The 55,178-nt window shown below is 72.7% G+C and carries 56 protein-coding genes (2 of these 56 only partly in view); 31 read left to right on the top strand and 25 right to left on the bottom strand.

The features are described from left to right. The 3 genes from AB0F71_RS05960 to AB0F71_RS05950 form a co-directional block, all read right to left on the bottom strand. Positions 1-509, bottom strand: partial view of a hypothetical protein gene (locus AB0F71_RS05960; protein ID WP_360228808.1) — the 5' portion only. It extends 340 nt beyond the left edge of the window; the window shows 509 of its 849 coding nt (coding positions 1-509); its start codon is at positions 507-509; its stop codon lies beyond the left edge, outside the window. 268 nt (positions 510-777) lie between these two features. Continuing rightward, on the bottom strand, positions 778-1,047 hold the full coding sequence (rpsT, locus tag AB0F71_RS05955) for a 30S ribosomal protein S20 (RefSeq protein ID WP_063347533.1): 270 nt from the start codon (positions 1,045-1,047) through the stop codon (positions 778-780). 201 nt (positions 1,048-1,248) lie between these two features. Beyond that, positions 1,249-1,554, bottom strand: coding sequence for an antibiotic biosynthesis monooxygenase (locus tag AB0F71_RS05950; protein ID WP_360228805.1), 306 nt, complete (start codon positions 1,552-1,554; stop codon positions 1,249-1,251). Between the two features lie 190 nt (positions 1,555-1,744). Between AB0F71_RS05950 and lepA the strand changes: the two genes are divergently transcribed. Next, the gene (gene lepA / locus AB0F71_RS05945; protein WP_360228802.1) at positions 1,745-3,613 is read left to right on the top strand and encodes a translation elongation factor 4; all 1,869 of its coding nucleotides are present in this window, start codon (positions 1,745-1,747) and stop codon (positions 3,611-3,613) included. Positions 3,614-3,779: 166 nt separating this feature from the next. Here lepA and AB0F71_RS05940 read toward each other — a convergent pair whose 3' ends face one another. Then, positions 3,780-5,678, bottom strand: a complete 1,899-nt coding sequence (locus tag AB0F71_RS05940; protein WP_360228982.1) for an ABC transporter ATP-binding protein — start codon at positions 5,676-5,678, stop codon at positions 3,780-3,782. 146 nt (positions 5,679-5,824) lie between these two features. Next, the gene (locus tag AB0F71_RS05935; RefSeq protein ID WP_360228799.1) at positions 5,825-7,558 is read right to left on the bottom strand and encodes an ABC transporter ATP-binding protein; all 1,734 of its coding nucleotides are present in this window, start codon (positions 7,556-7,558) and stop codon (positions 5,825-5,827) included. 327 nt (positions 7,559-7,885) lie between these two features. Here AB0F71_RS05935 and AB0F71_RS05930 point away from each other — a divergent pair, with 327 nt between their 5' ends. Genes AB0F71_RS05930 through AB0F71_RS05920 form a run of 3 tightly spaced genes read left to right on the top strand, consistent with a single transcriptional unit; the run spans position 7,886 to position 11,678 of the window. After that, positions 7,886-9,823, top strand: a complete 1,938-nt coding sequence (locus AB0F71_RS05930) for a long-chain fatty acid--CoA ligase (RefSeq protein WP_360228796.1) — start codon at positions 7,886-7,888, stop codon at positions 9,821-9,823. 58 nt (positions 9,824-9,881) lie between these two features. Then, positions 9,882-11,111: a radical SAM family heme chaperone HemW gene (gene hemW, locus AB0F71_RS05925; RefSeq protein WP_360228793.1), complete on the top strand. Its 1,230-nt coding sequence runs from the start codon at positions 9,882-9,884 to the stop codon at positions 11,109-11,111. A 21-nt stretch (positions 11,112-11,132) separates the two neighbouring features. Then, the gene (locus AB0F71_RS05920) at positions 11,133-11,678 is read left to right on the top strand and encodes a Uma2 family endonuclease (protein WP_360228790.1); all 546 of its coding nucleotides are present in this window, start codon (positions 11,133-11,135) and stop codon (positions 11,676-11,678) included. Here the strand turns inward: AB0F71_RS05920 and AB0F71_RS05915 are convergent. The 3 genes from AB0F71_RS05915 to htpX are packed head-to-tail and all read right to left on the bottom strand — an operon-like array spanning position 11,669 to position 14,076. Beyond that, positions 11,669-12,502 (bottom strand): DUF3097 domain-containing protein, encoded by an 834-nt coding sequence (locus AB0F71_RS05915; protein WP_360228787.1) that lies wholly within the window; start codon positions 12,500-12,502, stop codon positions 11,669-11,671. The genes AB0F71_RS05920 and AB0F71_RS05915 overlap by 10 nt on opposite strands. Positions 12,503-12,525: 23 nt before the next feature. After that, positions 12,526-13,110 (bottom strand): hypothetical protein, encoded by a 585-nt coding sequence (locus AB0F71_RS05910; protein WP_360228784.1) that lies wholly within the window; start codon positions 13,108-13,110, stop codon positions 12,526-12,528. 45 nt (positions 13,111-13,155) lie between these two features. Then, positions 13,156-14,076, bottom strand: coding sequence for a zinc metalloprotease HtpX (gene htpX / locus AB0F71_RS05905; protein ID WP_360228781.1), 921 nt, complete (start codon positions 14,074-14,076; stop codon positions 13,156-13,158). Positions 14,077-14,343: 267 nt separating this feature from the next. Here htpX and hrcA point away from each other — a divergent pair, with 267 nt between their 5' ends. From hrcA to era, 15 genes are all read left to right on the top strand, one after another. After that, positions 14,344-15,378 (top strand): heat-inducible transcriptional repressor HrcA, encoded by a 1,035-nt coding sequence (gene hrcA / locus AB0F71_RS05900; protein WP_360228778.1) that lies wholly within the window; start codon positions 14,344-14,346, stop codon positions 15,376-15,378. 78 nt (positions 15,379-15,456) lie between these two features. Further along, positions 15,457-16,599, top strand: a complete 1,143-nt coding sequence (gene dnaJ / locus AB0F71_RS05895; protein ID WP_360228775.1) for a molecular chaperone DnaJ — start codon at positions 15,457-15,459, stop codon at positions 16,597-16,599. 94 nt (positions 16,600-16,693) lie between these two features. Then, complete coding sequence (locus AB0F71_RS05890; protein ID WP_360228772.1) at positions 16,694-17,443, top strand: 16S rRNA (uracil(1498)-N(3))-methyltransferase; 750 nt, start codon at positions 16,694-16,696, stop codon at positions 17,441-17,443. 82 nt (positions 17,444-17,525) lie between these two features. Next, positions 17,526-20,774: a PDZ domain-containing protein gene (locus AB0F71_RS05885; protein ID WP_360228769.1), complete on the top strand. Its 3,249-nt coding sequence runs from the start codon at positions 17,526-17,528 to the stop codon at positions 20,772-20,774. 128 nt (positions 20,775-20,902) lie between these two features. Continuing rightward, positions 20,903-21,688, top strand: coding sequence for an RDD family protein (locus tag AB0F71_RS05880; RefSeq protein WP_360228766.1), 786 nt, complete (start codon positions 20,903-20,905; stop codon positions 21,686-21,688). Positions 21,689-21,743: 55 nt separating this feature from the next. Continuing rightward, the gene (locus tag AB0F71_RS05875) at positions 21,744-22,097 is read left to right on the top strand and encodes a histidine triad nucleotide-binding protein (RefSeq protein ID WP_360228763.1); all 354 of its coding nucleotides are present in this window, start codon (positions 21,744-21,746) and stop codon (positions 22,095-22,097) included. Positions 22,098-22,103: 6 nt separating this feature from the next. Beyond that, positions 22,104-23,027, top strand: coding sequence for a ribonuclease Z (locus AB0F71_RS05870; protein WP_360228760.1), 924 nt, complete (start codon positions 22,104-22,106; stop codon positions 23,025-23,027). A 301-nt stretch (positions 23,028-23,328) separates the two neighbouring features. Beyond that, positions 23,329-25,434: a PhoH family protein gene (locus AB0F71_RS05865; RefSeq protein WP_360228979.1), complete on the top strand. Its 2,106-nt coding sequence runs from the start codon at positions 23,329-23,331 to the stop codon at positions 25,432-25,434. A gap of 14 nt (positions 25,435-25,448) precedes the next feature. Continuing rightward, the gene (ybeY, locus tag AB0F71_RS05860) at positions 25,449-25,943 is read left to right on the top strand and encodes an rRNA maturation RNase YbeY (protein WP_030061268.1); all 495 of its coding nucleotides are present in this window, start codon (positions 25,449-25,451) and stop codon (positions 25,941-25,943) included. A gap of 19 nt (positions 25,944-25,962) precedes the next feature. Then, positions 25,963-27,285, top strand: coding sequence for a hemolysin family protein (locus AB0F71_RS05855; RefSeq protein WP_360228757.1), 1,323 nt, complete (start codon positions 25,963-25,965; stop codon positions 27,283-27,285). Between the two features lie 33 nt (positions 27,286-27,318). Next, positions 27,319-27,555: a hypothetical protein gene (locus tag AB0F71_RS05850; RefSeq protein WP_360228754.1), complete on the top strand. Its 237-nt coding sequence runs from the start codon at positions 27,319-27,321 to the stop codon at positions 27,553-27,555. 51 nt (positions 27,556-27,606) lie between these two features. Beyond that, on the top strand, positions 27,607-28,158 hold the full coding sequence (locus tag AB0F71_RS05845; RefSeq protein ID WP_360228751.1) for a DUF4383 domain-containing protein: 552 nt from the start codon (positions 27,607-27,609) through the stop codon (positions 28,156-28,158). Positions 28,159-28,213: 55 nt separating this feature from the next. Continuing rightward, positions 28,214-28,567, top strand: a complete 354-nt coding sequence (locus AB0F71_RS05840) for a cytidine deaminase (protein WP_360228748.1) — start codon at positions 28,214-28,216, stop codon at positions 28,565-28,567. Between the two features lie 75 nt (positions 28,568-28,642). Further along, positions 28,643-28,825, top strand: a complete 183-nt coding sequence (locus AB0F71_RS05835) for a hypothetical protein (RefSeq protein WP_360228745.1) — start codon at positions 28,643-28,645, stop codon at positions 28,823-28,825. Positions 28,826-28,885: 60 nt separating this feature from the next. Then, positions 28,886-29,815, top strand: a complete 930-nt coding sequence (gene era, locus AB0F71_RS05830) for a GTPase Era (RefSeq protein ID WP_030061259.1) — start codon at positions 28,886-28,888, stop codon at positions 29,813-29,815. 119 nt (positions 29,816-29,934) lie between these two features. On the opposite strand, the gene AB0F71_RS05825 is transcribed toward era, so the two are convergent. Continuing rightward, positions 29,935-30,201 (bottom strand): protealysin inhibitor emfourin, encoded by a 267-nt coding sequence (locus AB0F71_RS05825; protein WP_360228741.1) that lies wholly within the window; start codon positions 30,199-30,201, stop codon positions 29,935-29,937. A gap of 120 nt (positions 30,202-30,321) precedes the next feature. Beyond that, positions 30,322-31,344: a M4 family metallopeptidase gene (locus AB0F71_RS05820; RefSeq protein ID WP_360228738.1), complete on the bottom strand. Its 1,023-nt coding sequence runs from the start codon at positions 31,342-31,344 to the stop codon at positions 30,322-30,324. A 333-nt stretch (positions 31,345-31,677) separates the two neighbouring features. Here AB0F71_RS05820 and leuA point away from each other — a divergent pair, with 333 nt between their 5' ends. The 4 genes from leuA to AB0F71_RS05800 all read left to right on the top strand — a co-directional run bounded on the left by leuA (position 31,678) and on the right by AB0F71_RS05800 (position 36,228). After that, the gene (gene leuA / locus AB0F71_RS05815) at positions 31,678-33,474 is read left to right on the top strand and encodes a 2-isopropylmalate synthase (protein ID WP_360228735.1); all 1,797 of its coding nucleotides are present in this window, start codon (positions 31,678-31,680) and stop codon (positions 33,472-33,474) included. A 300-nt stretch (positions 33,475-33,774) separates the two neighbouring features. Continuing rightward, entirely contained in the window at positions 33,775-34,446 is a 672-nt protein-coding gene (locus tag AB0F71_RS05810; protein ID WP_360228732.1) for a TerB family tellurite resistance protein, read from the top strand. 191 nt (positions 34,447-34,637) lie between these two features. Then, the gene (gene recO, locus AB0F71_RS05805; protein ID WP_360228729.1) at positions 34,638-35,384 is read left to right on the top strand and encodes a DNA repair protein RecO; all 747 of its coding nucleotides are present in this window, start codon (positions 34,638-34,640) and stop codon (positions 35,382-35,384) included. A 4-nt stretch (positions 35,385-35,388) separates the two neighbouring features. Beyond that, a complete protein-coding gene (locus tag AB0F71_RS05800; RefSeq protein WP_360228726.1) occupies positions 35,389-36,228 on the top strand; it encodes an isoprenyl transferase in 840 nt (279 codons plus the stop codon). Positions 36,229-36,360: 132 nt separating this feature from the next. Here the strand turns inward: AB0F71_RS05800 and AB0F71_RS05795 are convergent, their stop codons facing one another. The 4 genes from AB0F71_RS05795 to AB0F71_RS05780 are packed head-to-tail and all read right to left on the bottom strand — an operon-like array spanning position 36,361 to position 39,510. Continuing rightward, the gene (locus tag AB0F71_RS05795) at positions 36,361-36,771 is read right to left on the bottom strand and encodes a Fur family transcriptional regulator (RefSeq protein WP_360228723.1); all 411 of its coding nucleotides are present in this window, start codon (positions 36,769-36,771) and stop codon (positions 36,361-36,363) included. Between the two features lie 35 nt (positions 36,772-36,806). After that, positions 36,807-37,745 carry a metal ABC transporter permease gene (locus AB0F71_RS05790; protein ID WP_360228720.1) on the bottom strand — a complete coding sequence of 313 codons (939 nt, stop codon included), beginning with the start codon at positions 37,743-37,745 and terminating at the stop codon, positions 36,807-36,809. Then, complete coding sequence (locus AB0F71_RS05785) at positions 37,742-38,506, bottom strand: metal ABC transporter ATP-binding protein (RefSeq protein WP_360228717.1); 765 nt, start codon at positions 38,504-38,506, stop codon at positions 37,742-37,744. The genes AB0F71_RS05790 and AB0F71_RS05785 overlap by 4 nt, the downstream gene beginning before the upstream one ends. 14 nt (positions 38,507-38,520) lie before the next feature. Further along, positions 38,521-39,510 carry a metal ABC transporter substrate-binding protein gene (locus AB0F71_RS05780; protein WP_360228714.1) on the bottom strand — a complete coding sequence of 330 codons (990 nt, stop codon included), beginning with the start codon at positions 39,508-39,510 and terminating at the stop codon, positions 38,521-38,523. A gap of 191 nt (positions 39,511-39,701) precedes the next feature. Between AB0F71_RS05780 and AB0F71_RS05775 the strand changes: the two genes are divergently transcribed. After that, complete coding sequence (locus AB0F71_RS05775; RefSeq protein ID WP_360228711.1) at positions 39,702-41,084, top strand: glycine--tRNA ligase; 1,383 nt, start codon at positions 39,702-39,704, stop codon at positions 41,082-41,084. A gap of 88 nt (positions 41,085-41,172) precedes the next feature. On the opposite strand, the gene AB0F71_RS05770 is transcribed toward AB0F71_RS05775, so the two are convergent. The 5 genes from AB0F71_RS05770 to AB0F71_RS05750 form a co-directional block, all read right to left on the bottom strand. Then, positions 41,173-42,264, bottom strand: coding sequence for a hypothetical protein (locus AB0F71_RS05770; RefSeq protein ID WP_360228708.1), 1,092 nt, complete (start codon positions 42,262-42,264; stop codon positions 41,173-41,175). Positions 42,265-42,483: 219 nt separating this feature from the next. Beyond that, positions 42,484-43,062 carry an NADAR family protein gene (locus AB0F71_RS05765; protein ID WP_360228705.1) on the bottom strand — a complete coding sequence of 193 codons (579 nt, stop codon included), beginning with the start codon at positions 43,060-43,062 and terminating at the stop codon, positions 42,484-42,486. A 112-nt stretch (positions 43,063-43,174) separates the two neighbouring features. Then, positions 43,175-44,287 carry a beta-eliminating lyase-related protein gene (locus AB0F71_RS05760; protein WP_360228702.1) on the bottom strand — a complete coding sequence of 371 codons (1,113 nt, stop codon included), beginning with the start codon at positions 44,285-44,287 and terminating at the stop codon, positions 43,175-43,177. Between the two features lie 45 nt (positions 44,288-44,332). After that, a complete protein-coding gene (locus AB0F71_RS05755) occupies positions 44,333-45,187 on the bottom strand; it encodes a DUF3626 domain-containing protein (RefSeq protein ID WP_360228699.1) in 855 nt (284 codons plus the stop codon). A gap of 103 nt (positions 45,188-45,290) precedes the next feature. Then, positions 45,291-45,524: a hypothetical protein gene (locus tag AB0F71_RS05750; RefSeq protein ID WP_360228696.1), complete on the bottom strand. Its 234-nt coding sequence runs from the start codon at positions 45,522-45,524 to the stop codon at positions 45,291-45,293. A gap of 158 nt (positions 45,525-45,682) precedes the next feature. Between AB0F71_RS05750 and AB0F71_RS05745 the strand changes: the two genes are divergently transcribed. After that, positions 45,683-46,291 carry an alpha/beta hydrolase gene (locus AB0F71_RS05745; RefSeq protein ID WP_360228693.1) on the top strand — a complete coding sequence of 203 codons (609 nt, stop codon included), beginning with the start codon at positions 45,683-45,685 and terminating at the stop codon, positions 46,289-46,291. On the opposite strand, the gene AB0F71_RS05740 is transcribed toward AB0F71_RS05745, so the two are convergent. The 3 genes from AB0F71_RS05740 to AB0F71_RS05730 all read right to left on the bottom strand — a co-directional run bounded on the left by AB0F71_RS05740 (position 46,288) and on the right by AB0F71_RS05730 (position 48,361). After that, positions 46,288-46,722 (bottom strand): type II toxin-antitoxin system VapC family toxin, encoded by a 435-nt coding sequence (locus AB0F71_RS05740; protein WP_360228690.1) that lies wholly within the window; start codon positions 46,720-46,722, stop codon positions 46,288-46,290. The genes AB0F71_RS05745 and AB0F71_RS05740 overlap by 4 nt on opposite strands. Next, on the bottom strand, positions 46,719-47,012 hold the full coding sequence (locus tag AB0F71_RS05735; protein WP_360228687.1) for a type II toxin-antitoxin system prevent-host-death family antitoxin: 294 nt from the start codon (positions 47,010-47,012) through the stop codon (positions 46,719-46,721). The genes AB0F71_RS05740 and AB0F71_RS05735 overlap by 4 nt, the downstream gene beginning before the upstream one ends. 68 nt (positions 47,013-47,080) lie before the next feature. Then, positions 47,081-48,361 (bottom strand): MFS transporter, encoded by a 1,281-nt coding sequence (locus AB0F71_RS05730; protein WP_360228684.1) that lies wholly within the window; start codon positions 48,359-48,361, stop codon positions 47,081-47,083. A gap of 76 nt (positions 48,362-48,437) precedes the next feature. On the opposite strand from AB0F71_RS05730, the gene AB0F71_RS05725 reads away from it, so the two are divergent. Further along, positions 48,438-48,800, top strand: coding sequence for a MerR family transcriptional regulator (locus AB0F71_RS05725; RefSeq protein ID WP_360228681.1), 363 nt, complete (start codon positions 48,438-48,440; stop codon positions 48,798-48,800). Positions 48,801-48,897: 97 nt separating this feature from the next. On the opposite strand, the gene AB0F71_RS05720 is transcribed toward AB0F71_RS05725, so the two are convergent. Continuing rightward, positions 48,898-50,364, bottom strand: coding sequence for an MFS transporter (locus tag AB0F71_RS05720; RefSeq protein ID WP_360228678.1), 1,467 nt, complete (start codon positions 50,362-50,364; stop codon positions 48,898-48,900). Positions 50,365-50,475: 111 nt separating this feature from the next. Between AB0F71_RS05720 and AB0F71_RS05715 the strand changes: the two genes are divergently transcribed. Beyond that, complete coding sequence (locus AB0F71_RS05715; protein WP_360228976.1) at positions 50,476-51,354, top strand: helix-turn-helix transcriptional regulator; 879 nt, start codon at positions 50,476-50,478, stop codon at positions 51,352-51,354. Here the strand turns inward: AB0F71_RS05715 and AB0F71_RS05710 are convergent. Both AB0F71_RS05710 and AB0F71_RS05705 read right to left on the bottom strand, forming a co-directional pair. After that, positions 51,351-51,755 carry a hypothetical protein gene (locus AB0F71_RS05710; protein WP_360228675.1) on the bottom strand — a complete coding sequence of 135 codons (405 nt, stop codon included), beginning with the start codon at positions 51,753-51,755 and terminating at the stop codon, positions 51,351-51,353. The genes AB0F71_RS05715 and AB0F71_RS05710 overlap by 4 nt on opposite strands. Further along, positions 51,752-52,282 carry a hypothetical protein gene (locus AB0F71_RS05705; RefSeq protein ID WP_360228672.1) on the bottom strand — a complete coding sequence of 177 codons (531 nt, stop codon included), beginning with the start codon at positions 52,280-52,282 and terminating at the stop codon, positions 51,752-51,754. Before AB0F71_RS05705 ends, AB0F71_RS05710 begins: the two co-directional genes overlap by 4 nt. A 135-nt stretch (positions 52,283-52,417) precedes the next feature. Here AB0F71_RS05705 and AB0F71_RS05700 point away from each other — a divergent pair, with 135 nt between their 5' ends. The 4 genes from AB0F71_RS05700 to dusB form a co-directional block, all read left to right on the top strand. Continuing rightward, positions 52,418-53,638 (top strand): sensor histidine kinase, encoded by a 1,221-nt coding sequence (locus tag AB0F71_RS05700; RefSeq protein WP_360228669.1) that lies wholly within the window; start codon positions 52,418-52,420, stop codon positions 53,636-53,638. After that, positions 53,626-54,270: a response regulator transcription factor gene (locus AB0F71_RS05695; protein WP_360228666.1), complete on the top strand. Its 645-nt coding sequence runs from the start codon at positions 53,626-53,628 to the stop codon at positions 54,268-54,270. Before AB0F71_RS05700 ends, AB0F71_RS05695 begins: the two co-directional genes overlap by 13 nt. Beyond that, positions 54,267-55,052 (top strand): DUF4097 family beta strand repeat-containing protein, encoded by a 786-nt coding sequence (locus AB0F71_RS05690; protein WP_360228663.1) that lies wholly within the window; start codon positions 54,267-54,269, stop codon positions 55,050-55,052. Before AB0F71_RS05695 ends, AB0F71_RS05690 begins: the two co-directional genes overlap by 4 nt. Before the next feature lie 69 nt (positions 55,053-55,121). After that, positions 55,122-55,178, top strand: the 5' end (the start) of a protein-coding gene (gene dusB / locus AB0F71_RS05685) for a tRNA dihydrouridine synthase DusB (protein WP_360228660.1). Its footprint extends 1,113 nt past the window's final position; 57 of the gene's 1,170 nt are visible here — the first part of the coding sequence; its start codon is at positions 55,122-55,124; the stop codon falls past the right edge of the window.

The following is a 55,178-nucleotide window of genomic DNA, read 5'->3' as shown; positions in this document are numbered from 1 at the left end:
CTGTCGCTGCCGCCGCCGGTCCGCTTGAGCGACATGGAGCAGTTCATGCTGTCCAGGGCGGCGGTCCGGTCGGTGTGGTGGGACGGCGAACTGCTGTCCGTGGTGACGGTGTAGCTCTCCAGCAGCCGGGAGGGCTTCGCGGTGGCGCAGAAGTCGTCGGAGAGGTGGTAGTTGCCGAGGCTGCGCGGTGAGGAGTCGTTGCTGACCAGGTCCGGGACGACCGCCACGGCGGCAGCCCAGCCGGCCGAGGCGAGGACCGCGCCGACGAAGGCCCAGACGGCGTTGCGGCGCAGCCCGCCGCCCTTGGGCGGCGCGGCGGGCAGCCCGGGCGCGGTCGGCAGCCCGGGCGGCGGCCCGAAGGCGCCGGCCCCCGGCCCACCCGGCCCACCAGGCCCACCCGAGCCCGGTACGGGCGCCGCAGCCGCCTGCTGCGGAAAGCCGTAGCCGGGCCCGTTCGGGCCGGCACCCTGGCCCGGCGACGGCGACGGCGGTGGCGGTGGCGTCGACATGGAAGTTCCCCCCTCGGGACTGGCGCCGTGGGTGCTCCCCGCACCCCCGGTCGCGCCTGACCGACCCTAGTGGCCGGGACGCGGAACGCGACAGGCGCCGCAGTCGGCCTCGGGGAGAGGCTGACTGCGGCGCCTGCCGTACAGCTCATGTGCACCGCACCCGCGTGGCGAACGCAGGCCGCGTGCGGTGCGAGTCTCGCACGCCTCGGGGTTCCGGGTAGAGGGCCGGGTCGCCCTGAGGCGGTGGGGGCCGGAGCCCCCGGGGGCGTCAGGCCTGGGCGGCGGTGTTGACGCGCTTGGTGATGGCCGACTTCTTGTTGGCGGCCTGGTTGGCGTGGATGACGCCCTTGCTCACGGCCTTGTCGAGCGCCTTGGAGGCGGCACGGGCCAGCACGGTGGCCTTCTCGGTCTCACCGGCGGCAGCGGCCTCGCGGGCCTTGCGCAGAGCGGTCTTCAGCGAGGACTTGACGGCCTTGTTGCGCAGGCGCGCCTTCTCGTTGGTCTTGTTGCGCTTGATCTGGGACTTGATGTTCGCCACGAAGGAGCCTCAGTCTTGTGAATGGTTACTGGGGGTCCCCCCGGCCGGAGGCTGGGGGAGGGTTGCACCCCGCGGCCGTCGGACCAGCTGAGAGGGCATGCCGAGGCCAGGTGCAGCTGACCACGCTACCAGGGGCCCGCCGCCCGCCCCAAACCGGCGGCCGGCCCGCAGCCGCCCCGGGGCGGCGGGCCCGCGGGCGGGTCAGGCGCTCAGCACCGGCTCCCCGTAGTGCTCGACCTCCGGGAACGGCCGGTAGAAGTGGTGCAGCAGCTCCCGCCACCGCGCGTACTCGGCCGAGCCGCGGAAGCCCTCGGTGTGGTCGGCGAGGGTCTCCCACTCCACCTGCAGCAGGAAGCGCGAGCCACGCCCCTCGTCCAGGCAGCGGCGCAGCTCCAGGGAGCGGAAGCCGCGTTGGACGGCGATCAGCGGGCGGGCCTCGGCGAAGGCGGCGAGGAACTCGTCCTCCCGGCCGGGCAGGACGTCGAGCAGGGCGCTTTCCAGGATCATGAACAGCCATCCTGCCGCCTCACGGGCGTGCGGCGGAAGGCTGCGAGGTGCCCGAACGGCGTCCCGGCCCGTAGTCGTGGGAGGATGGGAGGAACTATTTCGATCGGACGAGACCGTCCGGTCCCCGGGATAGCCGGTCAGCGATGATCCGGACACCCCCGGCCCCGGACCAACGGAGAATCGGACCAAGGTGCCCGCGACCCCCAGCAATGTGCCAGAGCCCAGCCGTACCGACCCGGCGCTGATCCGCAACTTCTGCATCATCGCCCACATCGACCACGGCAAGTCGACGCTCGCAGACCGGATGCTGCAGATCACCGGCGTCGTCGACCCCCGGCAGATGCGCGCCCAGTACCTCGACCGCATGGACATCGAGCGCGAGCGCGGCATCACCATCAAGTCGCAGGCGGTCCGCCTCCCGTGGGCCCCGAAGACCGGGCCGGACGCCGGGACGACCCACATCCTCAACATGATCGACACCCCCGGCCACGTGGACTTCACGTACGAGGTGTCCCGCTCCCTCGCGGCCTGCGAGGGCACCATCCTGGTGGTCGACGCGGCCCAGGGCATCGAGGCGCAGACCCTCGCCAACCTGTACCTGGCGCTGGAGAACGACCTCACGATCGTCCCGGTCCTCAACAAGATCGACCTGCCGGCCGCCCAGCCGGAGAAGTACGCCGCCGAGATCGCCCACATCATCGGCTGCGACCCCTCCGACGTGCTCCAGGTCAGCGCCAAGACCGGTCTCGGCGTCGAGGACCTGCTGGACCACATCGTCAACACCATCCCGGCCCCGGTCGGCGTCAAGGACGCCCCGGCCCGCGCGATGATCTTCGACTCGGTGTACGACTCCTACCGCGGCGTGGTCACCTACGTCCGTGTCGTGGACGGCCAGCTCACCAAGCGCGAGCGCATCCAGATGATGTCCACCGGCGCCACCCACGAGCTGCTGGAGATCGGCGTCATCTCGCCCGAGCCGAAGGTCGCCGACGGCCTCGGCGTCGGCGAGGTGGGCTACATCATCACCGGCGTGAAGGACGTCCGGCAGTCCAAGGTCGGTGACACGATCACCTCGATGCACAAGGGCGCCACCGAGCCGCTCGGCGGCTACAAGGACCCGCGCCCGATGGTGTTCTCCGGCCTGTACCCGCTGGACGGCTCGGACTACCCGCTGCTGCGTGACGCGCTGGACAAGCTGCGCCTCAACGACGCCGCCCTGGTGTACGAGCCGGAGACCTCGGTCGCGCTCGGCTTCGGCTACCGCTGCGGCTTCCTCGGCCTGCTGCACCTGGAGATCATCCGGGAGCGCCTGGAGCGCGAGTTCAACCTCGACCTGATCTCCACCGCCCCGAACGTGGTCTACCGGGTGGTGATGGAGGACGGCAGCGAGCACACCGTCACCAACCCGAGCGAGTTCCCGACCGGCAAGATCTCCGAGGTCTTCGAGCCGGTCGTGCGCGGCACCATCCTGGCGCCGAACGAGTTCGTCGGCGCGATCATGGAGCTCTGCCAGTCCCGCCGCGGCAGCCTCCAGGGCATGGACTACCTCTCCGAGGACCGGGTCGAGCTGCGCTACACCCTGCCGCTCGCGGAGATCGTCTTCGACTTCTTCGACCAGTTGAAGTCCAAGACCCGTGGCTACGCCTCGCTCGACTACGAGCCCATCGGCGAGCAGGCCGCCCAGCTGGTGAAGGTCGACATCCTGCTGCACGGCGACGCGGTGGACGCGTTCTCCGCGATCGTGCACAAGGACAAGGCCTACGGCTACGGCGTGATGATGGCCGGCAAGCTGCAGAAGCTCATCCCCCGCCAGCAGTTCGAGGTGCCGATCCAGGCCGCCATCGGCTCCCGGGTGATCGCCCGCGAGACGGTCCGCGCGATCCGCAAGGACGTCCTCGCCAAGTGCTACGGCGGTGACATCTCCCGCAAGCGGAAGCTGCTGGAGAAGCAGAAGGAAGGCAAGAAGCGGATGAAGATGGTCGGCAGTGTGGAGGTCCCGCAGGAGGCCTTCATCGCCGCGCTGTCCACCGACGCCGAGACGCCGAAGGACAAGAAGTAGGCGTAGCGGGAAGCGGTACCAGGAGGGCCCGGGCAGCAGCCCGGGCCCTCCGGCGTTTCCAAGAGGCCCTCGCCGTCGGCTGCTCGAGCCCACGGGGCGGGGTGGGCGCCGACGTGCGCGGAGCCGGGACGGAGGGTTCCGTCCCGGCTCCGCGGGTGGCGACGGGTCAGTCCACCTCGGCCACGGCCTCCGCGAACTGGGCCTGGTAGAGCCGGGCGTAGGCGCCGTCGGCGGCGATCAGCTCGTCGTGCGAGCCCTGCTCCACGATGGAGCCGTTCTCCATCACCAGGATCACGTCGGCGTCCCGGATGGTGGAGAGCCGGTGGGCGATGACGAAGCTGGTACGGCCGGTGCGCAGCCGGGCCATGGCCCGCTGGATGAGCACCTCGGTGCGGGTGTCGACGGAGCTGGTGGCCTCGTCGAGGACCAGGATGGACGGCTGGGCGAGGAAGGCCCGGGCGATGGTGATCAGCTGCTTCTCGCCCGCGCTGACGCCGGTGCCCTCGTCGTCGATGACGGTGTCGTAGCCGTCCGGGAGGGTGCGGACGAAGCGGTCGACGTGGGCGGCCCTGGCGGCCTCGACGACCTGTTCGCGGGTGGCGGAGCCGGCGCCGTAGGCGATGTTGTCGGCGATGGTGCCGCCGAACAGCCAGGTGTCCTGGAGGACCATGCCGATGCCGGAGCGCAGGTCCTCGCGGGACATCGCGGCGATGTCGACGCCGTCGAGGGTGATGCGTCCGGAGCTGACCTCGTAGAACCGCATCAGCAGGTTGACCAGGGTGGTCTTGCCGGCGCCGGTGGGGCCGACGATGGCGACGGTCTGGCCGGGTTCGACCTTGAGCGAGAGGTCGTCGATGAGCGGCTTGTCGGGGTCGTAGCGGAAGGACACGTCCTGGAAGGCGACCCGGCCGTGGACGGTGTCGGGCTTCTCGGGCATGGCCGGTTCGGGGCTCTGCTCGGGGGCGTCGAGCAGTTCGAAGACGCGCTCGGCGGAGGCGACCCCGGACTGCACCAGGTTGGCCATGCTGGCGACCTGGGTGAGCGGCTGGCTGAACTGCCGGGAGTACTGGATGAAGGCCTGGACGTCGCCGATGGACAGCGCGCCGCTGGCCACCCGCAGGCCGCCGACCACGGCGACCAGCACGTACTGCAGGTTGCCGATCAGCATCATCGCGGGCTGGATGATCCCGGAGATGAACTGGGCGCGGAAGCTGGCGTGGAACAGCGCGTCGTTGTGCTCGCGGAAGGTCTCGGCGGACTCGCGGTGCCGGCCGAACGCCTTGACCAGGTTGTGGCCGGTGTACATCTCCTCGATGTGGGCGTTGAGTTGGCCGGTGGACTTCCACTGCTGGACGAACTGCGGCTGGGCCCGCTTGCCGACCTTGGCGGCGACGACCACCGAGAGCGGTACGGAGACCAGGGCGATCGCGGCGAGGACGGGGGAGATCCAGAACATCATCGCGAGCACACCGACCACGGTGAGCAGCGAGTTGACGATCTGTCCCATGGTCTGCTGCATCGACTGGCCGATGTTGTCGATGTCGTTGGTGACCCGGCTGAGCACCTCGCCGCGCGGCTGCTTGTCGAAGTAGCTGAGCGGCAGCCGGGCGAGCTTGGCCTCGACGTCCTGGCGCAGCCGGTAGCTGGCGGACTGGATCGCCCGGGTGGCCAGCCGGCCCTGGACGATGCCGAAGAGGGCGGAGGCGACGTAGATGCCGAGCACCCAGAGCAGGACGGAGCCGATGGCGCCGAAGTCCATGCCCTGGCCGGGGGTGAAGTCCACGGCGGAGAGCAGGTCGGCGATGCCGCCGTCGCCGTGGGCGCGCAGTCCGGCGATGACCTCGGCCTTGGAGGTGCCGGCCGGGAAGCGGGCGCCGATGACGCCGGCGAAGATCAGGTCGGTGGCGTCGCCGAGGATCTTCGGGCCGGTGACGGCGCAGCCGATGCCGAGCACGCCGAGCAGCAGGACGCCGATCAGGATGGTGCGTTCGGGGCGCAGCAGGCCGAGCACGCGTTTGCCGGAGCCCTTGAAGTCCATGGACTTCTCGGTGCCCTGGCCGCCCATGAAGCGGCCCGGTCCGGCCGGTCCGCGGCGGGCGGCGGCGGCCTGGGAGTCGCTGGGGAGCCGGTCGTCGGGCTGTCCGGCGCCCGGTCCGGCGGGGGTCCCGGCCGGCTGCCCGGCCGGCTTTCCGGCGGGCTTTCCTGGGCTGGTCACGCCGCCTCCTGCTCGGTGAGCTGGGAGAGCACGATCTCCCGGTACGTCGGGTTGTCGGCCATCAGTTCGTGGTGGGTGCCGCTGCCGACGACGGCGCCCTCGTCGAGGACGATGATCCGGTCGGCGTCGCGGATGGTGGAGACGCGCTGGGCGACGATCAGGACGGTGGCGTTCGAGGTCTCGCGGGCGAGGGCCTTGCGCAGCCTGGCGTCGGTGGCGTAGTCGAGCGCGGAGAAGGAGTCGTCGAAGAGGTAGACGTCGGGCCGCCGGACGAGTGCCCGGGCGATGGCCAGGCGCTGGCGCTGGCCGCCGGAGACGTTGCTGCCGCCCTGGGCGATGGGGGCGTCCAGGCCTTCGGGCAGCTTCTCGACGAAGTCCTTGGCCTGGGCGATCTCCAGGGCGTGCCAGAGTTCCTCGTCGGTGGCGTCGGGACGGCCGTAGCGGAGGTTGCTGGCGACGGTGCCGGAGAAGAGGTAGGGCTTCTGCGGGACGATGCCGACGCTGTCGGCGATCGTGTCGGCGGAGAGTTCGCGCACGTCGGTGCCGTCGAGCAGGACCTGTCCGGAGGTGGCGTCGAAGAGCCGGGGGACGAGGCCGAGCAGGGTGGACTTGCCGGCGCCGGTGGAGCCGATGATGGCGGTGGTCTCGCCGGGGCGGGCGGTGAGGTCGATGCCGCGCAGCACCGGGGCCTCGGCGCCGGGGTAGCGGAAGGCGACGTCGCGCAGTTCGAGGTGGCCGCGGCGCAGCAGCTCGGTGACCGGGGCGGCGGGCGGGACGACGCTGGAGGCGGTGGAGAGGACCTCCTGGACGCGTTCGGCGCAGACCTCGGCGCGCGGCACCATCATGAACATGAAGGTGGCCATCATGACGCTCATCAGGATCTGCATCAGGTAGGAGAGGAAGGCGGTGAGTCCGCCGATCTCCATGCCGCCGCTGTCGATGCGGTGGGCGCCGAACCAGAGCACCGCGACGCTGGAGACGTTGACGACCAGCATCACGGCGGGGAACATCACGGACATCAGCCGGCCGACCTGCCGGGCGACCTGGGTGAGGTCCTCGTTGGCGTCGGCGAAGCGCTGCTGCTCGTGGCCGTCCTTGACGAAGGCGCGGATGACCCGGATGCCGGTGATCTGCTCGCGCAGCACCCGGTTCACGGTGTCGATCTTCACCTGCATGCTGCGGAACTTCGGCCGCAGGGCGCGCACCAGCAGGACGACGACGACGCCGAGCGCGGGGATGACGGCGAGCAGCAGGCCGGACAGCGGGACGTCCTGGTTGAGCGCCATGATGATGCCGCCGACGCACATGATCGGTGCGGCGACCATCAGGGTGAAGCTCATCAGGGCCAGCATCTGGACCTGCTGGACGTCGTTGGTGGTGCGGGTGATCAGCGACGGGGCGCCGAACTGGCCGACCTCGCGGGCGGAGAAGCTCTGCACCCGGTCGAAGACGGCGGCCCGCAGGTCGCGGCCGAAGGCCATCGCGGTGCGGGCGCCGTAGTAGACGGCGCCGATGGAGCAGAGCGCCTGGAGCAGGGTGACGCCGATCATCACGGCGCCCAGGCGCAGGATGTAGCCGGTGTCGCCCTTGACCACGCCCTTGTCGATGATGTCGGCGTTGAGTGTGGGCAGGTAGAGCGCCGCGAGGGTGGACACCAGCTGGAGGGCCACCAGCAGGGTGATCGGTCGGGAGTATGGGCGCAGGTACGCCCGGAGCAGTCTGATCAGCACTGGCACACTCTTGTCGTCGCCGGTCGGGTTCGCACCCCAATTCTCGTCGTTCTGTAGCGTCGTACAGACGATTCGGGGGCCGTCCGGCGGAGGTTTGCCGGGCCTTTGCCTTCGGGGCCCGGTTCGCGCCCCCGGTGGGACCGGCACCGGCGCTTCGGGGGCGTGCCAGCTGGGGCCGCCCCCTTACGGAATGACCGGTTTCCCCCTAGGCTGCTGACTACGCCCTTGTTACTGACCGGTACCGACCACGTTAACCGGGGCCCGGCGGCCGCCCCCACGGACGCCGCGACAATCCCTCAGACGGCCACCCGCCCCCGGAGGTCCTCGTTGAGTTCCGCGCAGTCCCTGATCGACTCCGGCAGTGCCGACATCGTCGCCGGGCGTCCCGCCTCCGTCGCCCACCTGTTCCTGGAGCGGGTCGCCCTGACCCCGAACGCCGAGGCCTACCGCTACCCGGCCTCGGTCGACGAGCACGCCGCGGACGGCGCGCCGGGCGCCGAGCAGTGGCGCTCGCTCACCTGGGCGCAGACCGCCGTCCGGGTCAAGGCGGTGGCCGCCGGCCTGATGGCGCTCGGCATCCAGTCGGAGGACCGGGTCGCGCTGGCCTCCTCCACCCGGGTCGAGTGGATCCTCGCCGACCTGGGCGCCATGTGCGCGGGCGCCGCCATCACCACCGTCTACCCGAGCACCAACGCCGACGAGACGGCCTTCATCCTCTCCAACTCCGGCTCCCGGGCCATGTTCGCCGAGAACGCCGACCAGCTGGCCAAGGCCGTCGAGCACATCGACGAGCTGCCCGAGCTGCGCACCGTGATCCTCTTCGACGCCCCCGCCGGGGAATCCGGGCCGGAGGCGCTCCCGACGGCCGGGCTGGACCTGATCACCCTGGCCGAGCTGGAACGGCGCGGCGCCGAGTACCTGGAGCAGCACCCGGACGCGGTCGAGAAGGCCGTGGCCGGGCTCGACAAGGAGCAGCTGGCCACCCTCATCTACACCTCCGGCACCACTGGCCGCCCCAAGGGCGTGCGCCTGGTGCACGACTGCTGGGCCTACGAGGGCCGGGCCCAGGAGGCCAGCGGCCTGCTCGGCCCCGACGACGTGCAGTTCATGTGGCTGCCGCTGTCGCACGTCTTCGGCAAGACGCTGATCTCCGGCCAGATCGCCACCGGCCACGTGATGGCCGTGGACGGCCGGGTCGACCGGATCATCCACAACCTGCCGGTCATCCGGCCGACCACCATGGCCTCGGCGCCCCGCATCTTCGAGAAGGTCTACAACGGCATCGCCGGGCGGGCCCGGGCCGAGGGCGGCGCCAAGTACAAGATCTTCCTGTGGGCCGCCAAGGTCGCCCGCGAGTACGCCCGGGCGGTCCAGGAGAGCCGGGTCGCCACCGGCGTCGAGAGCGCCCCGCTGGGCCTGCGGCTGCAGCACGCGCTGGCCGACAAGCTGGTGTACGCGAAGATCCGGGCCGCCTTCGGCGGCCGGCTGCGCGGCGCGGTCTCCGGCAGCGCGGCCCTGGCCCCCGAGATCGGCTACTTCTTCCTCGGCGCCGGGGTGCCGATCCTGGAGGGCTACGGACTGAGCGAGACCAGCGCCGGCTCCTGCGTCAACCGCAAGGAGGACGTCCGGATCGGCACGGTCGGCCGCCCGCTGCCCGGCACCGAGGTGCGGATCGCCGAGGACGGCGAGATCCTGCTGCGCGGCCCCGGCGTGATGCGCGGCTACCACAACCTGCCGGAGAAGACCGCCGAGGTGCTGGAGCCGGACGGCTGGTTCCACACCGAGGACATCGGCGAGCTCAGCCCCGACGGCTTCCTGCGGATCACCGACCGCAAGAAGGACCTGTTCAAGACCTCCGGCGGCAAGTACGTGGCGCCCAGCGAGGTCGAGGGCAAGTTCAAGGCGGTCTGCCCGTTCGTCAGCAACATCCTGGTGATCGGCAACGGCCGCAACTACTGCACCGCGCTGATCGGCCTGGACGAGGCGGTGCTGATGCCGTGGGCCGCCGAGCGCGGCCTGGCCGGCAGGAGCTACGCCGAGCTGACCGCCGACCCGGCCGTGCACCAGCTGATCGAGGGCTTCGTCAAGCGGGTCAACGCCGACCTCCAGCGCTGGCAGACGATCAAGAAGTTCCACCTGCTGCCGCGCGACCTCGACATCGAGCACGGCGAGCTCACCCCGAGCCTCAAGATCAAGCGCCCGGTGGTCGAGCGGACCTACGCCGACGCGGTGGCCGCCATGTACGCGGGCGCCAACGAGGCCTGAGCCACCCCCCTCCCGTACGGCTCACGAGTTCGGGTGAGTCGTACGGGACAATGGGGTCATGCCCTCCGCACTCCCCGACGGCGAACCGGTGCCGTCCGACGGTTCCCTGCCCGCGCACGCCCTCACCGGGCTGGGCGACCGGCCGTTCGGCTTCTACCTGCACGTCCCGTACTGCGCCAGCCGCTGCGGCTACTGCGACTTCAACACCTACACCGCCACCGAGCTGCGCTCCTCCGGGGCCGTCGCCTCCCAGGAGACCTACGCGGACAACGTGGTCGCCGAGATCCGGCTGGCCCGTCGCGTCCTCGGGGACGTCGACCTCCCGGTGCAGACCGTCTTCCTCGGCGGCGGCACCCCGACCCTGCTGCCCGCCCGCGACCTGGTGAAGATGCTGGCCGCGCTGCGTGAGGAGTTCGGGCTCGCCCCGGGCGCCGAGGTCACCACCGAGGCCAACCCCGAGTCCGTCGACCCGGCGTACCTGGCCGAGCTGCGCGAGGGCGGCTACAACCGGATCTCCTTCGGCATGCAGAGCGCCCGCCCGCACGTCCTGCGGCTGCTCGACCGCCACCACACCCCCGGCCGCCCCGAGGCCTGCGTGGCCGAGGCCCGCGCGGCCGGCTTCGACCACGTCAACCTCGACCTGATCTACGGCACCCCCGGCGAGTCCGACGACGACTGGCGGGCCTCCCTGGACGCCGCGATCGGCGCCGGGCCCGACCACGTCTCCGCGTACTCCCTGATCGTCGAGGACGGCACCAAGCTGGCCGCCCGGGTCAAGCGCGGCGAACTGCCGATGATCGACGACGACGTGCACGCCGACCGCTACCTCATCGCCGAACAGGCGCTCAGCGCGGCCGGCTACTCCTGGTACGAGGTCTCCAACTGGGCCACCACCCCCGAGGGGCGCTGCCGCCACAACGAGCTCTACTGGACCGGCGCCGACTGGTGGGGGGCCGGCCCCGGCGCCCACAGCCACGTCGGCGGCGTCCGCTGGTGGAACGCCAAGCACCCCGCCGCCTACGCCCAGGCCCTCGCCGAGGGCCGCACCCCGGCCCTGGGCCGCGAGGTGCTGTCGGAGGAGGACCGCCGGGTCGAGCGCATCCTGCTGGAACTGCGCCTGGCCGACGGCATCCCCCTCGACCTCCTCGCCGAGGCGGGCCGCCGGGCCGCCGCCAAGGCCCTCGCCGACGGCCTCCTCGCCGAGACGGCCTACGAGCAGGGCCGCGCCGCCCTGACCCTCCAGGGACGGCTCCTGGCGGACGCCGTCGTGCGTGACCTGGTGGACTGACCGGGGACCTATCGTGTTCGCGTGACTACTTCAAGTACGCGGGTGCAGAGGGTCCTTGAGCGGCTCGAAATCCCGGAAGGTGTTCGTGTCGAGATCATCTTCGGGGAGATCCTGCTGTCTCCGAGCTCCGACCTGGCGACCAACCTCATCGTCGCGTCCCTGCTCGACCAGATCCCCTACGGGAAATGGCATGGCTTGACGAAGCAGAGCCTCTCCTTCCCGGGTGACGCCGGTGAGCCGCAACCGGACCTGGTTGTGTTCGAGCGCGGGCCCGTTGAGGAGTTGCCCGCAGCCGCGGTCACTCTGGTGGTCGAAGTGGTCACGAAGCCCAGCGCGCTCCGTGACCACCGAACCAAGCGGGAGCTCTATGCCCAGGGTGGGATTCCCGCGTATCTGATCGTTGACCCGCTCAAGGCCGTCTGTGTGCTGCTGACCGAGCCGACCCGGGCGAGTGTCTCCGGACTGCCGGACTACACGGTGATGCGGACCGTCGAGTTCGGCGAGCCCATTCCGGTGGATCTGCTGGACGTCACGCTCGACACCTCGGAGTTCCAGGCCTACTCCTGACCCGGCAGGGCGGTGAAGTCGATCAACTCCTCGACCTTGGCCAGCAGTTCGGGCTCCAGGTCCTTGTAGGAATTGACCTTCGACAGGATGTGCTTCCAAGCGGCCGGGGTGTCCACCGGCCAGCCGAGGCGGCGGCAGGTGCCCTCCTTCCAGTCCTCGCCGCGGGGGACGGCGGGCCAGGCGGGGATGCCGACGCTGGACGGCTTCACGGCCTGCCAGATGTCGATGTAGGGGTGGCCGACGACCAGCACCGACTCGCCGGTGACCTGGGCGGCGATGCGGTGCTCCTTCGTCCCCGGGAGCAGGTGGTCGACCAGGACGCCGAGGCGGCGGCCGGGGCCGGGGGCGAAGTCGCCGACGATCGCCGGGAGGTCGTCGATGCCTTGGAGGTACTCGACGACGACGCCCTCGATGCGCAGGTCGTCGCCCCAGACCCGCTCGACCAGTTCGGCGTCGTGCCGGCCCTCGACGTAGATCCGGGACTCGCGGGCGACCCGGGCCCGGGCACCGGGCACGGCGATCGAGCCGGAGGCGGTGCGGGCGGGGGTGCGCGGCGCGGCCGGGGCGGCCGGGCGCACCAGGGTGACCACCCTGCCCTCCAGCAGGAAGCCGCGCGGCACCAGCGGGAAGACCCGGTGCTTGCCGAAGCGGTCCTCCAGGGTGACGGTGAACCCCTCCGCGGTCCGCTCGCAGCGCACCACCGCCCCGCAGTAGCCGGTGGCCGCCTCCTCGACCACCAGGTCCCGCTCGGCCGGCACCTCGGGTGCGGGCTGCTGCTTCTTCCACGGCGGGGTGAGGTCCGGTCCGTACTGGTGGCTGTGCATGGGGCGATTTTACGGACGGGGTGTCAGAGACCCGGCGCGCCCCAGACCGGGAACCAGCGGCTGAGGTCCTTCTCCAGCCGCAGGTCGTTCCCCAGCATCGCGTTCACCTGGAGCTCCAGCGGGCTGTTGCGCCGCTCGCCGCCGCCGGGCATCGGGGCGAAGGGGTAGAAGGTGCCGCGCTTGTAGAGGTAGACCAGGGCCAGCGACTGGCCCTCGGCGTTGCGGAAGACGACCAGGGAGCAGAGCAGCTGCGGGCCGAAGCCGTTCGCCTCCAGTTCGCTGTTGACCGCGTGCAGGTCGTTGACCAGCTCCGGGAGTTCCTCGGGGGTGTGCCGGGTGAGCAGCCAGGAGTAGCCGTAGCCGTCCTTGGAGGCCTCCACCGGGACGCCGCCGCGCTCGGTGTCCGCGTCCAGCAGGGCCCGGACCTGCTGCTCCACCTGGACGAAGGCGGCGCCCTCGACGGCCGCGAAGCAGACCGAGCCGAGCCCGGTGGGGAGGAACCCGGCCCCGGCCTCCAGGGTGAGCGCGGCGGACGGCAGGCCGAACAGCTGGTCGAGGTCGGGCTTGACGGGCTTGGTGCGGCCGAACAGGGCGTCCAGGAATCCCACGGCGGTCCTCTCGGGCGGGGCAGGGCGGGGCGGGTCGGTGGGGGGTCAGCGGCCGAGCTGCTCGGAGATCTTCGCCAGCTGGGCCAGCCGCTTCTCCAGCGTCGGGTGGGTGGAGAGCAGCTGGGAGGCGGTCTCCCTGGCGCTCAGCGCCGGGGCGAAGTAGAAGGCGTTGTAGGGCTGGGCCTTGCGCAGGTCCTCGGTGGGGATGGCGGCGATCTGCCCGGTGACCTTGGTGAGCGCCGAGGCGAGGGCACTGGGCCGGCCGGTGAGCTGGGCGGCGGCCCGGTCGGCGGCCAGTTCGCGGTAGCGGGACAGCAGCCGGGTGAGCAGGAAGCTGATCGCGTAGACCACGATCGACACCAGCGGGATGACCAGCGCCGCGATGGCCGCGTTCTGGTCGTTGCTGTTGCGGTTGCCGCCCATGAACCCGCCGTACATCGCGACCCGGGTCATCGCCCCGGCGAGCACGCCCAGGAAGCCGGCGATGGTCATCACCGCGACGTCCCGGTGGGCGACGTGCGACAGCTCGTGCGCCAGGACGCCCTCCAACTCCTCGGGTTCCAGTCGGCGCAGCAGGCCGGTGGTGACGCACACCACGGCGTTCTGCGGGTTGCGGCCGGTGGCGAAGGCGTTCGGCATGTCGTTGTCGGCGACCGCCACGCGGGGCTTGGGCATGTCGGCCAGGGCGCAGAGCCGGTCGATGGTGCCGTGCAGCTGGGGGTACTGCTCCTCGGTCACCTGGTGGGCGCCCATGGCCCGCTCGGTGATCTTGTCGCTGAACCAGAACTGGGCCACGAACAGCCCGCCGGAGATCAGCACGATCAGCGGCCAGGCCCCGCGCAGCAGCGCGATCAGCAGGCCCGTGAAACCGACGTACAGCAGCCCGATCACGAACATCGTCCCGACCATGCGGCTGGTCAGGCCGCGGTCGGGCGCGAAACGGGTGTGCTGGCCCGAGCTCGACATCGCTTGCTCCTCCGTTCGCCGTCGCTTTCGATGCTGCCACCCGGACGGCCCCGGGGCACCACCCGTGCACGCGGAGTGTCGCGGTGGCCGTCCGGAACTGCGGGCAGGATCACCCCGGCCGGGCCGTTCCTGCGGTACGACCCGGGCCGTACACTGGCAGGTACGGTTTTGGCACTCGTGCGTGCAGAGTGCCAGGGTCGGGGCCCTCCCCGGAGCGGCTCGCAGCATCACAGACGGACAACGTGCGAAGACGGAGGTGCGTGCCCCATGGCCGGAGAGGTCCGCCAGCTGGACGACCGCAAGCTCGCCGTGCTGCGCGCGATCGTCCAGGACTACGTGGGCACCGAGGAGCCGGTCGGCTCCAAGGCCCTGGTGGAGCGGCACAACCTCGGGGTGTCCCCGGCCACCGTGCGCAACGACATGGCGGCGCTGGAGGAGGAGGGGTACATCCACCAGCCGCACACCAGCGCCGGGCGGATCCCCACTGACAAGGGCTACCGGCTGTTCGTCGACAAGCTCGCCGAGATCAAGCCGATGAGCTCCCCGGAGCGCCGGGCGATCCGGCACTTCCTGGACGGCGCCGTCGACCTGGACGACGTGGTCACCCGTACGGTGCGGCTGCTCGCCCAGTTGACCCGCCAGGTCGCCGTGGTGCAGTACCCCTCGCTGACCCGCTCCACCGTCCGGCACATCGAGTTGGTGGCGCTGGCCCCGGCCAAGGTGATGCTGGTGCTGATCACCAACACCGGCCGGGTCGAACAGCGGATGGTCGACTGCCCGGGCACGGTCGGCGAGACGGTCCTGGCGGACCTGCGCTCGCGGATCAACACCCGGGCGGCCGGCCAGCGGCTGCCGGACGTCCCGGGGCTCCTGGAGGAGCTCCCGGCGGCCTTCGAGGCGGCCGACCGGCCGACCGTCAGCACGGTCCTGGCGACGCTGTTCGAGGCGCTCGCCGAGCAGAACGAGGAACGGATCATGCTGGCCGGCACCGCCAACCTGACCCGCTTCGGGCACGACTTCCCGCTCACCATCCAGCCGGTGCTGGAGGCCCTGGAGGAGCAGGTCGTCCTGCTCCGCCTCCTGGGTGAGACCACGGACGCCGCGATGACGGTCCGGATCGGGCGGGAGAACGCCTACGAAGGGCTGAATTCCACCTCGGTCGTTTCGGTCGGCTACGGTTCGGGCGACGAGAGTGTGGCCAAACTGGGTGTGATCGGTCCGACCCGGATGGACTACCCGGGCACAATGGGGGCGGTGCGGGCGGTGGCACGGTACGTGGGCCAGATCCTGGCCGAGTCGTAGCACACCGCCGGCCGTTGGATTCGCAACGGCCGGCGTCCAGTCGCAGCACTACTACAGGCGGAACAAGCGGAGCATTTGGTGGCCACGGACTACTACGCGGTACTCGGCGTCCGACGGGATGCGGGGCAGGACGAGATCAAGAAGGCGTTCCGGCGCCTGGCACGCGAACTGCACCCGGACGTCAACCCGGACCCGAAGACGCAGGAGCGGTTCAAGGAGATCAACGCCGCCTACGAGGTGCTCTCCGACCCGCAGAAGCGCCAGGTCTACGACCTGGGCGGCGACCCGCTGTCGCCGGGCGGCGGCGGTGGCGCGGGCGGCTTCGGCGCCGGCGCGGCGGGCTTCGGCTTCTCCGACATCATGGACGCCTTCTTCGGCGCCGCGGCCGGCCAGCGCGGCCCGCGCTCGCGCACCCGCCGCGGCCAGGACGCCATGATCCGGCTGGAGATCACCCTGGAGGAGGCCGCCTTCGGCACCACCAAGGAACTCCAGGTCGACACCGCCGTCACCTGCACCACCTGCAACGGCGAGGGCGCGGCCCCCGGCACCTCGGCCCAGACCTGCGACATGTGCCGCGGCAAGGGCGAGGTGTCCCAGGTCACCCGCTCGTTCCTGGGCCAGGTCATGACCTCCCGCCCGTGCCCGCAGTGCCAGGGCTTCGGCACCGTGGTGCCGACCCCCTGCCCCGAGTGCGCCGGCGACGGCCGGGTGCGGGCCCGCCGCACCCTGACCGTGAAGATCCCGGCCGGTGTGGACAACGGCACCCGGATCCAGCTGGCCGGCGAGGGCGAGGTCGGCCCCGGCGGCGGCCCGTCCGGCGACCTGTACGTCGAGATCGCCGAGACCACCCACGCGGTCTTCCAGCGGCGCGGGGACGACCTGCACTGCACCGTCACCATCCCGATGACGGCGGCCGCGCTCGGCACCCAGGTGCCGCTGCAGACCCTGGACGGGCTGGAGGAGGTCGACATCCGGCCCGGCACCCAGTCCGGCCAGTCGATCCCGCTGCACGGCCGGGGCATCACCCACCTGCGCGGCGGCGGCCGGGGCGACCTGATAGTGCACGTCGAGGTGCAGACGCCCACCAAGCTCGACGCCGAGCAGGAGGAGCTGCTGCGCCGGCTCTCGCTGCTGCGCGGCGAGGAGCGGCCGTCCGGCCAGTTCGCGCCGGGCCAGCAGGGCCTGTTCTCGCGCCTGAAGGACGCCTTCAACGGCCGGTAGTCGTCCATGCAGGGGTGCCGGGGGGAGGACCCCCGGCACCCCTGCGGTGTTTCCCCTCCCCGGCCGCAGGCCACCCCAGGAAAGGTTCCCCGCCATGACCGCGCCCGTCTTCGTCGTCGAGACCGAGCGGATCGCCGCCGCCGCGCCCGGGGCCGTACTGCGGCTCGACGGGCCCGAGGGGCGGCACGCGGCGGCGGTGAAGCGGCTGGCGACCGGCGAGGCGGTCACCCTGGCGGACGGGCTGGGGCTGGGCGTGGACGGCACCGTCGCCGCGGTGCTCGGCAAGGACGCGATCGAGGTCACGGTGGCCGCCGTGCGGCGGGAGCCGGAGCCGGCGCCGCGGATCGTGGTCGTCCAGGCGCTGCCCAAGGGCGACCGCGGCGAGCTGGCCGTGGAGACCATGACCGAGGTCGGCGTGGACGTGGTGGTCCCCTGGGCCGCCTCGCGCTGCATCACCCAGTGGAAGGGCGAGCGCGGCGCCAAGGCGCTCGCCAAGTGGCGGGCCACCGCCCGGGAGGCGGGCAAGCAGTCCCGCCGGCTGCGCTTCCCCGAGGTGCGCGAGCCGATGACCACCCGGCAGCTGGCACCGCTGCTGGCCGGGGCCGCGCTCGCCGCGGTGCTGCACGAGGAGGGCGCCGAGCCGCTGGCGCAGGCCGCGCTGCCGGCCGACGGGGACATCGTGCTGGTGGTCGGCCCGGAGGGCGGGGTCTCCCCGGAGGAGCTGGCCGCCTTCGCCGAGGCCGGCGCCAAGCCGTACCGGCTGGGCCCCTCGGTGCTGCGCACCTCGACCGCCGGGGTGGCGGCGGGCGCGCTGCTGCTGGGGCGCACCGGCCGCTGGGCCTGACCCCGCCGGCAACTCCCGTGCGCCCGCCGGGAGTCTGCGGAAAACGGAGCGGCTCGTACCCGAAGCTGCCTACGCTGGCGGCGTGACGGACTCCCTGAGCACCTCTGCGGGCGCCTATCTGCGCCATCCCCATCTGCACGGTGACCTGGTCGCCTTCGTCGCCGAGGACGACCTGTGGCTCGCCCCGCTGGACGGCGGCCGGGCCTGGCGCCTGACGGCCGATCACCTGCCGGTGCAGCACCCCAGGTTCTCCCCGGACGGGCGGCACATCGCCTTCACCTCCACCCGGGACGGCGCCCCCGAGGTGCACGTGGTGCCGGTGGACGGCGGACCGTCGCGGCGGCTGACGTACTGGGGCAACGCCGAGACCCGGGTGCAGGGTTGGACCGCCGACGGGCGCCCGATCGCCACCACCGGCGCGGGCGAGTCCGGCGTGCGCCGCTGCTGGGCGCACGCCGTGCCGCTGGACGGCGGCGAGGCGGTGCGGCTGCCGTACGGGCCGGTCGGCGGGCTCGCCTTCGAGCCGGACGGCGACCGGGTGCTGCTGGTGACCGTCAACAACCGCGAGCCGGCCTGGTGGAAGCGCTACCGGGGCGGCCGGGCCGGCAAGTTGTGGATCGGGCAGGACCGGTTCGTCCGGATCCACCAGGAGCTGGCCGGGCAGCTCGACTCCCCGCTCTGGGTGGCCGGGGACGGCGACGGCCGGATCGCCTTCCTGTCCGACCACGAGGGCGTCGGCGAGCTGTGGTCCAGCCGCCCGGACGGCTCCGACCTGCGCCGCCACAGCACCGACCCGGACGGCTTCTACGCCCGCAACGCCACCACCGACGGCACCCGGGTGGTGTTCCACCGGGCCGGCGACCTGTGGCTGCTGGACGACCTGGAGACCGCCACCCCGCGCCGGCTGGACGTCCGTCCGGCCGGCTCGCGGGCCCGCCGCCGCCCCCACCCGGTGCACGCCGCGCACTGGTTGGAGTCCGTCGCCCCGGACCGCACCGGCCGGGCCGGCGCCGTGGTGGTGCGCGGCAGCGTGCACTGGCTGACCCACCGCGAGGGCCCGGCCCGGGTGCTGGACGAGACCCCGGGCGTGCGCGCCCGGCTGGCCCGGGTGGTGCCGGGCGAGGACGGCGCCCAGGGCGTGCTCTGGGTGTCCGACGCCGAGGGCGAGGACGCCCTGGAGTACGCCCCCGCCGTGCACGACCCCGAGCGGCGCCGGCTGGCCGCCGGGCGACTGGGCCGGGTCAACTCGCTGGTGGTCTCCCCGGACGGCAGGCGGGCCGCGGTCGGCGTGCACGACGGCCGGGTGCTGGTGGTCGGCCTGGCCGACGGCGCCGTGCACGAGCTGGAGCGCAGCACCGACGGCGAGGTCAGCGGACTGGTGTTCAGCCCGGACTCGGCCTGGCTGGCCTGGTCGCGCCCGGTGCACCGGATGGGCCCGTACTCGCTGCGCCAGATCGTGCTGGCCGACCTGGCCACCCGCACCGTCGGGGAGGTCACCTCGCAGCGCTTCCTGGACACCTCGCCCGCCTTCACCGCGGACGGCCGCTACCTGGCCTTCCTGTCGGTGCGCAGCTTCGACCCGGTCTACGACGCCCACGCCTTCGGCCTGTCCTTCCCGAACGGCTGCCGCCCCTACCTGGTGACGCTCGCCGCCGAGACGCCGCCCCCGTTCGGCCCGCAGCGGTCCGGGCGGGCGCCCGGCGGGGAGGAGGACGAGCCCGGGGCCCGCACGGCGGACGGCGAGGAGGCCGCGGGCGGGGCGGCGCCGGCCGTCCGGGTGGACCTGGACGGCATCGCCGACCGGATCGTCCCCTTCCCGGTCGAGGGCGGCCGCTTCCACGCGCTGCGCGCCGCCAAGGACGGGGTGCTGTGGACCAGGGCGCCGCTGCTCGGCGAACTCGGCGACGAGGCGGCCTCGTTGGACGACGACCGGCCCCGCCCGGTGCTGGAGCGCTTCGACCTCAGGAAGCGCCGGGTCGAGCAACTGGTGCACGGCGTCGACGGGTTCTCGGTCAGCGGGGACGGCACCCGGCTGGCCGTGCTGGACGGGGGCGAGCTGCGGATCGTCCCGGCCGACCGCAAGGCCGGCGGCGAGGACGACGAGACCGCCGTCGACCTCACCCGGCTGCGGGTGACCGTCGACCCGGCCGCCGAGTGGCGGCAGATGTACGCCGAGAACGGCCGGCTGATGCGGGACAACTTCTGGCGCCCCGACCTCGGCGGCGTCGACTGGGCCGGGATCCTGGAGCGCTACCGGCCGCTGGTCGAGCGGGTCGGCTCGCACGACGAACTGGTCGACCTGCTCTGGGAGGTGAACGGCGAACTCGGCACCTCGCACGCCTACGTCGTCCCGTACGGCCGCTACACCGAGCCCGCCCGACGCCAGGGCCTGCTCGGCGCCGACCTGGTCCGGGACGGCGAGCAGTGGCGGATCGGCCGGATCCTGCCCGGCGAGTCCTCCGACCCCCGCGCCCGCTCGCCGCTGGCCGCGCCCGGCGCGGCGGTCCGCCCGGGCGACGCCGTGCTCGCCGTCAACGGCCGCCCGGTCGACCCGGTCACCGGCCCGGCCCCGCTGCTGGCGGGCACCGCCGGGCAGCCGGTCGAGCTGACCGTGGCCGGAAAGGACGGCACCGACCGGCGCCACCCCGTGGTCGTCCCGCTCGCCGACGAGGAGGCGCTGCGCTACCACGACTGGGTGGCCGGCCGGCGGGCGAAGACGCGGGAGCTGTCCGGCGGCCGGCTCGGCTACCTGCACATCCCCGACATGCAGACGGCCGGCTGGGCGCAGCTGCACCGCGACCTCTCCACCGAGATGGCCAAGGAGGGCCTGATCGTGGACGTCCGGGAGAACCGCGGCGGCCACACCTCGCAGCTGGTGATAGAGAAGCTGGCCCGGCGGATCGTCGGCTGGTACGCGATCCGGGACACCGAGGGCCGGGTGCCCTACCCGATGGACGCCCCGCGCGGGCCGGTGGTCGCGATCGCCAACGAGCTGTCCGGCTCGGACGGCGACATCGTCAACGCCGCCATCCAGGCGCTCGGCATCGGCCCGGTGGTCGGCACCCGGACCTGGGGCGGGGTGATCGGCATCGACAGCCGGTACCAGCTGGTCGACGGCACCCTGGTCACCCAGCCCAAGTACGCGATGTGGATGGAGAACTACGGCTGGGGCCTGGAGAACCACGGCGTCGACCCGGACGTCGAGGTGCCGTTCGCCCCGCACCACTGGGCGGCCGGCGAGGACCCGCAGCTGGCCGAGGCGGTGCGGATCGCCCTCGACACCCTGGCCGCCACCCCGGCCCGCACGGCGCCGCCACTGCCCTGGGGGTAGCCGGCGCGGGGCCCTTCGGGGCGCGGGGGTCCGGCGCGGCCGGGCTCCCGTGCCGGGGCGTGGGTAGGATGCGGGGCTGTTCTTGATCACGATCGTGATCTGGTCGACGGCTCACGGGGGAGCACACCATGGCGCAGGGCTATCCGCCGCCGCAGTACCCGCAGCAGCAGTACCCGCAGAACCAGCAGTACCCGCAGAACCAGCCGTACCCGCAGCAGCAGTACCCGCAGAGCGGCCCGGGGCCGAACCCGTACGGCCAGGGTCCGTACGGGCAGCCCCCGCAGCCGTACCCGCAGCAGCCCCAGCCGTACGGGCAGCCCCAGCCGTACCCGCAGGCCCAACCGCCGTACGGGCAGGCCCCGTACCCGCAGGCGCAGCAGCAGCCCTACCCGCAGCAGCAGAACCACCAGCAGCCGCAGCCCGCGCTGCCGCCGTGCCCCCCGGAGGCGGGCGGCTTCCGGCGCTTCCTGGCGATCGTGCTGGACTTCGCCCTCGCACTGAGCCTCGGTTTCTCCGCCGCCGTCGCCTCCGACGAGGCCGCGGGCCGCACCAAGCCGGTCGCGGCCGCGGCCGGCCACGCCGCCCAGCACGCGAGCGGCACGGTGGTGCAGTTCTGGGCGGCCTTCCTGGGCGTCGGCCTGCTCGCCTCGTTCCTCAACCAGGTGGTGCTCGCCCGGCTGACCGGTTTCAGCGTGGGCAAGGGGATCCTGGCGATGCGGGTGGTGCGCCGCAAGCGGGTGATGCGCCCCAACACCTGGCGGCTGACCAGGCGCTGGCTGCTCGGCTTCGTCTTCCTGGCGGTGGCCTTCCTGTCCGAGGACTTCGACCTCGAGGAGGGGGACGTGGTCGGCATGCGCTCGGTGCGCTGGAAGCACCTGAGGGAGTACCGGCAGGCGGTCGGGCGGCTCGGCTAGGCTGCGCCCGTACGGCCCGTGCAACGTGATCGACGACCGAACCGAGGAGATTCCGATGGCCGGCGAGCCGCAGTCCGACTGTGTGTTCTGCAAGATCGTGTCGGGCGAGATCCCGGCGACCGTGCTGCGCAAGACCGAGCGCGTCCTCGCCTTCCGCGACATCGCCCCCAAGGCCCCCGTGCACGTCCTGGTGATCCCGCACGTCCACTACCCGAACGCAGCGGCGCTGGGCGCCGCCGAGCCCGAGATCGCCGGCGAACTGCTGGCCGAGGCGGGCGCGGTGGCGCGGGACGAGGGCGTCGAGGACTACCGGCTGATCTTCAACACCGGTGCGGGCGCCGGGCAGACCGTGTTCCACGCCCACGTGCACGTGCTCGGCGGGATGCCGATGAACGAGAGCATGGTCTGATCCCAGGTGTCCCAGCGCGAACTCGTCGTCCTCGGCACCGCCAGCCAGGTGCCCACCCGGCACCGCAACCACAACGGCTACCTGCTCCGCTGGGACGGCGAGGGCCTGCTGTTCGACCCGGGCGAGGGCACCCAGCGCCAGATGCTGCACGCCGGGGTCTCGGCCACCCAGATCACCCGGATCGCGGTGACCCACTTCCACGGCGACCACTGCCTGGGCCTCGCCGGGGTGATCCAGCGGATCAACCTTGACCGGGTCCCGCACCCGGTGGACGTCTACTTCCCGGCCTCCGGGGAGGTCTACTTCGAGCGGCTGCGGCACGCCACCGCGTACCACGAGACCGCCGTGCTGCGGCCGCGGCCGATCGACGAACCCGGCCCGCTGCCCGCGCCCGGCGCCCGCTTCGCGCTGGACGCCGTCCGGCTGGACCACCCGGTGGAGTCCTTCGGCTACCGGCTGTCCGAGCCGGACGGCCGCCGGCTGGTGCCCGAGCGGCTCGCCGAGGCCGGCGTGCGCGGCCCGGCCGTGGGCCGGCTCCAGCACGAGGGCGCGGTCGAGGTGGACGGCCGCACTGTCACCCTGGACGAGGTCAGCGAGCACCGGCGGGGCCAGCGCTTCGCCTTCGTGATGGACACCCGGCTCTGCGAGGGGGTGCACCGACTGGCCGAGGGGGCCGACCTGTTGGTGGTCGAGGCGACCTTCACCGACGCCGACGCCCACCTCGCCGAGGACCACGGCCACCTCACCGCCGGCCAGGCCGCCAAGGTCGCCGCCGAGGCCGGGGCGCGGACCCTGGTGCTGACCCACTTCTCCCAGCGCTACCCGGACCTGGGCCAGCACCTGGCCGACGCCCGCAAGCACTTCGACGGGGAGCTGGTGCTCGCCGAGGACCTCGCCCGGGTGCCCGTCCCCGCCCGCCGTCACCCGTGAACGGCGCGGCGCCGGCGGTGGACGCCGCGCGGGCTCCCCGCGAAAAGGGCTCGCGCCGCCCCGCGATCTGCCGCAGCATCGTCGGGTGCGGCCCCGCCGCCCGCCGCGGCGATCACGCTCGCGGCGTACCCTGGTGCCCCGGAGAGACCGAGCGGCACACGAGACCACGGATGGGATGAGGCAGGCCCAGCGCCGACCCATGAGTGACACATCGCAGACCCGTACCGACGGACAGTCGCGCCCCGAACCGACCGACGACGGCCGGGTGAGCGCCCGGATCGTCATCCCCGAGAAGCATCCGATGGTCACCCTGCTCGGCACGGCGGACTCGCTGCTGCGCGTGATCGAGCAGGGGTTCCCCGCCGCCGACATCCACGTCCGCGGCAACGAGGTGACCGCCACCGGGGAGCGCGCCGAGGTCGCCCTCGTGCAGAAGCTGTTCAACGAGATGATGCTGGTGCTGCGCACCGGCCAGCCCCTGACGGAGGACTCCGTGGAGCGCTCCATCGCCATGCTCCGCGAGGAGGACCCGGACAGCCCGGCGCCGTCCCAGGTGTTCACGGCGAACATCCTGTCCAACCGCGGCCGCACGATCCGCCCCAAGACGCTCAACCAGCAGCGCTACGTCGACGCGATCGACAAGCACACGATCGTCTTCGGCCTCGGCCCGGCCGGCACCGGCAAGACCTACCTGGCGATGGCCAAGGCCGTCCAGGCCCTCCAGGCCAAGGAGGTCAACCGGATCATCCTGACCCGCCCGGCGGTCGAGGCGGGCGAGCGGCTGGGCTTCCTGCCCGGCACCCTCTACGAGAAGATCGACCCCTACCTGCGCCCGCTGTACGACGCGCTGCACGACATGATGGACCCGGACTCCATCCCGCGCCTGATGGCGGCCGGCACCATCGAGGTCGCCCCGCTCGCATACATGCGCGGCCGCGCGCAACCGGTCTTCACCAAGGTGCTCACGCCGGACGGCTGGCGTCCGATCGGCGACCTCCAGGTCGGCGACCTCGTCACCGGGTCGAACGGCGAGCCGACGCCCGTGCTGGGTGTGTACCCGCAGGGCGAGAAGGACATCTACCGTGTCACGGCTCAGGACGGGGCATCGACGCTCTGCTGCGGAGAGCACCTGTGGACGGTTCGGACAGCGGCGGACCGCCGCCGGAACAAGCCCTGGCGGGTTCTCGAAACCCGGGAGATGATCGGGAACCTCCGGGCCGCCCACGCACGGCGGTACGAGTTGCCGCTGCTCAGCCAGCCGGTCCGCTTTCCGGAGCAGGACGTACCCATGGACCCGTACGCCTTGGGTCTGCTGCTCGGTGACGGCTGCCTCACCGGCTCCACGACGCCCTCGTTCGCCACTGAGGACCCCGAGCTCGCGTCCGCCCTCGAGGCGGCACTGCCAGGGATCGAGGTCCGGTCGAAGGGCGGAGTCGACTACACGCTGAGCCGGGTGAAGGCGCCGGGCGACCTGATGACCCTCGCGAACCCGGTCACCGAGGTCCTTCGGGAGCTGGACCTTTTGGGCGGCAGGTCGTCGTCGAAGTTCGTACCCGAGGTCTACCTCCGCAACTCCCCGGCGATCCGCTCGGCCGTCCTCCAGGGACTGCTGGACGCGGATGGTGGGCCGGTGACACAGGCCGGTCGAACCTGTCGGGTCCAGTACACGACCACCTCGATCCTGTTGCGCGACGACGTGATCGAACTGGTCCGGTCCCTCGGCGGGGTGGCCTACACCCGGCGCAGACTGGCGGAAGGCCGGAAGCCGGGCCGTGCGCGGGGCCGCGACGTCCACCACCGCCGCGATGCCCACGTCGTCGACATCCGCCTTCCCGAAGGGGTCGAACCCTTCAGGCTCCGGCGCAAGGCGGAGAAGTACCTCACCGCCGGCGGCGGAGGTCGGCCGATGCGGCACATCGACCTCATCGAGCCCGCCGGGCGCGAGGAAGCCGTCTGCATCCAGGTCGCGGCGGCCGATTCGCTCTACGTGACCGAGGGCCACCTACTGACACACAACACCCTCAACGACGCCTTCATCATCCTGGACGAGGCCCAGAACACCTCGCCCGAGCAGATGAAGATGTTCCTCACCCGCCTCGGGTTCAACTCCCGGGTGGTGGTCACCGGCGACACCAGCCAGATCGACCTCCCGGGCGGCACCCGCAGCGGGCTCAAGGTCGTCCAGGAGATCCTGGCCGACGTCCCGGACATCCACTTCTCCGTCCTCACCAGCACCGACGTGGTCCGCCACAAGCTGGTCGGCCGGATCGTGGACGCCTACGAGCGCTGGGACGCGCTGCAGGAGGCCGAGGAGAACTCCCCGGCCGCCCGCAAGCCCGCCCAGCGGCGCCCCGGCAAGACCGCCGCGGCGCGCGCACCCCGACAGTCCCATCGCACCGAAAGCTGAGCACACAGCCCGTCATGTCGATCGACATCGCCAACGAGTCCGGTTGGGACGCCGACGAGGAAGCCATCCTCGACGTCGCCCGCTTCGCCCTGGACAAGATGCGGATCCACCCGCAGTCCGAACTGTCCGTGATCCTGGTGGACGGTGCGGCGATGGAGGAGCTGCACATCCAGTGGATGGACCTGCCCGGACCGACCGACGTGATGTCGTTCCCGATGGACGAGCTGCGTCCCGGCAAGGAGGGCGAGGAGCTGCCGCAGGGCCTGCTCGGCGACATCGTGCTCTGCCCCGAGGTCGCCGAGCAGCAGGGCAAGGCGGCCCCCTCCAAGCACTCGATGGACGAGGAGCTCCAACTGCTCACCGTCCACGGCGTGCTGCACGTCCTCGGCTACGACCACGAGGAGCCGGAGGAGGAGGAAGAGATGTTCGCCCTCCAGAAGCGGATCCTGGACGACTGGCGGGCGGGCCGGGGCCTCGGCGGCATCTCCCCGGCTCCCACCACCCACTGAGCGCGGGGCCCGAACTCCCGTGAGTGGTGAGAGTACGAGCTTCATCCTCGGTGCCGTGGCCCTGGTCGTGCTGGGCTGGCTGGCTGCGTGCGCCGAGGCGGGCGTCTCCCGGGTCTCCCGGTTCCGGGCCGAGGAGGCCGTGCGCAACGGCCGGCGCGGCTCCGCGCGGCTGCTGGCCGTCGCCTCCGACCCGTTCCGCTACCTCAACCTGGCCACCCTGATCCGGGTGGCCAGCGAGATGGCGGCCGCGGTGCTGGTCACCGCGGTGTGCGTGCGCAACATCCACCCGACCTGGCAGGCCGTGCTGCTGGCCTTCGGCGTGATGGTGCTGGTGTCCTTCGTCGCGGTGGGCGTCTCGCCGCGCACGATCGGGCGCCAGCACCCGATCTCCACCGCGACCGCGGCCTCCTTCGTGCTGCTGCCGCTGGCCGCGGTGCTCGGTCCCATCCCGCGGCTGCTGATCCTGCTGGGCAACGCGCTGACCCCGGGTAAGGGGTACCGGGAGGGGCCGTTCGCCTCCGAGGCCGAGCTGCGGGCGCTGGTCGACCTCGCCGAGAAGGACGACCTGATCGAGGACGAGGAGCGCCGGATGGTGCACTCGGTCTTCGAACTGGGCGACACGATCGTGCGCGAGGTGATGGTGCCGCGCACCGACCTGGTGATGATCGAGCGGCACAAGACCGTCCGGCAGGCGCTCACCCTGGCGCTGCGCTCGGGCTTCTCGCGGATCCCGGTGGTCGGCGACAACGAGGACGACGTGGTCGGCATCGTCTACCTCAAGGACCTGGTGCGCCGCACCCATATCAACCGGGAGGCGGAGGCCGAGGAGGTCGGCGCGGTGATGCGCCCGGCCGTGTTCGTCCCGGACTCCAAGCCGGCCGGCGACCTGCTGCGGGAGATGCAGCAGCGCCGCTCGCACGTCGCGATCGTGATCGACGAGTACGGCGGCACGGCGGGCCTGGTCACCATCGAGGACGTCCTGGAGGAGATCGTCGGCGAGATCACCGACGAGTACGACCGGGAGATCGCGCCGGTCGAGGACCTCGGCGACGGCTCGTACCGGATCACCGCCCGGCTGCTGGTGGAGGACCTGGGCGAGCTGTTCGGGATCGAGCTGGAGGACGAGGACGTCGAGACCGTCGGCGGCCTGCTGGCCAAGCACCTGGGCCGGGTGCCGATCCCCGGCTCGGCCTGCGAGATCCCGCTGCCCGAGCCGGCCGCGGACGGCCTGACCGGCATCCTGCTGACCGCCGAGTCCTCGGCCGGGCGCCGCAACCGGATCGGTTCGATGGTCGCCGCGCCGGTGCGCGGGTCGGAGACGGTGCGGGCCGCGGGCGAGTAGCGGGTGGGCGGTCGCCGCGCGACCATGGAGGGCATGACGCACAAACTTCGCGCGGAGTACGGCCCGCAGGGGGCGGCCGGCGGAGTCAAGTCCTGGCACGTGGTGCGGGACGAGGACCCGTCGACCGCGCTCTGCGGCCGGACCATGCCCGCCGACGCCGAGACCCGGCCCGAGCAGGAGTGGGGCACCGGACTGCGCTGCTGCCAGCAGTGCGGCTCGCTCTACATGCACGAGACGCCGCACATGCAGGGGAGCCATCCCTACAGCTAGCCGTGCCCTTCGGCCGTGCTTGTCGGCCTGGGCCGAGCTCTGGAGGTCGCCATGAAGCTGCAAGACGAACTGCCGACCGTCGATCGACGGCTCGCCCTGGTGTGGCGGGTCGGGGCGGGGCTCGGGGGGATCTTCCTGATCGTGTTCGGGATCCTGGGGCTGACCGACCATCCCGGCTTCCTGGCCACCCACGGTGACCGGATCGCCGGGCTGTCGACCAACGGGGCGCTGAGCATCCTGTCCATCGTGGCGGGGGCGGTCCTGCTGGCCGGAGCGGTGATCGGCGGGAACTTCGCGTCCAACCTCAACATGGTGGTCGGCGTGCTGTTCGTCCTGTCCGGCTTCTACGGGCTGACGGTGCTCGGCCGGCCGGACGCGAACATCCTCAACTTCCGGATGTCGAATGTGCTGTTCGCGTTCGTCTTCGGAGTCGTCGTGACCACCTTCGGGATGTACGGCCGGGTGAGCAGCCACCTGCCGCACGACAACCCGTTCTGGCGCGAGCGGGCCTCGCACGAGGAGCCGCTGCCGTCCGGCGCCGCGAAGACCTTCGTCAAGGTGCTCAACCCCAACCCCGGCCGTACCCACCCGGTCGGCCACTGAGGTGTGACGGTGACTCGCCCGCCCGGGCGGGGGAGCGGCCGCCTATGCTCGGCGCATGAGTGACATCGTCGAACTCGACCCCGAGGACAAGAAGATCATCACCCTGGCCCGCTCGGCCCGCGCCCGCAACGGCGTGGCCGAGGGGGCCGCGGTGCGTGACGAGACCGGCCGCACCTACGTGGCCGGCACGGTCGCGCTGGAGTCGCTGCGGCTGAGCGCGCTGCAGACGGCGGTGGCGATGGCGGTGGCCAGCGGTGCGAAGTCGCTGGAGGCCGCCGCCGTGGTGAGCGAGGCCGAGCAGCCCGCCGAGGCCGACCTGGCGGCCGTGCGGGACCTGGGCGGGGCCGGTACGCCGGTGCTGCTGGCCGGGCCGGACGGGACACTGCGGGTGGCGGCCGAGGCCCGCTGAGCGGCCTCCGGCGGCCCGTCGGGGCAGCTGCGACGGGCCGCGCCCCTGTATTCAGCAGATAATCTCACCGGAGGGGTGGACTCGGTGAGGGGCTGGGGCATGGGGGCGTTGGCGTTCGTCGCCGGGCTGGTGCTGTTCGTGATGGGCATGGGCAAGTGGCAGGAGACCGGCACGGTCTACTGGCTCTGGGGCTCACTCGCCTTCCTGCTCCTGTTGGTGGTGTTCTCGCTGGTCGGACGGGGCGGCGGCAAGGGCTGACCGTCCCCGACGGACCGGCCCCGGACGGCGGGGCTCCGTTGATCAGGGAGAATGGGGCCCATGAATGCCCCTTCCTCCTCGTACCGCTCCGGGTTCGCGTGCTTCGTCGGCCGTCCCAACGCGGGCAAGTCGACCCTGACCAACGCCCTGGTGGGGACGAAGGTCGCGATCACCTCCGACCGCCCGCAGACCACCCGGCACACCGTGCGCGGCATCGTGCACCGCCCGGACGCCCAGCTCGTGCTGGTCGACACCCCCGGCCTGCACAAGCCCCGCACTCTCCTCGGCGAGCGTCTCAACGACCTGGTCCGCACCACCTGGGCCGAGGTCGACGTGATCGGCTTCTGCCTGCCCGCCGACCAGAAGATCGGCCCCGGCGACAAGTTCATCGCCAAGGAGATCGCCGGGATCAAGAAGACCCCCAAGGTCGCCATCGTCACCAAGACCGACCTGGTCGACTCCAAGCGCCTGGCCGAGCAGCTGATCGCCATCCACCAGCTCGGCATCGAGCTGGGCTTCGAGTGGGCCGAGATCATCCCGGTCTCCGCGGTCGGCGACAAGCAGGTCGAACTGGTCGCCGACCTCCTCACCAAGCTGCTGCCCGAGGGCGACCAGCTCTACCCGGAGGGCGACCTCACCGACGAGCCCGAGCAGATCATGGTCGCCGAGCTGATCCGCGAGGCCGCCCTGGAGGGCGTGCGGGACGAACTGCCGCACTCGCTGGCCGTCGTGGTCGAGGAGATGCTGCCGCGCGAGGGCCGCCCGGCGGACCGCCCGCTGCTCGACATCCACGCCAACGTCTACATCGAGCGGCAGAGCCAGAAGGCGATCGTGATCGGCGCCAAGGGCGCGCGGCTCAAGCACGTCGGCACCACCGCCCGCAAGCACATCGAGGCGCTGCTCGGCACGCCGGTCTACCTGGACCTGCACGTCAAGGTGGCCAAGGACTGGCAGCGCGACCCCAAGCAGCTGCGCAAGCTGGGCTTCTGACCGGGGGAGTACAGCGACGGGCGGTGAGCCGCCCCGGGCCCGTCCGGACGCCGTACGCGCGCGTCGGGCGGGCCCGTGCCGCACCGGACCCGTGCCGCACCGGGGCCCGCGTGAGGGGCCTACGCCCCCTCGCGGAGCACCAGCGAGACCAGCTCCCGCTGCGAGTCGGTGAGTTTGGGGTCGGCGCAGTACACCGTCCGCCCGTCGACGGTGATCTCGTAGTGGAAGCCGTCCGGCACCCCGTACGAGGGCGCGCGCAGCCCGCCCGCGACGGCCTCGCGGGCGAGCGCGTGGACGTGCGGGGCGTCCGTGCGGTCGACGGTGTCGAGCTCCGCGTGACGGAGGATTCCGGCGAGCCCGCCGGTCCGGGTGACCTGGATGCGCATGGTGTCCATCGTGCTACGCAGGGAAGGCTTTTGCGGCTCTTTTCCCCGACCGTGACCTCGAAACCGGTCCCGGACCGGTCCCGAACCGGTCCGGACCGGCGGTGAACCGGTCGTCCGCGGTCACCCCGGGCTGACGCCGACCTGGGCCCAGGAGGCCGTCACGGTGTCGGCGATCGGGGGCTTGTCGGGGTAGCGGGCCTTGGCGGCGGCCACGGTGGCCCGGGCGAATGCGGTGAAGTCGGCGGTGGCGGTCAGCGTGCCGCCGGTCAGGGCGTCGTACCAGATCCGCCCGGCCTGCTCCCAGGAGGATCCGCCGAGGGCGGTGGCCAGCAGGTAGAACGCGTGGTTGGGGATGCCGGAGTTGATGTGCACCCCGCCGTTGTCCTCGGCGGTGTTCACGTAGTCCCGCATGTGGGCGGGCTGCGGGTCCTTGCCGAGCTGGGGGTCGTCGTAGGCGGTGCCGGGGGCCTTCATCGAGCGCAGCGCCACGCCCTGGATGCCGGGGGCGAGCAGCCCGGCGCCGATCAACCAGTCGGCGGAGGCGGCGTCCTGGTGCAGGGCGTACTGCTTGACCAGCGAGCCGAAGACGTCGGAGACCGACTCGTTGAGCGCGCCGGGCTGGTCCTGGTACTCCAGCCCGGCGGTGAACTGGGTGACGCCGTGGGTGAGTTCGTGGCCGATGACGTCGATGCAGGCGGTGAAGTCGCCGAAGATCTGGCCGTCGCCGTCGCCGAAGACCATCTGCCGGCCGTTCCAGAAGGCGTTGTCGTAGTTGCGGCCGTAGTGGACGCTGGCGTCCATCCGCAGGCCCCGGCCGTCGATCGAGTCGCGGCCGAAGACCTCCGAGTAGAGGGCGAAGGTGGCGCCCAGGCCGTCGTAGGCGTGGTTGACGGAGGTGTCGGCGACCGGGGCCTGGCCCTCGGTGCGGACGGTGCGCCCGGGCAGCCGCTGACCGTGCCCGGCGTCGTGGATCAGCCGGCTGAGCCCGGGGGCGCCGGCGGTCGGCGGGGGAGCGGCGAGGCGGGCCGCGCGGTGCGCGGCGTCCAGGGCGAGGGAGTGGACGGCGGGCTGGTGACCGGCCTCGGCGAGGCGGTCCAGGACGTACGGCGGGACGATCGCGCAGCGCGGGACTCCTGCAGTCATGCGGCCCAGGGTGAGGCCTCGATGACCGGATGTCACCACCTGCGGCAGGACCGGTCCACGTCTCAAGGGGTGGAACGGTAGCCCGGATCACTTCGGGGGCGCGCGGGCCTGGGTTACGCTGGGCCACATCATGCGCAACGGGCTGCTTCTTCTTAGCTGCCGCGTCGAGGGCCTGTAGTCCACCGGGCCGGCTCCCTCGCCGCGGGGAACGAGCTGTGCGCGGAAACGGCGACGCGAGGGCGCGTCGCGGGGCGCAGCAGCGGCCGGCCAGTCGGTGTCGATCCCTCCCGACCGCCCGCATCACGCATCCACAGGAAGCCGAGAGTCCCCTCCATGACCGAGCAGACCTCCGCCGCGTCCGTCCCCGCCGCTCGCGCCTTCGTCGACCGGCCGACCCCGATCACCGCCGCCTCCGTGCGCCAGCGGCCCTCGGGCATGCGCCACGGGCGCTACCTGCCGTTCGGCACCGTCGACCTGCCGGACCGCACCTGGCCGGACCAGGTGATCACCAAGGCGCCGCGCTGGCTCTCCACCGACCTGCGGGACGGCAACCAGGCGCTGATCGACCCGATGTCCCCGGCCCGCAAGCGGAAGATGTTCGACCTGCTGGTGGCGATGGGCTACAAGGAGATCGAGGTCGGCTTCCCGTCCTCCGGCGCCACCGACCACGCCTTCGTGCGGTCGCTGATCGAGGAGGGGGCGATCCCGGAGGACGTCACCATCTCGGTGCTGACCCAGGCCCGTGAGGAGCTGATCGAGAAGACCGTCGAGTCGCTGGTCGGCGCCCCGCGGGCGACCGTCCACCTGTACAACGCGACCGCGCCGCTGTTCCGCCGGGTGGTGTTCCGCAACGACGAGGCGGCCACCAAGGCGATCGCGGTGGACGGGACCCGGCTGGTGATGGAGTACGCGGAGAAGCTGCTGGGCGACGACACCGTCTTCGGCTACCAGTACTCGCCGGAGATCTTCGTGGACACCGAGCTGGACTTCGCGCTGGAGGTCTGCGAGGCGGTGATGGACGTCTGGCAGCCCGGCGAGGGCCGCGAGATCATCCTGAACCTGCCGGCCACCGTCGAGCGGGCCACCCCGAACGTCCAGGCCGACCAGTTCGAGTGGATGTCGCGCAACCTGTCGCGCCGCGAGTTCGTCTGCCTGTCGGTGCACCCCCACAACGACCGCGGCACCGCCGTGGCCTCGGCCGAGCTGGCCTACATGGCGGGCGCGGACCGGATCGAGGGCTGCCTGTTCGGGCAGGGCGAGCGGACCGGCAACGTCGACCTGGTGACGCTGGGGATGAACCTGTTCTCGCAGGGCATCGACCCGCAGATCGACTTCTCCGACATCGACGAGGTGCGCCGCACCGCCGAGTACTGCAACCAGATGGAGGTGCACCCGCGCCACCCGTACGCCGGGGACCTGGTGTACACCTCCTTCTCCGGCTCGCACCAGGACGCCATCAAGAAGGGCTTCGACGCCCTGGAGGCGGACGCGAAGGCGGCCGGGGTGCCGGTGGCGGAGCACACCTGGGGCGTGCCGTACCTGCCGATCGACCCGAAGGACGTCGGCCGCACCTACGAGGCGGTCATCCGGGTCAACAGCCAGTCCGGCAAGGGCGGGGTGGCGTACGTCCTCAAGAACGACCACAAGCTGGACCTGCCGCGCCGGATGCAGATCGAGTTCTCCCGGATCATCCAGGCCAAGACCGACGCCGAGGGCGGCGAGGTCAGCCCGGCGGAGATCTGGCGGGTCTTCGAGGACGAGTACCTGCCGACCACCGGCAACCCGTGGGGCCGGCTGTCGCTGGCGGGTTCGCGCACCCTGACCACCGAGGACGGCCGGGACGCGCTGACCGCCGAGGCCGTGGTGGACGGAGTGCCGGTGACCCTGTCCGGCACCGGCAACGGCCCGGTCTCGGCCTTCGCGGACGCGCTGGCCCGGATCGGCGTGGACGTACGGGTGCTGGACTACGCCGAGCACGCGCTGAGCGAGGGCGGCGACGCCCAGGCGGCCGCGTACGTGGAGTGCGCGGTGGACGGCAAGGTGCTGTGGGGCGTGGGCATCGACGGCAACACCGTGCTGGCCTCGCTCAAGGCGATGATCAGTGCCGTCAACCGCTCGCAGCGGGGTTAACTCCCTGGGGCGTGTCTGACAATTCGCGCGCCCGGCGGGAATTGTCAGACACGCCCTAGGGTGGTACGCGAAGGGCCGTCCCGCGGGGCGGCCCTTCGCCGTGTCCGCAGGGCGTTCCGGCGGGCTGTGGCCTGCGCCACATTTTTTCGGATCGGAAGCCGTTCGAGGTACTGACACGTGCCGGTAACCGTGGCAACATCGATCCACCGGCAAGCCGGGTCGGTGGGACGGCCTCGGTGTCCGGTCGCGTGACCTGTCCATAGTTGTGCAGGCCGCCTGCCATGTCTGGGGAGTGGCGCCGTGACCAGGTTGTGGGGTGTCCGCCCGAGGTGGCGGACCGATGTTCTCGGTGATTTCTTCTGCCCGGGCTGCGGCGGGGACCGTAACTACCGCCGGCAGCACGGCCGGCGCTGGCTGCGCCTGCTGGGGACGCCGGTCGCGCCGCTCGGGCCGGTGATCGGCAGCGTGCAGTGCACCAGCTGCCACGGGCGCTACGGCGTCGAGTCCCTGGAGCAGCCCACCAGCGTGCGCCTCGGCGCGATGCTGCGGGACGCCCAGTACACCATCGCGCTGGCCCTGCTCGCGGCCGGCGGCACCGCCCACCGGGCGGCCCGCGAGGCGGCATGCACGGCGGTGCGCGAGGCCGGGTTCGAGGACTGCGGCGAGGCCCAGGTGCTGGCCGCGCTGGCCGCGCTCTCCGGGCTCGGCGGCGAACTCCACGACGCCCACGGGATGTCCGGCGGCCTGGCCGTGGAACTGCACGCGGTGCTCGAACCGCTCGCCCCGCACCTGGCCCAGCAGGGCCGGGAGCGGCTGCTGCTGCTGGGCGCCGCGATCGCCCTGGCGGACGGGCGCTACCTGCCGCAGGAGCGCGAGGCGCTGGCCGCCGTCGGCAGCTGCCTGGACCTGCCGCAGAGCCAGGTGCCGGCGCTGCTGGAGGCGGCGACCCGGGCGCCGTACGAGAACCTGTAGGGCCTCGGCCCCCGTCCCTCCGGACCTTCCGTATCCCCCACAAACGGGCCCGCTCGCCCCCGGCCTTCGGCCGGGAGGTGCCCCCCTCCGGACCCGCCGTGACCCGCACCGCAGTGGTCCTCCCCCACGGTCCCCGGTGCGGGCAACACGGCTGTCCACGGCTGTCCGTGCCCTGGGGGACAATGGGGGGCATGAGCCTTTTCCGGGACGACGGCGTCGTGTTGCGGGCGCAGAAGCTCGGCGAGGCCGATCGGATCATCACCCTGCTGACCCGCCACCACGGCAAGGTGCGGGCGGTGGCGCGCGGGGTGCGCAAGACCAAGTCCAAGTTCGGCGCCCGGCTGGAGCCGTTCTCGCACGTGGACGTGCAGTTCTTCAGCCGGGGGAGCGAGCTGATCGGGCGCGGGCTGCCGCTGTGCACCCAGGTGGAGACCATCGCCCCGTACGGCGGATCGATCGTCACCGACTACGGCCGCTACACCGCCGGCACGGCGATGCTGGAGACGGCCGAGCGCTTCGCCGAGAACGAGGGCGAGCCGGCCGTCCAGCAGTACCTGCTGCTGGTGGGCGGGCTGCGCACGCTGGCGGCCGGGACGCACGAGTCGCACCTGGTGCTGGACGCCTTCCTGCTGCGCTCGCTCGCGGTGAACGGGTACGGCGCGAGCTTCACGGACTGCGCCAAGTGCGGCCTGGACGGGCCGAACCGTTTCTTCTCCCTCCCCGCAGGGGGGGTGCTCTGCGCGGACTGCCGAGTGCCCGGATGTGCCGTACCCTCCCCTGAGACACTGGTACTGCTCGGGGCGCTGCTGTCAGGGGACTGGCGGACGGCCGACGCCTGCGAGCCGCGGTACTGGCGGGAGGGCAGCGGCCTGGTCGCGGCCTATCTGCAGTGGCACCTGGAGCGGGGCATCCGCTCGATGAGATACGTGGAGAAGTGAGCACATGGCAGCGCGACGGCTCTTCGGCGGTGGCAAGCAGCGGGTCTACGAACCCCCGACCCCGCACCCCAGCGGCGCCAGGCCCCCGAAGCTCCCCGGCGAGCTGGTCCCGGACCACGTCGCCATCGTGATGGACGGCAACGGCCGCTGGGCCAAGGAGCGCGGGCTGCCCCGCACCGAGGGCCACAAGATCGGCGAGTCCGTCGTGCTGGACGTGCTCAAGGGCGCGATCGAGCTCGGCGTCAAGAACATCTCGCTGTACGCGTTCTCCACCGAGAACTGGAAGCGCTCGCCCGACGAGGTGAAGTTCCTGATGAACTTCAACCGGGACGTCATCCGCCGCCGCCGCGACGAGATGGACGCGATGGGCGTGCGGATCCGCTGGGCCGGCCGGATGCCCAAGCTGTGGAAGAGCGTCGTCCAGGAGCTCCAGGTCGCCGAGGAGCAGACCAAGGGCAACGACGCCGTGACGCTCTACATGTGCGTCAACTACGGCGGCCGGGCCGAACTCGCCGACGCCGCGCAGGCGATCGCGCTGGACGTGGCGGCCGGCAGGCTGGACCCGAAGAAGGTCAACGAGAAGACCCTCGCCAAGTACATGTACCACCCGGACATGCCGGACGTGGACCTCTTCCTGCGCCCCAGCGGCGAGCAGCGCACCTCCAACTTCCTGCTCTGGCAGTCCGCGTACGCCGAGTTCGTGTTCCAGGACGTGCTCTGGCCGGACTTCGACCGCCGCGACCTGTGGCGCGCCTGCGAGCAGTTCGCGATGCGCGACCGCCGCTTCGGCGGGGCGATCCCGAACGAGCTGCCCTCGCCGCTGGAGCTGCCCGCCCAGCGCTGACGCCGACCGGCGCTGATGCCGACCGGCGCTGATACCGACCGGTGCGCACGTGCCGAAGGGCCCGCGGAACGAACCGTTCCTGCGGGCCCTTCGGCCGTCGTCCGCGCGGGCTGCCCCCGTACGGACGGCTGTTCAGCCCTTCTTGGCGCAGTCCGCGCAGGTGCCGAAGATCTCCAGGGTGTGCGCGATGTCGCTGAACCCGTGCTCGGCGGCGACCGAGTTGGCCCAGCGCTCGACCGCGGGGCCCTCGACCTCGACGGTGGCGCCGCAGTGCCGGCAGACCAGGTGGTGGTGGTGCCCGCTGCTGCACCGGCGGTAGACGGCCTCGCCGTCGGCGGTGCGCAGCACGTCCACCTCACCGGCGTCGGCGAGCGACTGGAGGGTGCGGTAGACCGTGGTCAGACCGACGGAGTCTCCGCGGTGCTTGAGCAGGTCGTGGAGCTCCTGGGCGCTGCGGAAGTCCGCGATCTCGTCCAGGGCCGCCGAGACGGCGGCTCGCTGCCGGGTCGAGCGGGCGCGCGGCGACGGGCCTGCGGTGGTCACCGTGGGTCCTCCTGGGGTCGTGGGCGTCACGCACCTCATTGTGCCAGCCCGGCCCGCCGCTCCGGAGTGGTCGCGTCGGAGGAACTCTTTCCCGGGTCCTGGCCGGGGAGTCGGACGTCGCAGACCTGGGGCCCCTGCCCGGCGTCGTCGCGGCGCCGGTGGCGTCGGCGGGCGAGCGGGGCGGCGATCGCGCTGAACACCGCGAACACCGCGATGGCGAGCAGCACGATGGCCGGTCCGGAGGGCACGTTCAGCTGGTAGGAGCCGGTGACGCCGGCCAGCGCGACCACCACGCCGAGCGCGATCGAGGCGGCCTGGGTGGCGGCGAAGGAGCGGGTCAGCTGCTGGGCGGCGACCACCGGGACCACCATCAGCGCGCTGACCAGCAGCAGTCCGACCACCCGCATGGCGACCGTGACGGTGACCGCGGCCATCACCGCGAGCAGCAGGTTGAGGGTGCGCACCGGCACGCCGGTGACCCGGGCGAAGTCCTCGTCCTGGCAGATCGCGAAGAGCTGGCGGCGCAGGCCGACGGTGACCGCGATGACCACCGCCCCGAGCACCGCGATGGTGGCCAGGTCGGCGGGGGCGACGGTGAGGATCGAGCCCCACAGGTAGCTCTCCAGCGAGCCGGCCCCGGCCTGGGCGGACATCGAGACGAGCAGCTTGCCGCAGGCCATGCCGCCGTAGAAGAGCATCGCCAGGGCGATGTCGCCGCGCTGGTTGCCGCGCGAGCGGACCAGCTCCATGGTGACGGCGCCGAGCACGCAGACCAGCACGGCCATCCAGACCGGGCTGGTCTGGAAGATGAAGCCGAGGCCGACGCCGGTCATCGCGACGTGGCCCATGCCGTCGCCCATCAGGGCCTGGCGGCGCTGCACCAGGTAGATCCCGACGGCGGGGGCGGTGATCCCGACCAGCACGGCGGCCAGCAGGGCGCGCTGCATGAAGTCGTAGGAGAGCATCTCGGTCATGCGAGCAGCCTCGGCGGGGTGAGGTCGGCGTGCGGGTGGACGTGGTCGTGGCCGGGCAGCGCGTGCAGGCCGGTGTTGGGCACCGGCGGGCCGTCGTGCGCGACGCAGCCGTCCCGCAGCACCACGGCGCGGTCGATCAGCGGCTCCAGCGGCCCGAGTTCGTGCAGGACGAGGAGGACGGAGGCACCGCGGCCGACCTCGGCGCGCAGGGTGTCGGCGAGCACCTGCTGGCTGGCGGCGTCCACGCCGGCCATCGGCTCGTCCATGATCAGCAGGTCGGGGGTGCCGACCAGGGCGCGGGCGATCAGCACCCGCTGCTGCTGGCCGCCGGAGAGGTCGGCGACGCCGTCCCCGGCCCGGTCCAGCATGCCGACGGCGGCCAGCGCGCCGTCCACCGCGGCGCGGTCCCGGCGGCGGAACGGCAGCAGCCGGTGCTGTGCGAGCCGCCCGGTGGAGACCACCTCGCGCACGGTGGCGGGGACGCCGGAGGCGGCGGTGGTGCGCTGCGGGACGTACCCGATCCGGTGCCAGGCGCGGAAGGAGCCGTACGGGGTGCCGAACAGCTCCAGGGTGCCCTGCTCCAGCGGCACGGAGCCGATCACGGCCTTGACGGTGGTCGACTTGCCGGAGCCGTTGGCGCCGAGCAGGGCGACGACCTCGCCGGGTCGGACGGTGAGGTCGACGCCGCGCAGCACCGGCCGGCCGCCGCGCGAGGCGACGGCGTCGCGGAGGCGGACGGCCGGGGGTATCGGGTGGGTCATGGTGGGGCGTCCCGTCAGCTCGCGGGGGTGGGGGCCGGGGCGGCCGCGGCGGGGGCGCCGAGGGCGGCCCGGAGGTTGGCCAGGTTCTGCTTCATGACGGTCAGGTAGTCGTCCTTGGACGGGTCCTTGACGCCCTCCAGCGGGTCCAGCACCGCAGTCTTGAGGCCGAGGTCCTTGGCGACGGTGTCGGCGAGCTTGGGGCTGACCAGGGTCTCGAAGAAGATCGTGGTGACGCCGTTGTCCTTGGCGGCCTTCTGCACCTCGGCGAGGCGGGCCGGGGTGGGCTCGGACTCCGGGTCGACGCCGTTGATGGCGACCTGGGTGAGGCCGTAGTGGTCGGCGAGGTAGCCGAAGGCGGCGTGGCTGGTGACGAAGGTCTTGGTCTTGACGTCCTGCAGCCCGGTCCGGAACTCCTGGTCCAGGGCGGTGAGCCGGGTGACCAGGTCGTCGGTGTTCTTCCGGTAGTCGGCGGCGTGCGCGGGGTCGGCCTTGGCGAACTCGTCGCCGACGCTCTTGGCGATCGCGGCGTAGCGGCTCGGGTCGAGCCAGATGTGCGGGTCGCCGGCCGGGCCCTCGTGCTTGTGGCCGTCGCCCTCGGCGGTGCCCTCGTCGAGGTGGTGGTCGACCAGCGGGCTGGCCGCGGTGGCGTCGATCTTGTGCTTGCTGGCCGACTGGTCGACGGCCTGGTCGACGGTGGGCTGGAGGCCCTTGAGGTAGAGGATCGCGTCGGCCTTCTGGACGCCGGCGACCTGCTTGGCGGTGAGCTCCAGGTCGTGCGGCTCGACGCCGGGCGCGGTGAGGTCGGTGACCGAGACGTGCTCCTTGCCGATCTGCTGGGCCAGGAACTCCATCGGGTAGAAGGAGGCGACGACGTTCAGCTTGCCGTCCGCGCTCTGGGCGCTGCTGCTGCCACCGCAGGCCGTGAGGGCCATGGAGGCGGCGAGGGCGGCGACGGCCAGGGCGGCGGTCCTGCGGGTACGGCGGCTGAGCAGTCCGATCATCATGACAATCATTCTCATCTGCAGTGGAAATGATTGTCAAATCACTCGGACGGGTGAACGGCAGGTGGCCCTGGCTGGGAGGAGCCGGACCATATCGATTTGAACCCCGTACCCGTCTGGCCGGTAACCTTGGGTATTCGGGTGCGAGCAACCAGCCGTGCCCTGACCGTGCCGTACGTACTGAAGAGAGCACTGTGGCCGCCGACAAGATCGACACGATCGTCAGCCTGAGCAAGCGCCGTGGCTTCGTCTACCCCTGCAGCGAGATCTACGGCGGTACGCGAGCCGCCTGGGACTACGGGCCGCTGGGCGTCGAGCTCAAGGAGAACATCAAGCGCCAGTGGTGGCGCGCGATGGTGCAGGCCCGTGAGGACGTCGTCGGACTCGACTCGTCAGTGATCCTCGCCCGTGAGGTGTGGGAGGCCTCCGGCCACGTCGCCACCTTCAACGACCCGCTGACCGAGTGCCTCTCCTGCCACAAGCGCCACCGGGCCGACCACCTGGAGGAGAAGTACGAGGCCAAGCACGGCTTCCCGCCGCCGAACGGCCTCAAGGACGTCAACTGCCCCGACTGCGGCACCAAGGGCCAGTTCACCGAGCCCAAGGACTTCTCGGGCATGCTCAAGACCCACCTCGGTGTCACCGAGGAGGCGAGCGGCCTGGCCTTCCTGCGCCCCGAGACCGCCCAGGGCATCTTCACCAACTTCAAGGCCGTCCAGTCCACCTCGCGCAGGAAGCCGCCGTTCGGCATCGCCCAGACCGGCAAGAGCTTCCGCAACGAGATCACCCCCGGCAACTTCATCTTCCGCACCCGCGAGTTCGAGCAGATGGAGATGGAGTTCTTCGTCAAGCCGGGCGAGGACGACCAGTGGCACGAGTACTGGCTCCAGCAGCGCTGGGACTGGTACGTCGACCTCGGCCTGCGCACCGAGAACATGCGCTTCTTCGAGCACCCGAAGGAGAAGCTCTCCCACTACGCCAAGCGCACGGTGGACATCGAGTACCGCTTCAACTTCGGCGGCAGCGAGTTCTCCGAGCTGGAGGGCATCGCCAACCGCACGGACTACGACCTGACGGTGCACAGCAACGCCTCCGGCCAGGACCTCCGGTACTTCGACCAGGAGTCCGGCGAGAAGTACTTCCCGTACGTCATCGAGCCGGCGGCCGGTCTCAACCGCGCGATGCTGGCCTTCCTGCTCGACGCCTACTTCGAGGACGAGGCGCCGAACGCCAAGGGCGTCATGGAGAAGCGCGTCGGCATGCGGCTCGACCCGCGCCTGGCCCCGGTCAAGGTCGCCGTGCTGCCGCTGTCGCGCAACGCCGAGCTCTCCCCGAAGGCCCGCGGCCTGGCCGCCGACCTGCGCACCGCGTGGAACGTCGAGTTCGACGACGCGGGCGCGATCGGCAAGCGCTACCGCCGCCAGGACGAGATCGGTACGCCGTTCTGCGTCACGGTCGACTTCGACACCCTCGAGGACAACGCCGTGACCGTTCGCGACCGCGACACCATGTCGCAGGAGCGCGTGTCGCTGGACCAGGTGAAGGGCTACCTGGCGGCGCGGCTGATCGGCTGCTGAGTCCGGTACTCCGGTACTCCGGGGAGCCCCCGGCCGTCCTCCCTGGTGGAGGCGGGCGGGGGCTCCCCGCTTTCGTACGGCCGGTGGGTCAGCGCCGGCCCCAGCGGGAGCGCGGGGCGGCCGGCGGGGCGGTCGGCAGGCCGGCCGTGCGGAGGGCGGCCAGGGTGGTGCGGTGGCGGGTGTCGTCGGCGAGCAGTGCCGCCAGCAGCTGCCCGTAGAGGTCCCGGTGGTTCTCCAGCGCGGCGGCCAGGCGGGCCAGTTCGACCGGCGGGCGGAGAGCGGCCAGCTCCTGCAGCAGGAGGGTGGCGAGCGCGGGCGGCAGCCCGGTCGCGAGTCCGACCAGGTCCGCGGTCGGGCGGCCGGCCGCCTGGCGCAGCAGCGTGCGGACGTCGGCGGGGCGGCCGTGCTGCTGGAGGCCGGCGGCCAGCGAGGTCAGCTCCGGGGTCGGCGCCGAGCCCCACTCCCAGAGCAGCGTGGCGCTGTCGGCGTGCTGCCCGGCCCGCTCCAGCGCGGCGAGCAGCGCCGGGACCGCGGCGGCCGGGTAGGCCCGGAAGGCGTGGAACAGCTCGGCGGCCTCCTCGGCCAGGCCCAGTTCGCGCAGCTCCGCCAGCACCACGACGGCGTGCTCCGGGGTGCTCCGGGCGGTCGTCCGGGCCAGTTGGAGCGAGGCGCCGGTCGGCCCGCGCCGGGAGAGCATCCCGGCCAGCAGGGCGGCCTCGGCGGGGGCGAGGTGGGCGGCGGCCCGGTCCAGCAGGTCCTCGGCCTCGGGGCGGGCCCCGCTGCGGTGGAGTCCGGTGATCCGCTCGGTGAGGGCACCGAGGTCGGGGCGGACGGGTGGAGCGGGGGGTGGCGGCGGTGCCGGTGCCGGGGGTGGTGCCGGGACCGGCGCTGGGATCGGCGCCTGTCTGAGGTGGAGCTCCAACTCCTGTAACTGATCGCTCAGTTGCAGGCAGCGCGCGCCCAGGCCCTCGCGTAGCGTGCGGGCCTGGGCGAGCTGCCGCAGCAGGTCGCCGTCCGGGCGCTGGCGGCCCGGGGTCGCCCGTATCGCCTCGCTCAACCGGCGTTCGCGTTGGCCCGCGTACCGGCTCGCGCGGAGCAACTCGTCCAGTTCCGAACGGAGTTCGGCGGCCCGTTGCTCGCCCTCCGGTTGCTGGCCTGCGGATTCTTCCGTCGACCGCATGCGCATGATCGCCCCAACCTGTCCATCTGTGCCCTGACTGCGGGACATCCTGGCGTCGGAATGTGGCGATGGAGTTACGAGAGCGCGACCAGTCATGCCCGAGTGGTGTCAAGGAGCGCGCAGAGGGCGGCCGTTGCGAGAAGTGCGCCGGTCGCGCTCCGCGGCAGGGGCCGCCCCGTTCGGAAGGGGCCGCCCCGTCCGGCAGGGGCACGACCGGTCTCATCCGGCCAGTCGGGCCCGCGCCTCCATCAGCGCGAACCCGAGCAGGTTCAGCCCCCGCCACTCCAGCGGTCGTTCGGCCCGGATGTCGTCCGCGCCGAGGCCGATGCCCCAGATCCGGTCCAGCGGGCTGGCCTCGACCAGGACGCGGTCGCCCGTGCCCAGCAGGTACTCCCGCAGGGCCTCGTCCTGACCGAACTTCGCGACGTTCCCCTCGACCACCAGGTCGAACCGGCCCGCCGTCCAGGTCTTGTCGTCGAAGTCCTGGACCAGCCGGCCCAGCTTCTTCGCCTCGGCGGGCGTCCGGGCCTCCAGCACCCGCTGCTCGATCGCCCGGTCGCCGAACATCCGGGCCTTGCCGGCCATCATCCAGTGCTCGGCGGAGGCGTACGTCACCCCGTCGACGGTGAACTGCCCGGGCCACCACTGGCTCAGGCACTCCTGCCGCGTCCCGCCGCCCTTGCGGGCGGTGTGCCCCCAGAACATCACCCACTTCGGCCGTGCCCCGGTGGCCATCAGGCCCGCCAGCTCCTCGCGGCTGCGGACGTCGGCGAAGTCCCCGACCTGCTGCTTGCTCATAATCGTCATTCTGACACGAAGGGTGGGGAGCCCGCCATCCGTTTGACGGCCGCGGGCTCCGTCCGGCTGCCCGAGCCCGGGGGCCGGCGGGTCGGTCCCGCTCGGCGGCGGGTCAGTCCCGTTCGGCGGCGGCGACCAGTTCCAGGAAGCGCAGCCCGAGTTCGGTGACCTCCTCCGCCGTCCAGTCCCGGGCCGAGCCCGTCAGGCGGACCTCGGCCATGGCGAGGCCTGGGGCGGCGTCGGTCCAGTCCAGGAACCAGGTCCCCTCCTGCTCGGCGAGGGCGAGGGTGGCGGCGTTCAGGGCGCGCGCCGGATGGGGGAGCCAGAGCTGGAAGTCGTGGGTGGGCGGGACCTCCGGGAAGATCCGCGCACCGGGAAGGGCGGCCAGGGCGGGGACGAGGGTCGCCGCGTGGCGGGTGTGGCCGGGGATCCGGGGGAGTTCGGTGGCCAGGCCGGTGAGCGCGGCGAGGGCGGCCGGCCACTGCTGGTAGAGCTGCCCGCCGTAACGGTGGCGCCAGGTGCGGGCGTACGCGGTGAAGGCCTTGTCCCCGGCGAGGGCGGCCCCGCTGATGCCGCCGAGGTCCTTGTAGAAGGAGACGTAGACGCTGTCGGCCAGGGCGGCGATCTCGTCCAGCGGCCGGCCGAAGTGGGTCGTGGTGTTCCAGAGGCGGGCCCCGTCGAAGTGGACCCGGGCACCGGCCGCGCGGGCGGCGGCGACCAGCTCGGTGAGCTCGTCCCAGGTGGGCAGGACGAAGCCCGGGTCGCGGAGCGGGAGTTCCACCACCAGGGTGCCGAACGGCTCGCCGAGGCCCCGCAGTTCGTCGGCGGTCGGCTGCCGCGGCTCGGTGGTGGGCCAGAGGCTGCGCAGGCCGGTCAGCTGGACGTGGGCGTGGCGCTCGTGCCGTTCGAGGTGGCTCTGCGGGTGGAGCGCGACGGCCGGGTTGCCGGTCCGCTCGGCGTGGTGGCGCAGGGCGACCTGCTGGGCCATCGTCCCGCTGGGGAAGAACACCGCGTCCTCCGTGCCGAGGAGCGCGGCGGTGCGCTCCTCCAGCTCCCCGACCGGCCCGCCGTTCCCGTAGATGTCGGGGTGGGCGTCCGGCTCGACCGCTTCGGCGAGTGCGGTGAGCCGCTCGCGCATGGTGAGCGGGCGGTTGCCGGAGAGGAAGCGGGTACAGGCCCGGTGGGCGGCGCGCAGGCGGGCCCAGTCGATCTGGTCATCGGTCATCCGGCGATTCTCCGTCCGGCGGGAAACCGGGCCAACCGCTTTTCGCTACCCGGGGGTGCCGAACCCGGGGGCGCCGAAGCGGGCGAGGTAGTGCCACACCTTCTTGAGGGCCTGGAGGTCGTGGCGACCGCTCGCGGCGGCAGCGCCGATGATCCGGGGGTCGAGGGCGCCCTCCTCGGCGATCCGGGCGCCGAGGGCGACGAACTCCTGGCCGCGGTAGTCGGGGTGGCGGCGGAGCTCCTCGACGGTGAGCCGGAAGCCGGGGTGCCACTCCAGCGGGCAGGGGAGGCGGCGGGCGGCGTCCTCGACCGGGGTGTTCCGGTAGCAGGGGTCCAGCACCAGGGCCTCGACGTCCTCGGCCAGCCGGACCGGGCCGTGGACCTGCGCCTCGATGTAGTCGTCGAGGGCGTCCTGGTCGTCGGCCAGGGCCAGTTCGACGAGCCCCATGCGGGCGGCGGTGCCGAAGTCCGTGGGCTCCAGGAAGCTGTCCGGGTAGCAGAAGGTGGTGCGCTCCAGGGCGGGGGCGGTGAGCCGCAGGTGCGCGGAGCCGAAGCGGGGTGCGGCGCCGACCGGACTGCGGCGGTGGTCGAGGGCTCCGTAGACGGGGCGTTCGCCGGGAGCCGCGGCGTCGTAGGCGCCGGCGAAGATCCGGCTCTCCCAGCGCCAGCGGTCCCCGCCGGGGTGGGCGGTCAGGCCGCCGTTGCTGGTGCCGGTGGCGAACTGGGAGAGGTAGACGCCGTCCTCGGCCAGGGCGTCGAGGACGGCCCGGCCGCGGGAGACCCGGTCCGGGTGGAAGTTGAGGGTCACCCGCAGGGCCGGGTCGACCGGCGGGCCGGCGGAGAGCGAGGCCACGTGGTCGAGGGCCCGGACCTGCGGGGTCGGGGCGGCGTCGGAGCTCATGCGGGGTAGTGTCGCGCGGCCGGGCCGAGGGGCGCACCCGGGTTTTCGTCCGCCCCGGCTCCGCTGCGTCCGCCCCCGGCGCCGGGAACGCGGCGCTGCCCCGTCAGACGTAGTGGGTCTGCAGGTCGTCGGGGAACAGGCCGTTGCCGTGGTGGGTGGCCCAGGTGGAGTGGGTGCTGCGGATCCGGGCGGCCTGGGAGGTCCGCCGCTGTTCGATCAGCAGGCCCTCCGTGCCGTCCGCCCACCGCCGGTGGGCCCGATCACGACGGGCCAGGAACAGGGTGGTGCCGACGACGACGGCCGCCAGCGCGGCCAGGAACGCGAGAACGAAGCTCATGAGCTCCCCCTTCCTTCGGACTCGATCACTGTGCGAACCAAGTATCGCGGACCAAGGTGTCGTTCCGCCATAGCCGAAGTAGCGTGGGGTGCACGGCAGATGATGGTGCAGGAGGTTCCCTTTCGGCCGGCGGGGCGGGCCGGAAGTAGCCTGCGGGCATGTCCGCTTCCTCCGCACTGAGCCTCCCCACCCGTATCGACGGCGACCCGGACCGGGTCGCGCTGGTCGTCCCCGGCGTCGGCTACACGCCCGCCCGTCCACTGCTGCACTTCGCCTCCTCGGTCCTGGTCCGGCACGGTTGGACGGTCCAGGAGCTGTGGTGGCGGATCCCGGACGGATTCGCCGAGTTCACGACGGAGCAGCGGATCGCCTGGGTCGAGCGGCAGGTCGGCGCGGCCGTCGACGCCGAGGGCGGCGCCTGCCGCCTGCTGGTCGGCAAGTCGCTGGGCTCCCTGGCCGCCGGCCTCGCCGCGGACCGCGCCCTCCCGGCCGCCTGGCTCACCCCGGTGCTCACCCTCGACCACGTGGCCCGCGCCCTCCACCGGGCCACCGCACCGACCCTCCTGGTCGGCGGCAGCGCCGACAGGCTGTGGGACCGGAGCGTCGCCGACGCCACCGGCCACCAGGTCCTGGAACTCCCCGCCGCCGACCACGGCCTCGAACTCCCGGACGACCCGACCGGATCCGTCGACCTGCTCCGCACAGCCGTCGCCCGCCTGGACACCTTCATCGGCGCACTGACCCCCGGCCGTGGAACCTGCGCCTAGGCAGGAGCGCCGCCGGGCTCGACGTCCGACGTCGAGCCCGGCGCGGTGATCGGCAGGTCACGTCCCTCGACCGCTTCGGCGAGGCGTTTGTCGTACGTCACAAAAGCCGTGAGCGCATGCTCCAGGTGTTCGGCGCTGGCGAGGTGAATGGCGTCGAGCGTCCCCAGGTGCCGGGTGGGGAAGCTACCGGCGGCTCGGAGGATCGGATCGGAGAGCCGGATGCGGAGCATTCGGTCGAGCAGGTCCGCCGCAGCATCGTGCAACTGCTGCGGCGCACCGATCCTGATGAGCGCGCGCGGGACCTCGACCTGGGCCAGCGCACTGGTCGCATGGCCCTCGGAGCCGTGTGACGAGAGGAACGTTCGCAGTGCGGAGGACTCCGTCTCCGGGAGGAGGAGCTTGAGGATCGCGCAGGAGTCGAGGTAGATCAACGGTCTTCTTCCTCGCGCATCCTGTGGAGGGCCTCGGTCGCGGACGGGAGCCGGATGTCGATCGTGGGTGGGACCCAGTCGGCCAGTCCACGGGCGGTGGCGGCGTTCTCCGGGTCGATGGTGCCGTCCCGTACGAGATCCTCCAGGACCCGCTGCTCCGGGTCAGGCGGTGCGAGTACGGCGATCAGCCGCCCGTTGCGGGTGATCTCGATGCGCTCCCCGGCCGCGACCCGGTCGATCAGTTCGCTGGCGTGTTGCTGGAGCTGCCGGATGGGGACTCTGGCCGTCATACGACTCACGGTAGGGCGGATCGTGCGGCGATTGCGCGCAGCGTGCGTCGGGTTCACCCGGACGAGCGTCACCCCCGGCCCGGGAGCCCCCGGCCCGGGAAGCCGTGGCGGCGGGCCGCCGTGGTCACGGCCAGGGCGAGGGCCAGCAGGGCGAGGGCCGACCAGGGGAGGGACTGCGGCCCGGCGTGGTCGAGGAGGAGGCCGCCGGCGGACGCGGCGGCGGCGATGCCGAGGTTCCAGCAGGTGACCAGCAGGGACTGGGCGAGGTCGGCGGCCGTGTCGGCGGCGTCGGCGACGGCGGTCTGCAGCAGGGTGCCGACGCCGCCGAAGCCGAGGCCCCAGACCGCGGCGGCGGCGTAGACGGGCCAGGGCGACGAGCCGAGCAGGGCGCCGGCGAGGGTCAGGGTCGCGGCGCCGACGAGGAGGCAGGCGGTGAGGGTCAGGGTGCGCAGGTGCCGGTCGATCAGCGCTCCGGTGACGGCGATGCTCACCAGCGAGGCCAGGCCGAGGACGAGCAGCACGGTGTCGGTCCGCTCGCCGAGGTGCAGCGGTTCGAGCAGTGCCGCGACGTAGGTGTAGAGGATGTTGTGGGCGAGTACGAAGGTCGCGGTGACGGCCAGGACGGCCGCCACGCCGGGGATCCGCAGCACCTGCCGGAGCGGCAGCCGGTCGTGTTCGGCCCGGCCGGGGACCGGGGGTACGGCTGCGGCGATCCAGCCGACGAGGGCGAGCGCGAGCACGCTCATCAGCCCGAAGGCGGTCCGCCACCCGGCGGCCCCGGCGAGCAGGGTGCCGGCCGGGACCCCGACGGACAGGGCGACCGTGGCGCCGCCCATCGCGACGGCCATGGCCCGTCCGCGCTGTTCGGGCGCGACGATGCTGCGGGCGTACCCGGCCAGCAGGGCCCAGAGCATTCCGGCGACCAGTCCCGCCGCGAAGCGGGCGGCCATGGTGAGCGGGTAGTTGCCGGAGACCGCGGTGACGGCGTTGGCGACGGTGAAGCCGCCGACGGCGAGCAGGAGCAGCCGCTTGCGCGGCCAGCCGGCGGTGGCGGCGGTCAGCGGGATGGCGGCCGCGATGGAGCCGACCGCGTAGAGGGTGACGGACTGTCCGGCACCGGACTGGCTGACGCCGAGGTCCCGGCTCATCGCGGGCAGGACGCCGGCGGGCAGCGCCTCGGTCATCAGGGTGATGAACCCGCCGGTGCTCAGGGCGAGCAGCGCCGGCCAGGGCAGTCGGGCCGGTGGTGCCTGCCTCGCCGGGTCGGGCGAGTGGGTCGGGGTGGGGCCGCCGGCCGTGGCCGGGGTCGTCATCGGGGAAGCGGGGGAAGGGAGTTCGTGCGTCGGCATGTGACCGATCGTCTATCGTTGACATGGATGTCAAGGTCCAGCCGGAGCGGTCCGGCCCCGACGTGAGGGTGGTCACATGCGGATCGGCGAACTGGCCCGGTTGACGGAGACCTCGCCCCGCCTGCTGCGCTACTACGAGAAGCAGGGCCTGATCCTCCCGAGCCGCGAGGCGAACGGGTACCGGGACTACGACGACTCCCAGGTGGACCGGGTGCTCCAGATCCGCGGGCTGCTGGACGCGGGGCTGCCGACCCGGATCATCAAGCAGGTCCTGCCCTGCCTGGACGCCCCGCGGAGGATCCACTTCGCGGACGCCACCCCGGAGATCCTCGACACCCTGGAGTCCGAGACCGAGCGGATGACCCGCCGCATCCACTGCCTGACCCGCAACCGCGACGCCATCCTGGAGTACCTGTCCGTGGTCAGGGAACTCGCCTGACCGTACGGGCGGTTGCGGGCAGCGCGACGGCCCCGCGACCGGCGGGAACCGGTCGCGGGGCCGTTCGTCGTCGCCCGGGCCCGTGGGCCCGCGGGGCTCAGCCGACGGAGCGGGGCAGGCGGGTGGTCAGGTACAGCACGGTGAACGAGCCCAGCAGCTGGACGCCGAGGCACAGGGCGAGCGCGCGGCCCATGCCGAGGCTGGGGGAGAGGGACAGGTAGAGGGTGCCGAGGGTGGCCACGCCGAGGGCGAGGCTGGACTGCTGGCCGGTGGCGAGGACGCCGCTGCCGACGCCGGCCCGGGCGGCGGGCACCTTGGCGAGGACGACCCGGAACAGCGGGGTGCCGATCAGGCCCTGGCCGATGCCCGCGAGGGCGACGCCGGGGGCCATCCGCAGCGGGGAGAAGTGGTCCGCATCGGCCAGGACGGTCAGCGCGATGGTGGTGAGGCCGAGGGCCTGGACGACGGCGCCGGCGCTGAGCACCCGGCTGCCCCAGCGGCCGATCAGCCGCGGGCCGGAGAGCGAGGCGGTGAAGTAGCCGACGGCCATCGGGACGAGTGCCCAGCCGGCGGCGACCACGCCGAGCCGCAGGCCCTGCTGGAGGGCGACGGCGATGACGAACATGAAGCCGCCGAAGCCGGCGAAGTAGGGCAGCGCGATGCCGAGGCCGCGCCGCATCTCGGGGATCCGCAGCAGGCTGGGCGGCACCAGCGGGGTGTCGCCGCGGCGCTCGGCGCGGCGCTCGACCAGGGCGAAGGCGGTGGCGAACACCGGGAAGAGGGCGAGCAGCACCCAGGACCAGAGCGGCCAGCCGGCCGCGCGGCCCTCCATCAGCGGGACGAGCAGGGAGAGCAGGGAGGCGGTGAGCAGCACGGTGCCGGGCACGTCGACGGCGGCGGCCCGGGTGGCCCGGCTCTCCGGCACGTACCGGACGGCGAGGAGGACGGCGAGCAGCGCGAACGGGACGTTCAGCAGGAAGACCGAGCGCCAGCCGGTGCCGAACAGGTCGGCGGCGACGAGCATCCCGCCGAGCACCTGGCCGATCACCACGGAGATGCCGCCGACCGCGCCGTAGACGCTGAGCGCGCGGCCGCGCCGGGCGCCGTCGGTGGCGGCGGTGATGGTGCCGAGCACCTGCGGGATCAGCAGCGCGGCCGAGGCGCCCTGGGCGGCCCGGGCGGCGACCAGGGACCACGCGTCGGGGGCGAGGCCGCAGGCCAGCGAGGTGACGGCGAAGGCGGCGGCCCCGGCGACGAACAGCCGGCGGCGGCCGAAGGTGTCGCCGAGCCGCCCGCCGAGGACGAGCAGGACGGCGAAGGCGATGCCGTAGCCGGCGGCGACGAGTTCCAGCACCGCCGGTCCGGCGGCCAGGTCCTTGTCGATGGTGGGCAGGGCGACGTTCACGATGAAGAAGTCGAGCATCGGCAGGAAGGCCCCGAGCAGGACGGTGACCAGCCCGGCGGTGCCGAGGGTGGGGGTGTGCGGGGCGGTGGCCTGCGGGGCGGCGGGGTTTGGGGCGGCGGTACGGGGCGAGGCCGGGGCGACGGCGAGTCGTTGAGTCACGGGTCATACGATCCGCCGCTCCCCAGCCTGGTACCAGAGTGTGGTTATCCAGGTATAAGAAGTACCTGGCAACAGGCTGCGGCGTGCCGCATGCTGGGGAGCATGAGCCTGATGACCCCGGCCGCGCAAGCCCGTCCCGGCACCGCCGTGCCGCACCGCGCCACACCCGACGAAGCCCGCCGGCACGACCTGGCGGCGTTCCTGCGCAGCCGCCGCGAGCGGATCGCGCCCGAGCAGGTGGGCCTGCCGTTGACCGGCCGCCGCCGCACCCCGGGGCTGCGCCGGGAGGAGGTGGCGCAGCTGGCCGCGGTGGGGGTGACCTGGTACACGTGGTTGGAGCAGGGGCGGGACATCCAGGTGTCCGTCCAGGTGCTGGACGCGGTGGCCCGGGCGCTGCTGCTGGATCCGAGCGAGCGGGCGCACTTGTTCACCCTGGCCGGTGCGGACGATCCGGCGCCGGTGCGGGAGTGCCCCTCGGTGACGCCGAGCGTGCGGCTGGTACTGGACCAGTTGGCGCCGTACCCGGCCGCCGCGGTCAACTCCCGCTACGACATCCTGGCGCACAACGCGCCGTACACCGCCATCGTCGGCGACCTCGGGGAACTGCCCCCGGAGGAGCGGAACCTGATGTGGCTGGCGTTCACCCCCTCCCGTTTCCGCGACGTGCTGGTCGACTACCGGACGGAGCGCCTCGGCATGGTGGCCCGGTTCCGCGCCGCGATGGCCGACCACTCGGCCGAGCCCGCCTGGAAGGCGCTGCTGGCCCGGCTGCGCAAGGCCTCGCCGGACTTCGAGGAGGAGTGGCAGCGGCACGAGGTGATGCGGCCGGGCAACGGGATCAAGCGCTTCCAGGTGCCGGGCGTGGGCCTGCTGCGCTGCGAGTACACCAACTTCTGGCTCGGCCCCCGGCTCGGGACGCGGCTGATCAGCTACACCCCGCTGGACGAGGAGACCCGCCTCCTGATGGACCGGCTGCCGACGCGGCCCTAGCCGCGTATCACCACACCGCGCACCGCCCCGGGTATCGCCTCGCGCCCGAGCAGCAGGCACACCGCCGCCAACGGCAGTTCGACGCAGCAGGCCATCACCAGCGCGGCGAGCACCGCGTGCCCCGGCCCGGCGCAGGCGATGTCGGCCAGGGCGTCCCCGGCCAGCAGCAGCGCCACCACCGCGCCCGCCCACAGCGCGGCCGGGCTGCGCCGGCGCAGCAGCGCGTCCAGCGAGAGCAGTGCGGCGAACTCCGCGAGGTCCAGCACCACCCACGGGGTCTCGTGGTTGACGGCCAGGACCATCAGCCAGGGCAGCAGCCCGAACGCGGCCAGCCGCGGCAGCCGCTGGAACCGCTCCGGCAGCACGTACGCCGGAGCGCCCGGGACGACGGCGGTGTTCATGCCGCACCCCCGGCCGCGCGACGGACCCGCTCCAGCACGAGCCGCTCGGCCGGCCCGCCGGCCGGGTGCCCGACGAGCACCGCGTCGTACGGCCCCTCGGCCAGGGCGAGCCAGAACTGCCCGGCCACCGTGACCACTTCGGCCGCCGCCGCCCGGGCGGTGCCGAACAGCCGCCGCCCGCCGGTGAACACCACCGAGGGCGCCAGGCCGTCGGCGGGCAGCCGCCCCCAGGCGAGCACATGCGAGCCCCGACCGGCGGACGGGCTGCGCCGCGCGCCGCGGACCAGCTGCGGGGCGAGCCGGGCGGCGACCAGGACGTCGGCCAACTCGCCGTGCTGGTACAGCTCCAACGCGGCCCGGCCGCGGCCGGACCGGACGCTGCGGACCGACCAGGGCCCGGCCCCGGCGGGCAGCGTCCCATCCGGCCCCGACGCCGGGCGGAGCGCGCCCCCGGGAACACCCCCGTGGTTCCCGGGGACGGGCCGCCCGTGCGGCGGGGTGGCGGAGTGCGATGCGGTGCTCGTCATGTCCCCAAGCCTTCCGCCGCGAGGGGGGTCCTGTCGGTGGTGCTCCACCCCGAATCGGGGGTGTATCCAGCTACACCCCCGGCCGGTACCCCCCTTCATGGCGGTCGTTGATCACCGGGCCCTACGCTGTCCGGCATGCCTTCCACCACGTTGCGCCGAGCGCTCGTCAGGAGCCTCGGGCGACCACCGTGGTCCGCCGGGGCCTGGCGGGACGCCCGCTTCACCGCCGCCGGAATACCCGTGGCCGCGCCGGTCTGGCTGGCGGTGACCGAGCCCAGCCTGCTCTTCCCGGTCCTCGCGGTCGTGCTGGTCTGCTCCCGCTGGCTCACCGCCCTCCAGCGCGGTCGGCTGCGCGCCCTCCGCGGCGTGGAGGTGCCGCCGCCCGGCGCGCCCGCGGCCCTGCGGCTGGGCCGGCTGCGGCTCGCCCTGGCCTGGCGTCAGCTCGGCTACCACCTGCTGATCGGCCCGGTGCTGGCGCTCTGTGCGCTGGCCGCCGGGTACGTCTGGGGCATCGCCCTGGTGCTGACCACCCTGTACGCCTGGGTCTGGCTGCTGCCGCCCGAGGCGGGGCTGCGCGGCGAGCTGGCCGGTCTGGACGTGGCGCTCACCGTGTTCGGCGTGCTGCTGCTGGTGGCGGCGCCCTGGCTGACGACGCTGACCGCCCGGCTGGAGGTCCGCGCGGCGCAGCTCCTGCTCGGGCCCAACCGGGCGGAGAAGCTGGAGCGCCGGGTCGAGGAGATCGCCGAGTCCCGGGCCGGCCTGGTGGACGCGGTGGACGCCGAGCGCCGCCGGATCGAGCGGGACCTGCACGACGGCGCCCAGCAGCGCCTCACCTCCCTCGCGATGAACCTGGGCCTGGCCCGGCGCACCCTCAGGGACTGCCCGCCCGACGCCATGCAGGTCATCGTCGCGGCGCACGAGGAGGCGCAGGCGGCCATCGACGAGCTGCGCGACCTGGTCCGCGGGCTGCACCCGGCCGTCCTGGAGGACCGCGGGCTGGACGCCGCGCTGTCCGGCATCGCCGCCCGGGCCCCGCTGCCGGTGCGGCTGGACGTCGAGCTGTCCGAGCGGATCGCCCCCACCGTCGAGGCGGTCGCCTACTTCACCGTCTCCGAGGCGCTCACCAACGTGGCCAAGCACGCCCGGGCCGAGCAGGTCGACGTCTCGGTGCGGACGGCCGGGGGCGTGCTGCGCCTGGTCGTCAGCGACGACGGCGTGGGCGGCGCGGACGCCTCGCGCGGCACCGGGCTCACCGGTCTGCGCCAGCGTGCCGCCTCGGTCGACGGGACGCTGTCCGTTCTCAGCCCCCTCGGGGGCCCCACCACCATCACCGTGGAGTTGCCGTGCGTGCTGTGATCGCCGAGGACTCGGTCCTGCTGAGGGTCGGCCTGGTCAAGGTCCTGGAGGCGGTGGGCTTCGAGGTCGCGGCGGCCGTCGGGGACGCCGTCGAGCTGCTGGCCGCCGTCGAGGAGCACCGCCCGGGGGTGGTGGTCGCGGACGTCCGGATGCCCCCGGGCTTCCACGACGAGGGGGTGAAGGCCGCGATGGTGATCCGGCAGCAGTGGCCGGACACCGCCGTCCTGCTGCTCTCCCAGTTCGTGGAGGAGCGCTACGCCGCGGATCTGCTGTCCACCAACACCAGCGGCGTCGGTTACCTGTTGAAGCAGCGGGTGGCCAATGTGGACGACTTCGTGGAGGCGCTGCAGCGGGTCGCCGAGGGCGGCACCGCGCTGGACCCGGAGGTGGTGGCCCAGCTGCTGGTGCGCCGGCACCGGGATCCGCTGGAGAAGCTGACCCCGCGCGAGCGGGACGTGCTCTCGCTGATGGCGGAGGGCCGTTCCAACGCGGCGATCGCGGCCGCCCTGGTGGTCAGCGACAGCGCGGTGGCCAAGCACATCAACTCGATCTTCACCAAGCTGGACCTCCCGCCGGCCGACGACAGCCACCGCCGGGTGATGGCGGTGCTGCGCTTCCTGGAGATCACGTGAGCGCGCGGTCCACCAGGGCGTGGCGGATCACCGGGGTGATCGCCCTGGTGTTCGTGCTGGTCATGGGCGGGGCGCAGACCATGGCGCTGGTGGCCCGGCAGTCGCGGACCGAGCAGCAGGTGTTCGTGGCCGAGGAGGTCCACAAGCTGCGGCTGGCCACGAGCAGCGCCTCCGTACGGATCAGGCCGGGCGTGGAGGGCCGGGTCGTGCTGCGCAAGAACCTCGACTGGACGGTCTCCGAGCCCCGGGTGCGCGCCGACGTGGTCGGCGACACGATGACCGTCGGTGTGGAGTGCCGGCGTTCCCTGCCCTTCTACAACTGCGGCGCCTCGATCGAGCTGGAGGTGCCCGCGGGGACGGAGGTCGCCGGCACGGTGACCTCGGGGTCGGTCGAGGTGTCGGACCTCAGCGGCGCGGTCCGGCTGGACGGGACCTCCGGCGCGATCCTCCTGCACGGGCTGTCCGGCCCGGTCCGCGCCCGCACCACCTCCGGGATGACCCAGGGCACGGACCTCTCCTCGGCGCAGGCGGAGGTGTCCAGCACCTCCGGGTCGGTGGACCTGACGTTCCGGTCGGCGCCGCAGGACGTGAAGGTGAGTGCCACCTCCGGCTCGGTGACGGTGCGGGTGCCGCGGGGCAACCGCTACCGGATCAACGGCGGGACGGGGTCGGGCAGCATCAACATCGACCCGGCCCTGGGCGACGCCGCCAGCAGCAGGAGCCTGGAGGCCGACGTCGGCTCGGGCTCCCTGGACATCGGCTACCGCCCCGATCCGGAGTAGGTGGGGCCGGCTCACCCGGGTGGGGGACAATGGAGAGTCCCGTCCCCCGCTACCCGAGGTCAGCCGCGCATGACAGCCACGCCCGCACCCACCGCGACCGAGACCGAGTTCGCGCCGCTGGACATC

The organism is Kitasatospora sp. NPDC028055 (genome assembly GCF_040637885.1).
Lineage (GTDB): Bacteria > Actinomycetota > Actinomycetes > Streptomycetales > Streptomycetaceae > Kitasatospora.
The sequence above is the reverse complement of the archived record's forward strand: the minus strand, read 5'-3'. Positions and strand labels throughout refer to the sequence as shown.

Excerpts from the sequence above, each read along its gene's own strand:
- AB0F71_RS05950 (WP_360228805.1), bottom strand. The coding sequence starts at position 1,554 with ATGATCCTGGAAAGCGCCCTGCTCGACGTCCTGCCCGGCCGGGAGGAC.
- AB0F71_RS05940 (WP_360228982.1), bottom strand. The coding sequence starts at position 5,678 with ATGGGCGGCCAGGGCACCGAGAAGTCCATGGACTTCAAGGGCTCCGGC.
- hemW (WP_360228793.1), top strand. The coding sequence starts at position 9,882 with ATGCCCTCCGCACTCCCCGACGGCGAACCGGTGCCGTCCGACGGTTCC.
- AB0F71_RS05915 (WP_360228787.1), bottom strand. The coding sequence starts at position 12,502 with ATGCACAGCCACCAGTACGGACCGGACCTCACCCCGCCGTGGAAGAAG.
- htpX (WP_360228781.1), bottom strand. The coding sequence starts at position 14,076 with ATGTCGAGCTCGGGCCAGCACACCCGTTTCGCGCCCGACCGCGGCCTG.
- hrcA (WP_360228778.1), top strand. The coding sequence starts at position 14,344 with ATGGCCGGAGAGGTCCGCCAGCTGGACGACCGCAAGCTCGCCGTGCTG.
- AB0F71_RS05890 (WP_360228772.1), top strand. The coding sequence starts at position 16,694 with ATGACCGCGCCCGTCTTCGTCGTCGAGACCGAGCGGATCGCCGCCGCC.
- AB0F71_RS05880 (WP_360228766.1), top strand. The coding sequence starts at position 20,903 with ATGGCGCAGGGCTATCCGCCGCCGCAGTACCCGCAGCAGCAGTACCCG.
- AB0F71_RS05875 (WP_360228763.1), top strand. The coding sequence starts at position 21,744 with ATGGCCGGCGAGCCGCAGTCCGACTGTGTGTTCTGCAAGATCGTGTCG.
- AB0F71_RS05865 (WP_360228979.1), top strand. The coding sequence starts at position 23,329 with ATGGTCACCCTGCTCGGCACGGCGGACTCGCTGCTGCGCGTGATCGAG.
- ybeY (WP_030061268.1), top strand. The coding sequence starts at position 25,449 with ATGTCGATCGACATCGCCAACGAGTCCGGTTGGGACGCCGACGAGGAA.
- AB0F71_RS05850 (WP_360228754.1), top strand. The coding sequence starts at position 27,319 with ATGACGCACAAACTTCGCGCGGAGTACGGCCCGCAGGGGGCGGCCGGC.
- AB0F71_RS05845 (WP_360228751.1), top strand. The coding sequence starts at position 27,607 with ATGAAGCTGCAAGACGAACTGCCGACCGTCGATCGACGGCTCGCCCTG.
- AB0F71_RS05840 (WP_360228748.1), top strand. The coding sequence starts at position 28,214 with ATGAGTGACATCGTCGAACTCGACCCCGAGGACAAGAAGATCATCACC.
- era (WP_030061259.1), top strand. The coding sequence starts at position 28,886 with ATGAATGCCCCTTCCTCCTCGTACCGCTCCGGGTTCGCGTGCTTCGTC.
- AB0F71_RS05825 (WP_360228741.1), bottom strand. The coding sequence starts at position 30,201 with ATGCGCATCCAGGTCACCCGGACCGGCGGGCTCGCCGGAATCCTCCGT.
- AB0F71_RS05820 (WP_360228738.1), bottom strand. The coding sequence starts at position 31,344 with ATGACTGCAGGAGTCCCGCGCTGCGCGATCGTCCCGCCGTACGTCCTG.
- leuA (WP_360228735.1), top strand. The coding sequence starts at position 31,678 with ATGACCGAGCAGACCTCCGCCGCGTCCGTCCCCGCCGCTCGCGCCTTC.
- recO (WP_360228729.1), top strand. The coding sequence starts at position 34,638 with ATGAGCCTTTTCCGGGACGACGGCGTCGTGTTGCGGGCGCAGAAGCTC.
- AB0F71_RS05800 (WP_360228726.1), top strand. The coding sequence starts at position 35,389 with ATGGCAGCGCGACGGCTCTTCGGCGGTGGCAAGCAGCGGGTCTACGAA.
- AB0F71_RS05790 (WP_360228720.1), bottom strand. The coding sequence starts at position 37,745 with ATGACCGAGATGCTCTCCTACGACTTCATGCAGCGCGCCCTGCTGGCC.
- AB0F71_RS05785 (WP_360228717.1), bottom strand. The coding sequence starts at position 38,506 with ATGACCCACCCGATACCCCCGGCCGTCCGCCTCCGCGACGCCGTCGCC.
- AB0F71_RS05780 (WP_360228714.1), bottom strand. The coding sequence starts at position 39,510 with ATGATGATCGGACTGCTCAGCCGCCGTACCCGCAGGACCGCCGCCCTG.
- AB0F71_RS05770 (WP_360228708.1), bottom strand. The coding sequence starts at position 42,264 with ATGCGGTCGACGGAAGAATCCGCAGGCCAGCAACCGGAGGGCGAGCAA.
- AB0F71_RS05765 (WP_360228705.1), bottom strand. The coding sequence starts at position 43,062 with ATGAGCAAGCAGCAGGTCGGGGACTTCGCCGACGTCCGCAGCCGCGAG.
- AB0F71_RS05760 (WP_360228702.1), bottom strand. The coding sequence starts at position 44,287 with ATGACCGATGACCAGATCGACTGGGCCCGCCTGCGCGCCGCCCACCGG.
- AB0F71_RS05755 (WP_360228699.1), bottom strand. The coding sequence starts at position 45,187 with ATGAGCTCCGACGCCGCCCCGACCCCGCAGGTCCGGGCCCTCGACCAC.
- AB0F71_RS05750 (WP_360228696.1), bottom strand. The coding sequence starts at position 45,524 with ATGAGCTTCGTTCTCGCGTTCCTGGCCGCGCTGGCGGCCGTCGTCGTC.
- AB0F71_RS05745 (WP_360228693.1), top strand. The coding sequence starts at position 45,683 with ATGTCCGCTTCCTCCGCACTGAGCCTCCCCACCCGTATCGACGGCGAC.
- AB0F71_RS05735 (WP_360228687.1), bottom strand. The coding sequence starts at position 47,012 with ATGACGGCCAGAGTCCCCATCCGGCAGCTCCAGCAACACGCCAGCGAA.
- AB0F71_RS05730 (WP_360228684.1), bottom strand. The coding sequence starts at position 48,361 with ATGCCGACGCACGAACTCCCTTCCCCCGCTTCCCCGATGACGACCCCG.
- AB0F71_RS05725 (WP_360228681.1), top strand. The coding sequence starts at position 48,438 with ATGCGGATCGGCGAACTGGCCCGGTTGACGGAGACCTCGCCCCGCCTG.
- AB0F71_RS05715 (WP_360228976.1), top strand. The coding sequence starts at position 50,476 with ATGACCCCGGCCGCGCAAGCCCGTCCCGGCACCGCCGTGCCGCACCGC.
- AB0F71_RS05710 (WP_360228675.1), bottom strand. The coding sequence starts at position 51,755 with ATGAACACCGCCGTCGTCCCGGGCGCTCCGGCGTACGTGCTGCCGGAG.
- AB0F71_RS05705 (WP_360228672.1), bottom strand. The coding sequence starts at position 52,282 with ATGACGAGCACCGCATCGCACTCCGCCACCCCGCCGCACGGGCGGCCC.
- AB0F71_RS05700 (WP_360228669.1), top strand. The coding sequence starts at position 52,418 with ATGCCTTCCACCACGTTGCGCCGAGCGCTCGTCAGGAGCCTCGGGCGA.